Origin of the sequence: Streptococcus oralis (genome assembly GCF_016028255.1) — a bacterium.
Taxonomy (GTDB): domain Bacteria; phylum Bacillota; class Bacilli; order Lactobacillales; family Streptococcaceae; genus Streptococcus; species Streptococcus oralis_AC.
The window spans coordinates 1,500,070-1,557,740 of record NZ_CP065707.1 but is presented as its reverse complement, the minus strand read 5'-3'; the positions used below and the strand labels follow the sequence as shown (position 1 = coordinate 1,557,740).

The following is a 57,671-nucleotide window of genomic DNA, read 5'->3' as shown; positions in this document are numbered from 1 at the left end:
TTCGGCATACGATTGAGTACATTAAGAATCAGAAAGGTTTCGGAGTTCTGCTCGATAGTAATCGTGAAAATATGACAGAAATTACTCGTGTAACCTCATCTTATAAACTAGCTGATCGTGCCAAGATTATCAGAATGAATAAAATCAAACCCATCCGACACGCCTATTTTAGAGAGTATAGAAAATTACAGGAACTCTGCTTGATGATTCTGAGTAGAGAAAAGCATGGTCTTGGACCTCAAGCCCAAAAGGTACATGGTATTCTCTTTGATGTTGCCTGGCTTTGGGAAGAGTATGTTTACACCTTGTTGCCAAAAGGTTTCATCCATCCTCGAAATAAAGAAAAGAAAGGCGGCATCCTAATATTTTCTGGTGGGGAACGAAAAGTATATCCAGATTTTTATGACAGAGAACGAAAGATTGTTCTAGATGCAAAATATAAAAAACTGGAGTTTACTGAAAAAGGGATTAATCGTGAGGACTTGTTCCAGTTGATTTCCTATTCTTATATTATAAAAGCTAAGAAAGCTGGACTGATTTTTCCTAGTATAGAGCAGTCAGTAAATAGTGAGATAGGAAAAGTAGTGGGATACGGAGTCTTGCTTAAAAAGTGCTCTATCCAAATCCCTCAGAATACCTCATCCTATAGTGTGTTTTGTAAAATAATGGAAAATTCTGAAAAAATTTTTAAAAGGAATATTGATAATGAAGTGGAGTGAAACTACTCTCTCCACTTTCCTTCTCTATTCCTCAAGTAAAAACCGAACGATATAATTTGATTATTAAAAATATTTGACAAAAACTGTACTTTGGTTTATAATAAGTCAAGGAAACGTCGGAAAAGACGTAGTGATGCGAAGGCATAGGTAGGTCATTACAAAAGAAACGAGACATTGATATGTTAAATGAATTTCCAATTTTTGATTACGAAGATATTCAGTTGATCCCAAATAAATGTGTCATTAAAAGCCGTTCAGAAGCGGATACAAGTATTACGTTTGGAAAACACACTTTTAAACTACCTGTTGTGCCAGCAAATATGCAGACGATTTTGGATGAGAACGTAGCAGAGCAGCTTGCTAAGGGTGGGTACTTCTATATTATGCATCGTTTTGATGAGGCGGGGCGCATTCCTTTTATCAAACGTATGCACGATCAAGGGCTCATTGCTTCCATTTCTGTTGGTGTTAAGGACTATGAGTATGATTTTGTTAGCCAACTCAAGGCTGATGCTCCTGAGTATATCACGATTGATATTGCCCATGGTCATGCGGATAGCGTGATTTCTATGATTCAGCACATCAAGAAAGAATTACCAGATACTTTTGTCATTGCTGGGAATGTGGGAACGCCAGAAGCTGTGCGTGAATTGGAAAATGCTGGTGCGGATGCTACTAAGGTTGGAATCGGTCCTGGTAAGGTTTGTATCACCAAGGTCAAGACCGGTTTTGGTACAGGCGGTTGGCAATTGGCTGCCCTACGCTGGTGTGCTAAGGCTGCGCGTAAACCGATTATTGCCGATGGTGGGATTCGTACACACGGTGACATTGCCAAGTCTATCCGTTTCGGTGCTAGTATGGTCATGATTGGTTCCCTCTTTGCAGGACACATCGAAAGTCCAGGGAAGACAATCGAAGTTGATGGGGAACAGTTCAAAGAATACTATGGTTCAGCTTCTCAATACCAAAAAGGAGCATATAAAAATGTGGAAGGTAAGCGCATCTTACTGCCTGCTAAAGGGCACTTGCAAGACACCCTTACTGAGATGGAGCAGGACTTGCAAAGTGCTATTTCCTACGCAGGTGGACGCAAGGTTGCTGACCTCAAACACGTTGATTATGTTATCGTGAAAAACTCTATCTGGAATGGGGATGCTTCCCACTAATGGACGCTTAGTCCATCCATAAAAAACTTGTTATTAGAGCAAATTTCTGTTATAATAAAACAAGTTTCCACCCTTAGTGTAATGGATATCACGTAAGATTCCGGTTCTTAAGATGGGGGTTCGATTCCCTCAGGGTGGATGTAAACAGCCTAAAAAAGCCTTTAAATAAGGCTTTTTTCTTTATATTTCCTCCAAAATTGGAAATCTTTTTTCAAAAACTACCCAAATCTTTCCTAGTCCCGTTTTAAAGTGACTCAGAGGGCTTTTTTTGTTATAATAGAAAGGATCGTAATTATTAGAAAGAGGTCAGTATGAAAGAATTACAAACTGTACTGAAGAAGCGTTTTGCAATCGAATTTGCAGACAAAAACTTACTGGAAACGGCCTTTACTCATACGAGTTATGCCAATGAGCACCGCCTCTTAAAAATTTCACACAATGAGCGCTTGGAATTTTTAGGAGACGCTGTTCTGCAATTATTGATTTCAGAATATCTGTATAAAAAATATCCTAAGAAACCAGAGGGAGATTTGTCCAAGCTCCGTGCCATGATTGTCCGTGAGGAAAGTTTGGCTGGTTTTGCGCGTGATTGCCAGTTTGATCAGTTTATCAAGCTGGGTAAAGGAGAAGAAAAGTCTGGTGGGCGCAATCGTGACACCATTCTCGGTGATGCTTTTGAAGCCTTTCTGGGAGCTTTGCTTTTAGACAAGGATGTAGCTAGGGTAAAAGAGTTTATCTATCAGGTCATGATTCCCAAGGTTGAAGTAGGTGACTTTGAAATGATTAAGGATTACAAGACACACCTGCAAGAGTTGCTCCAGGTCAATGGGGATGTGGACATTCGCTACCAGGTGACTTCTGAGATGGGACCTGCCCATGATAAGGTTTTTGATGTAGAAGTTCTAGTTGAGGGCAAGAGTATAGGAAAAGGCCAAGGCCGTTCTAAAAAATTGGCAGAGCAAGAGGCCGCAAAAAATGCCGTTGAGAAAGGGCTTGATTCATGTATTTAAAGGAAATTGAAATCCAGGGATTCAAGTCTTTTGCTGACAAGACCAGGGTTGTCTTTGACCAAGGTGTGACAGCTGTCGTTGGGCCAAATGGATCTGGGAAGTCAAATATCACAGAAAGTCTGCGATGGGCCTTGGGAGAGTCCAGTGTCAAGAGCCTTCGTGGTGGCAAGATGCCCGATGTCATTTTTGCTGGGACTGAAAGTCGTAAACCGCTCAATTATGCCTCTGTTGTCGTGACCTTGGATAATGAAGATGGTTTTATCAAGGATGCGGGGCAAGAAATCAAGGTAGAACGCCATATCTATCGTAGTGGTGATAGCGAGTATCGGATTGATGGCAAAAAAGTCCGTCTTCGTGATGTACATGACCTTTTCTTGGATACCGGTTTGGGACGGGATTCCTTCTCCATCATCTCTCAAGGGAAGGTTGAGGAAATTTTTAACTCTAAGCCTGAAGAACGCCGTGCTATTTTTGAAGAAGCTGCTGGAGTTTTAAAATACAAAACACGCAGAAAAGAAACAGAGAGCAAACTGCAACAAACTCAGGACAACCTAGACCGTTTAGAGGACATTATCTATGAGTTGGACAATCAAATCAAGCCTCTTGCCAAACAAGCTGAAAATGCTCGGAAGTTTTTAGACTTGGATGGTCAACGCAAGGCAATTTACTTGGATGTACTGGTTGCCCAAATCAAGGAAAACAAGGCTGAACTAGAGTTGACAGAAGAAGAGCTAACGCAAGTTCAGGAACTCTTGACTAGTTATTACCAAAAGCGTGAAGAGTTAGAAGAGGAAAATCAGACTCTTAAAAAGAAACGGCAAGATCTCCAAGCTCAAATGACCAAAGACCAAGGAAGCTTAATGGATTTGACCAGTTTGATTAGTGACTTAGAGCGAAAACTAGCCCTATCCAAACTGGAATCTGAGCAGGTAGCCCTTAATCAACAAGAAGCACAAGCACGTTTGGCGACTCTGGAAGATAAGAGAAAGGCTCTAAGTAAGGAAAAGGCTGAAAAAGAAGGGAATCTGGAACAGTTAGAGGAAAGTTTAGCTGAAAACAACAAGGAACTCAATCGTTTAGAAGCAGAATTGTTGGCATTTTCAGATGATCCTGACCAGATGATTGAGCTCTTACGTGAACGTTTTGTGGCACTTTTACAAGAAGAAGCGGATGTCTCAAACCAACTGACCCGCATCGAGAATGAACTGGAGAACAGCCGTCAACTATCTCAAAAACAAGCAGATCAACTTGAGAAACTGAAAGAACAACTGGCTACAGCTAAAGAGAAGGCTAGTCAGCAAAAAGATGGGCTTGAAACTGCCAAGGAGCAGGTTCAGAGATTATTGACAGACTATCAAGTTAGTGCCAAGGAACAAGAGGAGCAGAAAGTTTCTTACCAAGCCCAGCAGAGTCAACTCTTTGACCGTCTGGATAGTCTCAAAAACAAGCAGGCTAGAGCCCAAAGTTTAGAGAATATCCTTAGAAATCATAGTAACTTTTACGCAGGTGTTAAGAGTGTTCTTCAAGAAAAAGAGCGTCTAGGTGGGATCATTGGTGCAGTCAGTGAGCATCTGACCTTTGATGTGCATTATCAAACTGCCTTGGAGATTGCACTTGGAGCCAGTAGCCAGCATATTATCGTAGAAGATGAAAACGCGGCAACAAAGGCGATTGATTTCCTAAAACGTAACAGAGCTGGTCGTGCGACCTTTCTTCCTTTGACGACTATCAAGGCGCGTACGATTTCTAGTCAGAATCAAGACGTTATCGCTGCAAGTCCAGGATTTCTGGGAATGGCAGATGAGTTGGTGTCGTTTGATAAGAGACTAGAAGCCATTTTCAAGAACTTGCTAGCCACAACGGCTATCTTTGATACCGTGGAACATGCGCGTGCAGCTGCTCGTCAAGTTCGCTATCAGGTTCGCATGGTGACACTTGATGGTACCGAATTGCGCACAGGTGGTTCCTACGCGGGTGGTGCCAATCGTCAAAATAACAGTATTTTCATCAAGCCAGAACTAGAGCAATTACAAAAAGAAATTACTGAAGAAGAAACTAGTCTGCGTTCTGAAGAGGCAAGCTTGAAGACCTTGCAAGATGAGATGGCGGTATTGACAGAAAGATTAGAATCCATCAAATCTCAGGGTGAGCAAGCTCGTATTCAGGAGCAAGGCTTGTACCTTGCTTATCAACAAACCAACCAGCAAGTGGAAGAGTTAGAAACTCTTTGGAAACTTCAAGAAGAGGAATTAAATCGTCTTTCTCTCGGAGATTGGCAAGCGGACAAGGAAAAATGCCAAGAGCGTCTTGCTACCATTGCCAGTGAAAAGCAAAATCTGGAAGCTGAGATTGAAGAGATTAAGTCTAACAAAAACGCCATTCAAGAACGTTATCAAAACTTGCAGGAACAGATTTCTCAAGCGCGCTTGCTTAAGTCCGAACTGCAAGGACAAAAGCGGTACGAAGTGACTGATATTGAACGCTTAGGAAAGGAACTGGATAGTCTGGATATCGAACAAGAGGAGATTCAGCGTCTCCTCCAAGAAAAGGTTGATAATCTCGAGAAAGTTGATACGGATTTGCTAAGTCAGCAAGAGGAAGAGGCCAAAACTCAGAAAACAAATCTCCAACAAGGTCTGATTCGCAAGCAGTTTGAGTTGGATGATATAGAGGGTCAACTGGATGATATTGCCAGTCATTTGGATCAGGCTCGTCAGCAGAATGAGGAGTGGATTCGCAAACAAACACGTGCTGAAGCTAAGAAGGAAAAAGTCAGCGAACGCTTGCGCCATCTACAAGCTCAATTAACAGACCAGTACCAGATCAGCTACACAGAGGCTCTAGAAAAAGCGCATGAGTTGGAAAATCTCAATCTGGCAGAGCAAGAGGTTAAGGATTTAGAGAAGGCTATTCGCTCGCTGGGTCCTGTCAACTTGGACGCTATTGACCAGTACGAAGAAGTTCACAACCGTCTGGCTTTCCTCAATAGCCAACGAGACGATATTTTGTCTGCGAAAAACCTGCTCCTTGAGACCATCACAGAAATGAATGATGAGGTTAAGGAACGCTTCAAATCAACCTTTGAAGCTATTCGTGAGTCCTTTAAAGTGACCTTTAGACAGATGTTTGGCGGCGGTCAGGCAGACTTGATATTGACTGAGGGAGATCTTTTAACCGCTGGTGTGGAGATTTCTGTCCAACCACCAGGTAAGAAAATCCAATCTCTCAACCTCATGAGTGGTGGTGAGAAAGCCCTATCAGCTTTGGCTTTGCTCTTCTCAATTATCCGAGTTAAGACCATTCCTTTCGTCATCTTGGACGAGGTAGAGGCGGCGCTGGACGAAGCCAATGTCAAACGTTTTGGGGATTACCTCAACCGCTTTGACAAGGATAGTCAGTTCATCGTCGTAACCCACCGTAAGGGGACGATGGCGGCAGCGGACTCTATCTATGGAGTTACCATGCAAGAATCAGGTGTCTCCAAGATTGTTTCGGTTAAGTTAAAAGATTTAGAAGAAACAATAGACTAGTTACCAAATGATAGCATCTCATAGGAGGTGCTATTTTTTAAAACTAAAATGTTAAATTTTCTCTTAAGGTCAGTTCAGGCGCAAAAAACGACATTTGGGATTTCCTCTTAGCGAAAAGACTTGCTCTATGATATAATAGTTTCATGATTACAACAGTACCTATTAAGAACGAAAAAGATATTGCAGTACCGGGTAAAACAGTCCTTGTACTAGGTTATTTTGATGGCATCCACAAGGGGCATCAGAAACTTTTTGAAGTGGCCAGCAAGGCTTCAATGAAGGATTATCTGCCAGTTGTCGTGATGACCTTTACAGAGTCGCCAAAACTTGCCTTGCAACCTTACCAACCTGAGCTCATGCTCCATATCGTCAATCACGAGGAACGTGAGCACAAGATGAAGTGGCATGGAGTAGAGGCTCTCTTCTTACTTGACTTTAGTAGCAAATTTGCTAGTTTAACGGGTCAAGAATTCTTTGATACCTATATCAAGGCTTTAAAACCAGCTATCATTGTGGCAGGATTTGACTATACCTTTGGCTCTGATAAGAAAACTGCAGATGACCTGAAGGACTATTTTGATGGAGAGATCATCATTGTTCCTCCGGTCGAGGACGAAAAGGGCAAGATTAGTTCCACACGGATTCGTCAGGCTATTCTTGATGGAGATGTAAAGGAAGTCAATCATCTGCTCGGCACTCCGCTCCCATCTCGTGGGATGGTCGTTCATGGAAATGCTCGTGGGCGTACTATCGGTTATCCAACAGCCAATCTGGTTCTAAGAGATCGAACTTACATGCCAGCAGATGGTGTCTATGTAGTCGATGTAGAAGTACAACGTCAGAGATATCGTGGCATGGCAAGTGTGGGGAAAAATGTCACCTTTGATGGCGAAGAACCACGTTTTGAAGTCAATATTTTTGACTTTTCAGATGACATTTACGGTGAGACCATCATTGTTTACTGGCTGGACCGTGTCCGTGATATGGTCAAATTTGACTCCGTAGAGGAACTGGTAGACCAACTCCAGAAAGACGAAGAGATTGCTCGGAACTGGAAGGATGAAGAGTAAAAAAGTGAACTATATTTTGTGTTTGCTTTTTTATTTTTGAAAGAAATTTTTATAGCGAGAAACATAATTGAAGCTTGATTGAAAATCTGTTAAAATAGTGATATTCATAACTTTAAAAACCAAAGAAAAGAGACTATATGATTACAGGCGAATTAAAAAGTAAAATCGATCAACTGTGGGAAATGCTGTGGACTGAAGGAAATGCAAATCCTCTAACAAATATTGAACAATTGACTTATCTTCTGTTTATGAAGGATTTGGATAGTGTCGAACTTGGACGCGAAAGCGATGCTGAGTTTCTAGGGATTTCTTATGAGGGAATTTTTCCAAAAGACAAACCTGAATACCGTTGGTCGACATTTAAAAATATAGGAGATGCTCAGGAAGTTTATCAATTAATGACTCAGGAGATTTTTCCATTTATGAAGAATCTTAAGGGTGATACTGACGATACAGCTTTTTCACGTTATATGCGAGAAGCTATCTTTCAAATTAATAAACCTGCTACGCTCCAAAAGGTGATTTCTATATTAGATGAATTTCCAACTAGAGGGTCAGATATAGATTTTTATAATGACACACAGGGAGTTAATGATATTGGCGACATCTATGAATATCTGCTATCAAAATTGTCAACCGCAGGTAAAAATGGACAATTCCGTACACCTCGTCACATCATCGATATGATGGTTGAGTTGATGCAACCAACTATCAAGGATATTATCTCAGATCCTGCTATGGGGTCTGCTGGTTTCTTAGTATCTGCTAGCCGCTACCTAAAGCGTAAAAAAGATGAATGGGAAACCAATCCAGATAATATCAACCATTTTCATAACAATATGTTTCATGGAAATGATACGGATACAACCATGCTTAGACTTGGTGCAATGAATATGATGCTGCATGGAGTGGAAAATCCACAAATTAGTTATCTTGACTCACTATCTCAAGATAATGAAGAAGCAGATAAGTACACTCTAGTTTTAGCAAATCCTCCATTTAAAGGGTCACTTGACTACGATTCAACTTCAAATGATCTTCTTGCGACTGTAAAAACCAAAAAAACAGAATTGCTTTTCCTTGCTCTTTTCTTGCGTACATTGAAACCAGGGGGGCGTGCAGCAGTTATTGTACCTGACGGTGTCCTCTTTGGTTCTTCTAAAGCCCATAAAGGAATTCGTCAGGAAATTGTAGAGAATCATAAATTGGATGCTGTAATATCAATGCCAAGTGGCGTTTTCAAACCTTATGCTGGAGTTTCAACTGCCATTCTCATCTTTACAAAAACTGGAAATGGTGGAACGGATAAGGTCTGGTTTTACGATATGAAAGCAGATGGTTTAAGTTTGGATGATAAACGACAACCGATCAGTGATAATGATATTCCAGATATTATTCAACGTTTCCATCAACTTGAAAACGAAGCAGAACGTAAGAGAACGGACCAGTCTTTCTTTGTTCCAGTCGATGAGATAAAGGATAATGATTATGATTTATCGATCAATAAATACAAAGAAATCGAGTATGAAAAAGTTGAATATGAACCAACAGAAGTCATCTTAAAGAAAATTAATGATCTAGAAAAAGAAATTCAAGCTGGCTTAGTGGAGTTAGAGGAATTGCTCAAGTAGGGAGATGCATGTATGAAAAAAGTGAAGTTGGGGGAAGTTTGTGAGATAAGAATTGGCAAGACACCAAATCGTTCTCAAACTTTATATTGGGGAGGTGACTATCCTTGGTTATCCATTTCAGATATGAAAGGGAAAATATTATGTACTACTAAGGAGAAAATAACTCAAGAAGCTGTCCAAAAAGAAAAAATGCAAATTGTTTCAAAAGGGACAGTTGTGATGAGTTTTAAGTTATCTATTGGCAAGGTTGGAATTCTTGCTGAAAATATGTACACAAACGAAGCAATAGCTAATTTTGTGGTTAAAAATAATAAGATGCTTTTTAATGAATATCTTTACTATGCACTACAAGGAATGAATTTTGATAGTTTAACAGACAGGGCTGTGATGGGTAGAACGTTAAACAAGGCAAAGTTGAATAACTTGTCTATTGTATACAACGAGCCTTTTATGCAACAGCAAATTGTTTTGAGATTAGATGGTGTTAATAAATTAATTGAATCTCGTAAACAACAACTATCTGAATTATCAAAACTCGTCAAATCCCGATTTAACGAGATGTTTGGGGATCCTGTTCTGAATGAAATGGGTTGGGAAAAACATAGATTATCAAAATTAACATTAAAAATTGGTTCAGGGGCTACACCTAGAGGAGGAAGAGAAAGTTATGTCAACGAAGGGATAGCACTTATTAGAAGTATGAATGTATATGATGGTAAGTTTATTTTCAAAGATTTAGCTTATCTAACTAATGTTCAGGCTGAAAAATTAAATAATGTAATTGTTGAATCCGACGATGTTTTGCTAAATATTACAGGTGCATCTGTATCTCGTTGCTGTATTGTTCCTCAAAATATTTTGCCTGCGAGAGTTAATCAGCACGTTTCTATAATTCGTTGTAAAAAGCACTTATTATCACCAATATTTTTAAATCAACTTCTAATAACTTCAGAGTTTAAGAGTTTGTTACTGAAAATAGGAGAAAGTTCAGGCGCCACCCGTCAAGCGATAACAAAAAATCAGATTGAAGAATTATACATCCCCCTCCCCCCTCTTTCCCTCCAAAACGAGTTCGCAGACTTTGTGGCTCAGGTCGACAAATCACAATTGGCAATTCAAAAATCACTAGAAGAATTGGAAACCTTGAAAAAATCACTTATGCAGGAATATTTCGGTTAAGATCTGAGATGAAATAGCAGTTTTACACTATCGTTGTAATTACCGTAATTATTTGTTATAATACTTCAAAGGAGGAAATCAGATGGTTGTAAAAACAAGAAAACAAGGAAATTCAATCACCATTACGATTCCAAGCGAGTTCAATATTCCAAGTGGTGTTAAATACGAAGCAAAATTGTTACCAAGTGGTGAAATTATCTTTACTCCTGAAGAATTGGATCATCAGATCTCTTATGTTTCTGATGATGCCTTTAACTTAAAATTGGATACAATTTTTGATGAATACGACGATGTTTTCAAAGCTTTGGTGGAAAAATGACAGTCTATCTAACAGAAAAGCAAATTGAAAAAATCAATGCTTTAGCAATTCAACGGTATTCTCCAAAGGAGCAAATTCAAACAGTTAGTCCTTCAGCGTTAAATATGATTGTGAACTTACCAGAACAATTTGTTTTTGGCAAACCTCTTTATCCAACAATTTTTGATAAAGCAACAATATTATTTGTCCAATTGATAAAGAAGCATGTTTTTGCCAATGCCAATAAACGAACGGCCTTCTTTGTTTTGGTGAAGTTTTTACAATTAAATGGTTATCACTTTACTGTTTCCGCGGAAGAAGCGGTTGATATGTGCGTGACTATAGCGGTAGAAGCTTTAACTGATGAAAAAATGATAAGCTACTCTAAATGGATTTCTGAACATTCTATCAGAGAAAAGGTCAAAAAGTGAGATAGTATGCTGGATTGAAATGAGCATAAGAAAATAAATGAACAGGCAATATTAGAATTCTGTAATGCAGAAACTGATATTGCCTCTTTTTATTGATGAGTAATTATGAAAGTGAGAATTTATGGAATCAAAAGTTACAATTATCATACAAGAAATGTTACCCTTTTTAAACAATGAACAATTACTAGCATTGCGAGAGAGTTTAGAACGCCATCTAGTGGATGGAAAAAAGAAGCAGAAGCATTCAAATAATAATCTGTTGCAACTATTCATCACTGCTAAGCAGGTGGAGGGCTGTAGCGCAAAAACAATACGTTATTATCAGAGAACAATTGAAAATTTGTTTCATCATATTAAGGAGTCTGTGACACAACTGACAACAGATGATTTAAGGAGTTATCTAGCAAATTATCAGTCTGAAAAGGACTGTAGTAAGGCGAATTTGGACAATATTCGGCGTATATTGTCCTCTTTTTTTGCTTGGCTTGAGCAAGAGGAATATATCATCAAGAATCCTATTCGAAGGATTAAAAAAATTAAAACAGAACAAACTGTGAAAGAAACTTATACGGACGAACATCTGGAAATTATGAGAGATAATTGTGAAAATTTAAGAGATTTGGCAATGATTGACCTACTAGCATCAACAGGTATGCGTGTAGGAGAACTGGTCCAGTTGAATCGTTCTGATATTGATTTTGAAAACAGAGAGTGCGTTGTTTTTGGAAAAGGAAAAAAAGAAAGACCCGTATATTTTGATGCTCGTACGAAAATTCATTTAAGAAACTATCTCAATGATAGAAAAGATAGTCATCCAGCTCTTTTTGTAACGCTACTTGGAAAAGCCCAGAGACTTGGAATTGCTGGTGTCGAGATTCGATTGAGAAAGTTAGGACAAAAACTTGGAATACAAAAGGTTCATCCACATAAATTCAGAAGAACCCTAGCGACAAAGGCTATTGATAAAGGAATGCCTATTGAGCAAGTCCAAAAACTACTCGGTCACAGCAAAATTGATACAACTCTGGCCTATGCCATGGTTAACCAAAGCAATGTCAAACATTCACACCAAAAATTCATCTCTTAACTGCAAATCCCGATTTAACGAGATGTTTGGGGACTTATTGTTAAATGAATTTAAGTGGGATTATGCTTCGTTTAATGAGTTTGCAAAATTTGATACAAAAATGATTTCCGATTTTAGCAATTTCATAGATTTACCACACATTGGAATAGATAGTATTGAAAAAAACACTGGAAAACTTATAGGTTATAGAACGGTAGGAGAAGATCAAATCAGTAGTGGAAAGTATTTATTTACTAAGAAACACATTATTTATAGTAAGATTAGGCCTAATTTAAATAAAGTAGCTCTTCCTGATTTTATGGGAGTATGTTCAGCAGACGCTTATCCAATTCTAACAGTTGACGAAAAAATGAATAGGATATTTCTTGCTCATGTGTTAAGAAGTGATTATTTTTTGAACTTTATTTTATCGTTTTCAAGTAGAACTAATTTGCCTAAAGTTAATAAATCTCAAATTTCTAAATTTGTGTGCCCCCTCCCCCCTCTTTCCCTCCAAAACGAGTTCGCAGACTTTGTGGCTCAAGTCGACAAATCACAATTTGCTTGTGGGATAGTTATAAAACTGTGGAGAAATAGCTTGAAATCTAGTATAATATAGCTATCTATTTATTCAAAGTGAGAGAAAAATGGGAAATTTTGATTTTCTTTTAAATAACGAAGAGTATGAATCTTTTTCAAAGCCTTGTATAGAAGCTGAAAATATGATTGCGACATCTACTGTGGCTACTGCTTTTATGGCGCGTCGTGCTTTGGAGCAGGCTGTTCATTGGATATATAGTCACGATTCATATCTAGAAGCTCCCTATCGTGCTACCTTATCTTCTTTGGTATGGGATGATGATTTTAGAGAGATTGTGGATCCTGAGCTCCACAGGCAGATTGTTCTTTTAATTCGATGGGGAAATCACGCTGCACATGGTGGAGAAATTAAGGAACGAGAAGCGATTTTGGCTTTGCATCATTTGTTTCAGTTTGTCAATTTTATTGATTATTGCTACAGTAACAAGTTTGTGGAGCGTTATTTCGATGAGAAGTTATTGCCACTTACAGCAAACATCAAGTTTCGAGAAACGCCGCAATCTATGGCGAAATTACAAAACAGTTTGCCAGATCTTCCTGATTTCGATGAACAGATGGCTAGTCAGTCCTTGGCTGCTCAAGAGACTTATACTGAAAAACGTGAAACAGCAGCTCTACGGCAAGATGTATCTTTCCATATCGATCAACTATCTGAAGCAGAGACAAGAAAACTCTTTATTGATATTGATCTCCGTTTAGCGGGTTGGACATTTGAGGAAAACTGTCGTGTTGAGGTAGCCGTTCATGGTTTGAAGCATGGTACAGGAACTGGATACTGTGACTATGTCCTTTATGGCAAAAATGGGAAAGTTCTAGCAATTGTTGAAGCTAAAAAGGCATCTGTAAATCCAGAAGCAGGGGAAGTACAGGTCAAAGAATACGCTGAAGCTCTTGAGAAACAAATCGGCTATTGGCCAATTTGCTTTATTACCAATGGTTTAAAGCACTACATACTTGATGGTGTTAATCGTCGCCAGATTGCAGGGTTCTACTCTCAAGAAGAGTTGCAACTGTTGATGGACAGACGTCACTTGCAAAAACCACTCGAGGATATTTCTAGCAAAATTAGGGACGACATTTCTGGACGTCATTATCAGAAACATGCGATTACAAGTGTCTGTGAAGCATTCTCCAATAATCGTAGACAGGCACTCTTGGTTATGGCAACTGGTTCTGGGAAAACCCGTACAGCGGTTTCTCTAGTTGATATCCTATCGCGTCATAACTGGGTTAAAAATGTTCTTTTCTTGGCTGATAGAACATCCCTAGTTAAGCAAGCTTATGACTCGTTTAGGAAATTACTTCCAGATCTTTCAGTTTGCAATTTCTTAGAGGATAAAGATGGTGCTCGATCTAGTCGAATGGTTTTTTCAACCTATCCGACTATGATAGGAGCGATTAGTGATCAAGAAGAAGTAAATCAACGCCCCTTCACTGTTGGGCACTTTGATCTCATCATAATTGATGAATCTCACCGTTCTATTTATCAGAAATACAAATCAATTTTTGATTATTTTGATGCACGGATTGTAGGATTAACTGCCACTCCGCGTCAAGATTTAGATAAAAATACTTACGGTTTCTTTAACTTGGAGAATGGTGTTCCAACATACGCATACGATCTGGAAGAGGCTGTCAAAGATGGCTATTTAGTAGCTTATCATTCGATTGAAACGAAGTTGAAACTACCTACGGATGGTCTACATTACGATGATTTATCTCAAGACGAAAAAGAATATTTTGATAGTCAATTTGAAGATGGTAGTTCTGAGAAAGATATTGATCCTGAGGATTTTAATACCTCTATTTTCAATAGAAAAACAGTTAAAATTGTTCTAGATGAACTAATGACAAGAGGGATTCAGACAGCTTCAGGTGACGAAATTGGTAAAACCATTATCTTTGCTAAAAACCATCGACACGCTGAATACATCAGAGATATTTTTAACGAACGCTATCCTGAAAAAGGAAGCGATTATGCTCAAGTGATTGATTATAGCATTAAGCATTATCAAACCTTAATTGATGATTTTAAAATTAAGGAGAAATACCCTCAAATTGCAATTTCTGTTGATATGTTGGATACAGGTATTGATGTACCAGAGGTTGTTAATTTAATCTTTTTCAAGAAAGTGCGTTCTAAAACTAAGTTTTGGCAGATGATTGGCCGTGGAACCCGTCTTTGTAAAGATTTATTCGGCCCTGAGCAGGATAAGGAAAATTTCTTGGTATTCGATTATGGTGATAATTTTGAATATTTCAAAGCTGATCCAAGAGAAGGAGATGGTCGTCACATTGTTTCTCTGACTCAACGTTTGTTTAACACCAAGGTGGACTTGATTCGTGAACTGCAGGAGCTTCGTTATCAAGATGATCAGTTTGCTAGAGAATACCGTCAACAACTCGTCTCAGAACTTCATGGACGTATGGTGAGCTTAAATGAGTTAGACTTTAGGGTTCGTATGGTCTTAGATACAGTTTATACTTACAGAAAGTTGGAAAATTGGCAAAATCTAACGACCGTCACAAGTGAAACAATCCAGAAAGATCTTTCTCCGATTCTATTTGAAGAAAATAAAGAAGACGAGATGGCGAGACGATTTGATTTATGGCTGTTTCAGATACAGTTAGGACAACTGTTGGCTAAGCCAGCAACTGTCCATATATCTCAAGTTATGAAAACAGCTAAAGCCCTTGCTAGGGTTGGCAATATACCACAAGTTTTTGCACAGGCTGAAATTATCAGGAAAGTACAAGAACCTGAATTTTGGGAAGAAGTTAGTTTATCCGAGTTGGAAAAAATACGCCTTGCGCTTCGAGATTTACTACAGTTTCTGGATAAACCGGAACGCACTGTATATTATGTCAATTTTGATGATCACATTCTTTCCACTGTCCATGATACTAAGCCATATTTACAAGTCAATGACCTACGATCTTATAATGAAAAAGTTGAACATTATTTGAGAACTCATCTAGATGATGAAGCAATTTCTAAGTTATACCATAATGAAAAATTGACCTCTCAGGATTTACTTGCACTTGAAACATTGTTATGGGAAAAATTAGGTAGCAAGTCAGATTACCAACAACATTATGAAAATAAGGCAATTCCTAGATTGGTTCGTGAGATTATTGGTTTGGATAGAGAGTCTGCCAATCAAGTTTTTTCTAAATTTTTATCGGATGAGAGTCTCAATGCCAAGCAGATTTCCTTTGTGAAATTGATTGTAGATTACATTGTAGAAAATGGTTGTTTGGAGACTAAAGTTTTAACACAAGAGCCGTTTAAATCGTATGGTTCAGTTCAACTACTCTTTCAACACCAACTCCCTATACTTCGTAATATTGTCCAAACAATTGAACTCATCAATGATCGAGCTGGAGAAGCAGCGTAAATAATAAGAGGTTATAAATGCAAACGCAAGAAGAAATGAATGTTCTGGTACCTGAAAAATTAGCAGAAATTGAGCGTGATTATGGTATCACAGTTTTGTGGGCTATCGAGTCTGGTAGTCGTGCATGGGGCTTTGAGTCTCCTGATAGTGACTTTGATGTACGGTTTATCTACAAACACAAGCGAGATTTCTATCTCCGTTTAAATGAACAGCGTGATGTTATCGAGTTACCAATTGACGATACTTGGGATGTGAGTGGCTGGGATTTAGATAAGACTTTAAAACTCCTTTATAAGTCAAATCCAACACTGTTTGAATGGTTACAGTCACCAATTGTTTATCAACAAACGGATTTTATCGAGCGCATACGTCCTCTTGCCAACCAGTATTTTTCAGAGAAAAAAATGCTTCACCATTACTTGAACACTGCTAGAACTCAAATGAATAAGTATCTTTCAGGAGACAAGGTCAAACCTAAAAAGTATTTCTACGCGCTTCGTCCTATTTTGGCTTGTCGTTGGATCGAAAAATACCATTCAATCCCTCCGATTTTATTTGATGATTTGGTGAAAGAATTGCTGCCGTCTCAAATGAAGAAGCATGTTTCAAGATTGCTTGACATTAAGATAAACAGTCCTGAAGGTATGCAAATTGAGCCTATAAAGCCAATTCAAGATTATATTTTAGATAATATCCAAGAGTTGGATGTATACATCCAAAATGTTACTGACGTCAAGAAAGACTGGAAAGCTCTAAATCAATTTTTCCTTGAAGAATTAGGCCACGACTGAGGTTATTTATGGGTAAATGGACATGTAGATGCGGGCAAGCAATGAACGACCACCGAGCGCCCGATCCAAATGCTTATTCAGTTTATTCGGATGAGTTGTTTGAAGAAATCATGAATAAAGCTGACGACCATAATAAAATTTCTTATGATGATATTTCTGAAGCATCCTTTTATATGTGGAAGTGCCCTGAATGTGGCAGTTTCATGGTTTTTGGCGAAGACGGGGGTAGAGATTGCTTTACTTTTTATGAGCGCCAAGAAGCAGAACAGGTTGAGCCTCTCTTTGATCCGAATCAAGAGCTAAATCTCGTTGTTGTTGAGTTTCAGGAGGGAGGGAATGGCTATACTTATATCTGCGATGACCCAAATATCCATATTGGGCACGCTGTAGTCGTTCCAGCGGGGAAGGAAAATACTGAAAAAACTGCTTTAGTCGTACAGAAGTATCATGCCCTACCAAAGGATATCACTTTTCCCGTTGAAAAGTTAAAACGAGTCACCCGTAGGTATTCACATTTCGACCCACACACTTCGAAAACCGTTTGTAGAAATTTAATTATGCTTGGAAGAATTCTTGATGCTTGCTCTAAAAACGCTAAACCTGCTAATCAGCCATATTATAGTATCAAAACCTCTTTAGGCTATTTCTGGTTAGAGTTAAATGGAGTTCCGATTCCAATGAAAATCACACAGATTCAAGTCAAAGATAAATAGTACCAAGTGGATGGTGCCCTTTATATTAAGCCTTCAGAGATTAACTGTAGAAAATTCTATGAACTGGAATTATGTGCAGATTTTGATCTTGATGCTTCTAGATGGATCGATGTTCTCTCGGATGAAAATGTTTGGGGCAATAGCTGGGAACTAAATGGTCTTCAATTTGGTATTACTGCAGGGGAGTCTCCAGAATTTGAAGACGAAGTTGTTGCAAGAAAATATAGTCGTATCCCACTTTATTATGACTGGCACCCTGAATTTGAAGATTATTATGGATTCAGTTTATCTTGGAAAAAATACGAGTCTAATAGCGACTTATCAATCGATTTCTATACAACATAAGATGCAGGAGGATATGTATGAATCAAGCATGGGATTTATTGTTTGAGGGCAAGATTGAAGAGGCTAAAAAATTAGTTGAAGCTAATTTTTCATTGGAAACTTGCACGGATTTTAGTGTATTAAATTTGATGGGCTATATCTATCTTGAAGAGCAAAATTATAAGGAGTGCTTAAGGATCTACCAGTCTTATATTGACTTAGCACGAACTAAAAGTGACCCAGAAAATGAACATATAGGCTATCATCAGTTAGCCATGATTTATCGTGAAATGGGTCATTTTCAAAAAGCTCTACTCTATATCGATCAGGAAATGCAAATTATAAAAAAATATTTTCCCAATGATGCTTTGAAATTTTCTGTTAACAACTATGAACAAGGCTACCTTCGTTTAAAGTTGGGAAATCTAGAAGAGGCAGAAAGCTATATGCGAGAATCCCTAGATTTTGCTTTGACAACCGAGGATTTCATTGCCCAAGCCTGTGCCTATAGGGGGATGGGAGAGATTTATCTGAAGCAAGATTCAGTCAAATCACGAGATTATTTTTATCAATCTATTCAACTCTTTGAAAAAGCTGAGGATAAAATTGGAGCAGACGAGGTAAGAGCTTTGTTACAAAATGAGAAGTAGTCCAACTGAGCTGAAGAAAAACAGTAAAAAGCGGAGATTCATGGCGCAGAAAAGAGGCTAGTTTATAATTTCAACAACTGGAAGCTATGAAGTTTGACTGAAAAAATCCAGTTATGGGACTTAGTGCATTTATATTATGTCTTCATCTTACAGAAACCGAAAGTCAATAACTATTTTTAATATAAAATTTTGTCTTTTATCATATTTTTTTGAAAAAAGCTAGGAATTTGACTGAAAAAATTTGCAATTCTCCACAAGAAAATATATAATATAGTTGAGATGGAAAAACGTTTTTCAAAAGGAGGTGCACATTATGTTCTTAGGATTCTACTTCCGTTTTTGGTTCAGCATTTGGTGGCGTTAATAGAGGTTAGTGGTTGTTAAATTAAACTCAAATAGCTTTATGCCAGTAAGAAACTGAATATTCAGTTTAATATGAGTTTTATTTTTTCTAGTAAATTAACGTTTTCTATCACAACTCTATTGCAGTTAAGCTATGATATGTGATGATTGTCAACCCTATCTTATTAACATTTTTATGGTCTCGAGAAATCTTATTTCTTGGGACTTTTTCTATTGTTTGAAAGGTTGTGTGTTGATTTTGTTGAGCTAGGAGAACAAAAAAGACAAGCTACTTTAAAAAGTAATTTGTCTGTTGTTGGGTCACTTTTTATTGAAACACGCGATATACATATGGATTTTCTGGTTTGTCTACTTTTGTGAAACTCTCAACTTCTAGTGTTGGGAGTTTTTGTTTGAGTTCTTTATGGTAGTGGAGTGTCAGGGTTCCCCTAGCGGTAATCCAGGTATTGTCAGGATACTGGCGTGAGTTCCCCTTTGTTAAGAGTCCATATACACCAGAGTCTGCGATACAGTGGATAATCCCAAAGCGGAAGAGGAACTGGCTATCTGGATGGCTAGGATCGTTATAAACAAAGCCTGTAAACTCGATTTTCTTTCCTTCAAACTCTTGAGGGTAGTCATAGAGAACTTCCATGACCTCCATATAGTTTTCATCAGTGACTTGAATGGTTGGCTGGGAGAGGTATTTATCAGCTGTAGCCCTCATTTCCTTTTCATAAGCAGATTTGGAAAAATAGGTGCTGGTATCGGGTTTGAGGTATTGACTGGATGTTCCTTCGCTTGCCTGAATGGCTGTGTCGATTCCCTCAGCAAGTGGGAAATGATATCCCTTAGCAGATACGGTTCTCGAGTCCAAACTTACTGTCGGAAAGGCAACTCCAATCAACAGAGGTAGTGACAGTAAAAGGATGCTGATTCGTCTAGCTCGACGACTTTTCAAATGGCTGTGAGAATTGATTTTCTTGATCCAGATGTAGAATTGGACCAGAGCCAACAGAAGAGAAAGGATCATGGAAATATAGACTAGATAGGAATAGTGGAGGTTGATGTAGTGGCTGAGTTTGCCAGATAGCTGCAGATACAGTGTCAGGGCAAAATAACCCAGTAAAATGAAAAATCGGATCATAGCATCACCCCCATCATGTAAGAATAAAGCAAAACAAGAACTGTCACGATGCCCATAAATTGCCAGATGAAGCGCGCTTTGAGATAGTGTTTCATCATGAGGAGATTTTTGATATCAAGCATGGGGCCAATGACCAGAAAGGCAAGGACTGGTGCTAGGCCGAAGCTCGAGAGGAGAGAAGCACCGATAAAGGCGTCTGCCTCGCTACAAAGAGAGAGGAGAAAGGCAAGAAGCATGAGCAAAAGAATCGCAAGGACTGGACTTGCACTGATAGAGGTCAGGATCCGAGTCGGGACATAGACCTGCATGATAGCCGCAAAGAGACAACCAAAGACCAAGTAACGGCCCATATCGAAAAACTCATCAACAGTTTGTATAAAGACCTGAAATACTTTTCTAGCGGGACTCAAGTGTGAAAAGTTATGTTCATGACAAGTAATAGAATTCTCTTTTTGAATGGGTTCCTTCCAGAAAAATCCTAGGAAAATCCCCAGAACCAAAGCAATCACAATAGCTCCCAACGCTCGTAGGAAGGTGATTTTTATCGAATTGCCAAAGGCAGAATATGTAGCGAAAAGAACGATAGGATTGATGATGGGAGCAGTCACCAGAAAGGGAACGGCCGTGTAGCTGGGCACTTTCTTTTCCAGAAAACGATTGATGATGGGAACGATTCCACACTCGCAGGATGGAAAGAGAAAGCCAATGAAGGTACCAAAAAAGATCCTCCCCCAACGATTGCGAGGGAGAAACTCATAGACCTTGTCAGGTGTGATATAGACCTCAATCAATCCCGAAATGAGACTCCCAATCAAGACAAAAGGAAGGGCTTCAATCATGATGGAGAGAAAAATAGCCCCTGCTTGTAAGATGCTAGGAGGAAGAGATTGAAAAATCGTCATCTATTTTTTCTTCTCAACTTTTTCTTTTTTGTCTTTGTCATCTGGGAAAGTGACTTGTGTTAAGTCAGGAAGTTTGGCGAATTCCTCAAACATCTTGTCCAAGTCATCGGTTTTTGTGAATTTAACAGCCATGGGCCCACCTCTTTTCTACATTCTACCTCTATTATACTATTATTTTACGGAAATGGAGGTATTAAACTCGTGCATATTTCTGATTATATCAAAATAGATAGTATTTTAAATTAAATTTATATGACTCATAGGATTTTAATATTATTTATGCTAAAATTAGCATATCTGATAAAATATATTTAGGATGGTTTTTCAATGAAAAATAAGATAGCTTGGAGTAATTTTGAATCTATACATAGTGATGTAACAGATACTTTTGAACAATTATGTAGGATACTATTTAAAAGACAATTTTTAGATAACACCTGCGTTTTAACTTCAAGCCCAAATCATCCAGGCATTGAAGTTTCACCTATTTATAGTCCTAAAGTGAATAAAATAATTTCTTTCCAGGCAAAATATTTTTTTAATAGAGTAGATTATTCTCAAATTCAAAAATCAGTAAACAAAACTATAGAAAAATATGCTGAACAACTTGATGTCTTCTATCTCTACTGTAATAAGGATTTAACATTAACAAGTTCAAGTTATAAAAGAATTGTAGAAGCTTTGAAAAATGCTGATATTGAACTAAGGGTTATTAGCAATAATGAAATTCTAACTCAAGTTACGCAGTATACCGATTTACAATCCTTCTTTTTTGAGAATCATATGATAACAAAGGATTGGTTTGAAAATTATAATCAATTATCATTTGATTCATTAGGTATGAGGTATAACCCAATGTTTAATGTTGAGACTGGAACAGATGAAAAAATTCATCTTTTTACTAGAAATCAAAAAGCTGTTGATAAAATTAATGGTAAAAAAATAGAATTCCTCAAAGAGTTAGATACGCTCTTTAGCTTAAGAGGAAGTGAGATAATTTTTAAAATTAAGAAATTTATTGACAGTTTAGAAGATGTAACGGTTGATAATATAGAGAATTATTTAGAGTGGAATGATAAAATTAATCGTAGTTTAGAGTTCGAACTTGAAAAATTGAGTATTAATAGGGAAAATCTAGATAATAAAATAGAGTCAACTAGTGATTTATCTTCGGAAAATCGGAATAGAATATTCAATCAAGTACGTGATATAGATAGATTGATAGGGTATCTAAACTGGATTGGAAGTTCAAACAAAGAGGAGGCACTCATCAGCGATAAAATTCTTGTTGTCACTGGAGAAGCAGGTATGGGTAAAACTCAATTACTTGCAAATTCTGTAAAGGAAACAATGAGTGAGGATGGATATGCACTTCTTTTGTTAGGACATCACTATCTATCTAGTAGTGATATTTCTAAACAAATTATGGAGAAATTTGAATTTGATTATGGATTCCGTGAATTCTTAGATATGTTAGATATTCTGGGGGAGATTGAGAATCAGCACATATATATTTTTATTGATGCAATTAATGAGACTCCAAATCGAAGTGTGTGGAAGAATGGATTATCAACGATTATTTCAGAAATATGCAGGCGAAAACATATTAAACTTGTACTATCTGTGAGAACAGGATATGAAAAACTCGTTTTTGAAGAAAATATGATAGAACGACTAAAAAGTGGGGAACTTTTAAGAATTACGCATCATGGTTTTCAAGATGATTCTGTAGTAGCAATTAAAGAATTTCTAAATTTTCACAATATTCCATTTTCGCCATCTGAGTTATTAAACTATGAGATGACGAATCCGCTGTTTTTAACTCTATTCTGTAAAACGTATAATGGAGAAGAATTAAATCTTTTTCAAATGTTTGATCGTTTTATTACTTTAATTGATGAAGAAATTCAGAAAGCCTTAGGTATTCCGGATTCGGGTAAAATATTAAAAAAATTATTATTAGAAATTGCCGAATGTCAACTTAGTAATAGCAATAATTATCTTATCGAGGAAGAACTATTTCAAATGAAATTTTGGTCATATTACGGCATTCAAAATAAATCATACTTTCTTTCTTTTCTGCTTAAATCAGGTTTAATGATTGGCAATGTACGTCAAGATAAAGAAGTGTATTCCTTTGGGTATAATCTATTAGAGGATTATCTTAAAGCTCAAAAGATTATGGAGTTTTCGTTTGATAAGGAAGAATTAGATTCTTATCTTGAAAAAGAGCTATTGAAAATCGAAAATGGAGAGATTCAAAATAACAAAAACATAGATACTTTTCTCTTTGTATCTTGTTTCTATTTTGAAGAATATGATGAAGACTGTATAAAGTTGATTGAAAAGATTTCTAACGAATATGATTGTTATGATTTAGCCAACAGATATTTAAAGAGCTTTTCTTGGCGACCAGTAGATACAGTAAGTAGAGAGCTTTTTAGAAATATTGCAAATAATTACCCTACAAATTATCAAGATGTTTTCAATGTTTTAATCGAAAATGCGATTAAAGAAAACAGTCCTATAAATTCGGAGTACTTACATGAAATTCTTTTTCCTAAGCAGTTAAATAAACGCGATAGTCTTTGGCTACCATTTATCAATAATTTAACAAATGAATATGAGAGAGTTTTTCAATTGATTTGCCTTTTTGATGAAGGTAATAAAATTGATTCCCTTTCGAAAGAGAAAATTAAGTTGCTTTTAATATTGTTCACATGGTTGCTAGCTTCTTCAAATAGAAGGTTACGTGATATAACATCAAAAGCAATGATTGAAATTTTGAAGAATAATTTTGAGTTTAGTGAATATCTATTACAAAAATTTGAAACAGTTAATGACCCTTACATTATTCAAAGATTATATGGCATTGTTCTTGGTGCCTGTACGAAAAAAGAAATTCCATATGAAAATGAGTTTCAATCTTTAGCAGAGTTTATCTATTCAAGTATATTTGATAAAGAATTCAACTATCCAGATATTTTACTGAGGGATTATGCAAGATTGATTATTGAAAGATATTTATTTGAATTTCCTAAAAATAGTGCCAAAATAGACCGTTTAAATATAATTCCTCCTTACAATTCTAAGCCGATTCCTATTGTTACTCCTAGCACCTATAGTAGCTTGGATAGTAAAAGAGGAGGCTTTGACAGAATAGATACTTCTATGAGACCAGAAGGTGTCGGTATGTACGGTGATTTTGGAAGATATACTTTCCAATCAGCACTAAATCGGTTCAAGAACGTTGACATTGAGAATCTATATCATTATGCAATGCAATATATTCGAGATGAGTTAGGATATTCAGATGAATTGTTCACTGAATATGACATTTCATGCGGGCACCCTCTTGATAGAGGAAGAAATCACACTATTGAGAGAATTGGAAAGAAATACCAATGGATTGCATTTTATAATATTCTAGCAAGGGTTTCAGACTTTCATAAGTTAAAGGGTTGGAGTAACTCATCTGATGAGGAATATAAAGGTGCTTGGGAACCATATGTTAGAGATTTTGATCCTACTTTAAATTGTCATTTCATGCTTCCTTTAGAATCACTTCCGAAATTCACTATTGAATATAATGAAAACTTTATCGAAGATACAGGAGTTAATAATCAACAAATTAATGAGTGGATTTTACACAAAACAAGTTTGTTTGATATGCCTTTAACTTATAAAGATAATGATGGGACAGAATGGACATTGCTTTATCAACATAAAGAAATTAAAAACCAAAAAGATGAAGCTTCTGATACATTTTCATGGTTTTGTGAAGGTCATCAGAGAACGTGGAGAATTATTGGTGCATATTTTGTAAAAAACGGTGAATTCGATTCTTTAAAATCTAATTTTGAAAAAAGTGAGATGTTCAAAAATGGAATACAGTCTGAAGTAACCTCTCTATATCAGATATATAACAGAGAGTTCCCATGGTCACCAGGTGTGAAAGAAATTGTAGAAGATTCTTGGTTCAACTATAATGTAGAAACTGGTGAGGAAGAAATTAAACGTCAAAAAGTTCTTGATTTCATTCAATCTGGCGAAGAGGTTGAACTAGTTGAAAAAGAAGAGTATTTTACTGTTAAAGTAAAAAAGACACTTGCCAAGCTTTTGCCTGCCCATATTCATTTTTGCTGGGAAGAAGAATATGATGCTTCTAAAAAAGAAACTATATCATTTGATATTCCTTGTCCAGAGTTGATTGGCAAATTACATTTAGTTCAGAAGAAGTATGATGGATATTATTTTAGTCAAGAGGGAGACTTAGTAGCTTTTGATGGTGAACTAACAAATACTATAAATGGATTGATCATACGAAAAGATTATCTTGATCAATTTTTAAAAGAAAATGATTTAAGTGTATTTTGGAATTTTATTGGAGAAAAACAATACTTTACCAAATCTCCTCGAGACCAATATTATAGTAGATGGAGAGGATTGTTTTGGATGGAAAAAAATTTAATTCAGCATGATATTGGGCTAGTTGATAAAAGTTTTTAAGTTTTGCATTAAAAATGGAAGACTAAAATATAGATATTATAGAAGATTAATCAAGTAAATATAAAAACCGTTTTTAGAGAAGAGACTCTATTGTTTCCCTTATGGTATAATAGATTTATGGATAAAAAATATGAAAAAATCTCCCAAGATTTGGGAGTAACCTTAAAGCAAATTGATACCGTTCTAAGTTTGACGGCTGAAGGGGCGACTATTCCTTTCATCGCGCGTTACCGAAAGGACATGACTGGTAGTTTGGATGAGGTGGCGATTAAGGCCATTATCGACCTGGATAAAAGTCTGACAAATCTCAACGACCGTAAAGAAGCTGTCTTAGCTAAGATTCAAGAACAAGGCAAGCTAACTAAGGAATTGGAAGCAGCTATTTTGGCAGCTGAAAAATTAGCAGACGTTGAAGAACTTTATCTTCCATATAAGGAAAAGTGTCGGACCAAGGCAACCATTGCCCGTGAAGCTGGACTCTTCCCTCTCGCTCGCTTAATTTTGCAAAACGTAACTGACTTAGAGAAAGAGGCTGAGAACTTTGTCTGTGAAGGATTTGCGACTAGTCAAGAAGCCTTGGCTGGAGCAGTTGATATCTTGGTCGAATCCTTATCGGAAGATGTCAATTTACGTGCTATGACTTATCAGGAGGTGCTGAGACACTCTAAACTTACTTCGCAAGTCAAGGATGAAAGTCTTGATGAAAAACAAGTTTTTCAGATTTATTATGATTTTTCAGAGACAGTTGGCAACATGCAGGGCTATCGTACCTTGGCCCTCAATCGTGGGGAAAAACTAGGTATTTTGAAGGTTGGCTTTGAACATGCGACGGACCGTATCTTATCTTTCTTTGCTGCTCGTTTCAAGGTGAAAAATGCCTATATAGATGAAGTGGTTCAACAGTCAGTTAAGAAAAAGGTCTTGCCTGCTATCGAACGACGCATTCGGACAGAATTGACTGAGAAGGCAGAAGAAGGGGCTATCCAACTCTTTTCTGACAATCTGCGCAATCTCCTCTTGGTTGCTCCGCTGAAAGGGCGCGTGGTTCTAGGATTTGACCCTGCCTTTCGTACAGGTGCTAAGCTGGCTGTCGTTGATACAACAGGAAAAATGCTGACGACCCAAGTCATTTATCCTGTTAAACCAGCTTCAGCTCATCAAATCGAAGAAGCCAAGCGAGACTTAGCCGACTTGATTGGTCAGTATGGCGTAGAAATTATTGCTATCGGAAATGGAACGGCCAGTCGGGAAAGTGAAGCCTTTGTGGCGGAAGTTCTGAAAGAGTTTCCAGAAGTCAGCTATGTTATTGTCAATGAAAGTGGAGCTTCTGTCTATTCTGCTAGTGAACTTGCTCGTCAGGAGTTTCCAGAATTAACCGTTGAAAAACGCTCTGCTATCTCTATCGCCCGTCGTTTGCAAGATCCCCTTGCTGAATTGGTTAAAATTGATCCTAAGTCAATTGGTGTCGGTCAATACCAGCACGATGTCAGTCAGAAGAAACTGTCTGAGAGTCTGGACTTTGTCGTCGATACCGTTGTCAACCAAGTTGGTGTCAATGTCAATACAGCCAGCCCAGCTCTTCTCTCCCATGTAGCTGGACTCAATAAAACTATTTCTGAAAATATTGTCAAATACCGTGAGGAAGAAGGGAAAATCACTTCACGCGCCCAAATTAAAAAGGTTCCCCGTCTGGGTGCCAAGGCCTTTGAACAGGCAGCTGGCTTCCTCCGTATCCCAGAAAGCAGCAATATCCTTGATAATACAGGAGTTCACCCAGAAAATTACGCTGCTGTCAAGGAACTCTTCAAACGCTTGGATATCAAGGACTTGAATGAAGAAGCCCAAAGCAAACTCAAGTCCCTTTCAGTCAAGGAAGTGGCGCAAGAACTTGACCTTGGACCAGAAACCCTTAAAGATATCATTGCCGACCTTCTCAAACCAGGTAGAGATTTCCGTGATTCCTTTGATGCTCCTGTACTCCGTCAAGATGTACTGGATATCAAAGACTTGAAAGTCGGCCAGAAGCTGGAAGGTGTGGTACGTAATGTCGTTGACTTCGGTGCCTTCGTTGATATCGGGATTCACGAGGACGGCTTGATTCATATTTCTCATATGAGTCGCAAATTTATCAAACACCCCAGTCAAGTGGTGTCAGTGGGAGATTTGGTAACGGTCTGGGTTAAGAAAATCGATACTGAACGTGAAAAAGTCAACCTGTCGCTTCTCGCTCCAGATGAATCTAACTGAGTATGTTCAGTCTGTTTCCCTCGAAGACTTTGGTAGACCTTTCACCCACCAAGCCCAGTGGAATTCTCGTTTGCGAACGACAGGTGGACGATTTTTTCCAAAGGATGGGCATTTGGATTTTAATCCCAAGGTTTATAATGAACTAGGTTTGGAAGTCTTTCGCAAAATCGTGCGCCATGAACTCTGTCACTATCACCTTTATTTTCAGAAAAAGGGTTATCGCCATAAGGACCGAGAATTTAAGGAACTATTGAAAGAAGTGGATGGACTGCGCTTTGTACCACCTTTGAAAAGTCAGGATAGTTACCTAGTCTATCAGTGCCAATCTTGCCAGCAAATCTATCAACGCAAGAGAAGGATTGACACAAAACGCTATCGCTGTGGCATCTGCCGAGGTAAACTCGTTGTCTTAAATCGGCCTAAGGACTGATGTTCTTGGTCCCGTTTTATGCTATACTATTTGTAAGAATACCGAAAGAGGAAACAATCATGAATACAAAATTTTATAAAATGAGACGAAATCGTATGGTGTCAGGAGTTTTAGCTGGTCTATCAGACAAGTGGAAACTTGATGTAACCCTAGTACGCTTTCTCTTCGCCATTTTTACTGTGGCAAATTTTGGAATCGGTGTGATTATTTACATCATCCTTGCCTCTATCTTGCCAACTAAGGAAGAGATTGAAGCTGAAATGTACGGAACAGGACCACGCAAACGCAAGGAAGCCCAAGCTATTGAAGACAATGATGGCTGGTTTTGGTGAGATTTAATAGGAAGTATTTATTATTTGCACTATGTTACTTAAAAGAAGCAGCATAAATGACTGAAAATCCCTTGTGGTTATTTAGCCACAAGGGATTTTGGTATTTAAGTATATTCTTTTCCATCTTGAGAGAGATGAATTACCTGATCAGCCATTTTCCAGATACTAGGATTGTGAGTTGCGATGATAATTGTTCTATTAGCATTACGAAGTTCAAGGAGAATTTCCATAATTTCCTTGGAATTTTTTGGATCTAGCGAGGCGGTAGGCTCATCGGCTAAAATTAAAGGAGGATTTTTCAGGATAATCTTAGCAAGCGCTACGCGTTGAGCTTCACCACCAGATAATTCATAGATTTTTTGGTTGAGACTTAGATAATCTAGTCTGACAGCTTGTAGTGCTTGAAGAAGAAGTCTCTCTTTTTCTTGTTTCTTGTTCTGTTTTTTGCCAATCAGTCCCAGCTCAAGATTTTCTCGAATGGTCTGACTTTCTAATAGTCCGAAGTTTTGGAAGAGATAACCTAGCTCGTTACGATAGAATTCCTCATTTTTTAGTGAAGTCAAAGACTTTCCTTTGTAAACGATTTCTCCTTTGTCGAAAGTCTCTAGTTTTGCAAGCATATTGAGCAAAGTGGTTTTTCCACAACCACTGTCTCCTATCAAAGCATACACTATACCACTTTGAAAATTCAGATTCAAGTCTGAAAAAATAATACGAGAACCAAATTGTTTCCAAATATGTTGCAATTCAATCATACTATCCTCCTTTGATAATGCTAGCATAGGTTTTACTTTCCTTCTTATCACAAATCTTCAATAAAAGAACGGCTAAACTTGAAAAGCTGAAAAATAGGATCAGGGTAATCCAGATATTCTTAGAAATAATGAAAGCTAGACCACTTCCAAGAAAGAGAGCTATTATTTGAGAAGTGATATATCTATTGTGTAATTCAAAGAAATAATAGCCTGCGATTTTTTTCAAGAATATGGTTTTGCGAAAGGCTTCAAAATAGAGCAGATTTAAACTTGTAAACAGCAAAATTGAAGTCAAAATAGCAAACATAGCACTCGCTAAGTTACTAAAAATTTCTATTTTAATTTTTTGATTTAACTGGAGATAGGTTTCCCTAGCAGACGATAGCCCTGAGACCATATGATCAAGTTGATAGTGTTTCAAGAGTTCTTGTGTCTGGTGGAGGTCTGTAAAATAGAGATATTCTAGATTTGTAAACCAGAAGATGGAGGAAGCCTTGCCAAGTGCTTTAGGAGAAAGCACAAGAAAGATGGGATTTGATAACCATTGATCATAAGCAATATGGGCGGTATTATAGAGAAATACATCATTTTTTTGATTGGTATAAGCTATACTAACTTCGACAGTTTGATTAGACTCGCTATTGTATAATCGGTTGGCTAACTCTTGTTGCAAGTTTGCTTTTATATCTTTTTCATTTTTTTGTAGTTCTTCTGGGAGTACGGCAAGAATCTGTCCATCTTTGAGGGTGCTGATTTTTTGAAAGATTTCTGATGATAATTCTATACCTTCCTTTTTGAAGTAGCTGGGCGTGACGTAGAGAATATTTTTTCCTTCCACACCATAAGGGTTATTTTCAGTTTCATTATGATTTGAGGTAGCTTGCTTAAGAGCTTGCTCAACTAGATTATGTTTAATAAGGAAGGCATTCTCATTATCTATAGCATGCTGAATAAAGTCAAACCATTTATCAGCATTTGTCTGCAGTTCATCTAAATTTTTCATCTGACTGGAACGCCCTGTTTGAAGAGTAACAACATTGGAGCGTTGTTCCCAAGTAGCTTGTCCAGCCTCATTTTTCTCAAGGATATGATAGTAAGTAGACATACGTCCAAATCCTACAATAACCAGTAGAATGGCAAGTACCTGACCAAAGTAGAGAATGCGTAGAATTGACTTGATTGGTAATTTTCCTTTGATGATAGAGAGGAGATGAACTTTTTTTAAAGAAATGGTAAAAAGAAAGGCAATTAGAAGACTAAGTAAGAGAAGTAGGCTATTGTAAAGAATAAAAAGTATTCCTAGAAAAGTCTGAACTTCATAAGGATATCCTAGGGAAATGAGCAAGACACTTGCTATCAGCAAAGCAGGTAGACCAAAAAGAAGGATATCAAGTCCGTCTCTTGCGAGAGAACGAAAGAAGAGATGGCTCAGTCGTTCTCCAGAAATCAATCGAATCCCTGACTGAGAGAGAGATTGAATTTGGCCAATAACAATCAAAGCTAAGAAAGTCAGCAAAAAGATTAACATACTGGTAAGCTGATTAGGTTGGGTAAAGAGGGCAAGTACAAAGGATACTCTGTCATTTTCAAATGCATTCGCTTTTTCTAGTCCAAGTTCTTTCAGATGAGTGGCCAATTCTTGACTAGTTAGGGATCCGCTGATAATATTGTAGTTGTTGAGAAGATCGCTCTTGTGAATGCTTTCTTGACTTGCTGGAGGCATCCAGTCTGGGAGTTTCCCATCTCCAAAAACTTCGTAGTAAGTTTGTGATTTTCCATCACTATCTACTTCCCAAATGGTTCTTGCGATAAGACTATTATGTTCTTTAGCAAGACTATTTAATTCTTCTTTAACGGTAGAATAATCTGCTTGCCCACTTAATACTGCTGCACCCGGGAACAGGATTTGTGGAAGAGAGTCTTTCCAAAAGGACAGAGTGGCAATGAGAAAGAAAGTTAAAAGAAGATTGCTGATGAAGAGAAAAACACGTTTCATAGGAACCTCTTTCTAAAAAGAGGGGCTGAACCTCCCTCCTTATAGCAGTGATACGAATGATAGTTTAGCACTTTTAAAAATAATTAGCAGAAAGCCAATTCTTTTAAAAGATGTTAAAGAAAGCCTTTTCATAATTTAATTTTACTATTATTTTAAGAATAAAACAAGCAATGACAGGACTTCTTATAGTAGCTATTTTCAAAAAAATTCCTCAATCTTACAAAAATGTAAGATTAAAGTCTCTTTTGTAAGGTTAGGTTATGGCAGGCCGCCTTTTTTTGCGATAAACTAGACTCATAAAGAACAAAGGAGCAAAAACATGAAAAGAATCTTACAAAAGAAAACAAGAAAACCAAGTCAAAAAGATATCGAGCGTGTTCAACTGGGATGCGCTATGATGCAAGCACAGTTTCAAATGATGGGATATTAAGAAGGAGAAAATCATGACACTTTTAGATGTAAAACACGTTCAAAAAATCTACAAAACACGTTTCCAAGGCAACCAAGTAGAAGCACTCAAAGACATTCACTTTACTGTAGAAAAGGGTGACTACGTTGCTATCATGGGAGAGTCTGGCTCAGGGAAGTCTACCCTACTCAACATCCTAGCAATGCTTGACAAACCAACTCGTGGTCAGGTTTACCTAAATGGAACAGACACAGCAACTATTAAGAATTCCCAGGCTTCAAGTTTCCGTCGTGAAAAGTTGGGATTTGTCTTCCAAGACTTTAACTTACTAGATACCTTGTCTGTTAAGGACAATATCTTGCTTCCGTTAGTTTTATCACGAAAATCCATTACGGAAATGATGAAGAAATTGGTAGTAACCGCTGAAAATCTGGGCATCAACCAATTGCAAGAGAAGTACCCTTATGAGATCTCAGGTGGTCAAAAACAGCGGGTAGCAGTAGCACGCGCTATTATCACCGAACCTGAAATTCTTCTTGCCGATGAGCCAACAGGAGCCCTTGACTCCAAGTCATCTGCGGCTCTTCTAGATGTTTTTGATGAAATCAATGAGCGTGGCCAAACTATTCTTATGGTAACCCACTCAACGGCAGCAGCCAGCAGGGCCAAGCGCGTTCTCTTTATCAAGGACGGCATTCTTTACAACCAAATCTACCGTGGAGACAAGACAGAGCGTCAGATGTTCCAAGAAATCTCTGATACTTTGACTGTTATGGCAAGCGAGGTGAATTAGTATGTTTCGATTAACCAATAAGTTAGCGGTTTCGAACTTAATCAAAAACCGCAAACTCTACTATCCCTTTGCTCTTGCTGTTCTCTTAGCTGTGACCATCACCTATCTCTTTTACTCACTGTCACTTAATCCTAATATTGGCAAGATCCGTGGGGGAGAAACTATCTCTATGACCCTCGCTCTCGGTATGGTGGTTGTTACCATCGCTTCTGGAATTATTGTCCTTTATGCCAATAGTTTTGTCATGAAGAACCGCTCAAAGGAGCTGGGTGTATATGGTATGCTGGGTCTTGAAAAGCGCCATTTGATCAGTATGGTTTTTAAGGAGCTTCTTATTTTTGGTTTCTTGACCTTGACAGCTGGTCTCGGCCTAGGAGCTCTCTTTGATAAGCTAATCTTTGCCCTTCTTCTGAAGTTGATGAAGATGAAAGTAGAGCTCGTTTCGACTTTCCAACCAATTGTCTTTATCCTAGTTCTCATTGTCTTTGGGGCAATCTTCCTAGGTTTGATTTTTATCAATGCCTTTCGCATCGCACGCATGAATGCCCTTCAGCTCTCTCGTGAAAAAGCCAGTGGTGAGAAAAAAGGACGATTCTTAGGTTTCCAAACCATTCTAGGTCTAATCAGTCTAGTAGCTGGTTACTACCTAGCAATAACAGTCGAAAACCCACTTTCTGCTGTTCTGATTTTCTTCGTAGCAGTTTTGTTGGTAATCTTTGGTACCTATCTCTTGTTTAATGCAGGGATCACAGTTTTCCTACAAATATTGAAGAAAAATAAGCGTTACTATTACCAACCTAATAACATGATTTCCGTATCCAATCTCATTTTCCGCATGAAGAAAAATGCGGTTGGTCTGGCGACGATTGCTATTCTCTCAACCATGGTCTTGGTGACTATGTCTGCTACAACGAGCGTCTTCAAGGCTTCAGAAACTTTCAAGAAAGTCATGAATCCGCATGATTTTGGGATTACAGGGCAGAATGTTGAAAAAGAAGATATAAATAAACTCCTAGACCAGTATGCTAGTGATAAGGGATTGACTGTTACAAAGAAAGAAGTCCTTACATACAGTAACTTTGGTGTGGCAAATCAAGAAGGTACGAAATTGACAATTTTTGAGAAAGGTCAAAATCGTGTTCAACCGAAAACTATTTTTATGGTCTTTGACCAAAAAGACTATGAGAATATGACGGGGCAAAAACTTGCACTTTCAGGTAAGGAAGTCGGATTGTTTACTAAAAACAAAGAACTTCAAGGACAGAAAGAACTGACTCTAAATGACCAGACCTATACAATAAAGGAAGAAATCAAAAAAGATTTTATTCTTGAACATGTCCCAAATCAGTACAATATCCTAACTTCGGATTATAACTATTTGGTTGTTCCTGACTTACAAGCCTTTCTTGAACAGCATCCTAACTCTTCCATCTTTAATCAATACTATGGGGGTATGAATGTAACAGCTAGTGAGGACGAGCAACTTAAAATTGCAGATGACTATTCAAAATTCGTCAACAACTTTAATAGAGAAATAAACAAAGAAGGAAGCTATGTTTACGGAAGCAATCTGGCTGATAGTAGTGCGCAGATGAGTGCTCTCTTTGGTGGAGTTTTCTTCATCGGTATCTTCCTCTCTATCATCTTTATGGTAGGAACAGTTCTTGTTATTTACTACAAACAAATCTCTGAGGGCTATGAAGACCGTGAACGTTTCATCATTTTGCAAAAGGTCGGACTTGATCAAAAGCAAATCAAGCAAACGATTAACAAACAGGTTCTAACTGTTTTCTTCCTTCCATTGCTCTTTGCCTTTCTACACCTTGCTTTTGCCTATCATATGCTTAGCCTCATCCTAAAAGTTATTGGCGTGCTCGATGCGACCATGATGTTGACCGTTACATTGTCCATCTGTGCTATCTTCCTCATCGTCTATGTTTTGATCTTTATGATTACCTCAAGAAGTTATCGCAAGATTGTGCAAATGTAAAAAAGATACCTCGATGCTGGTCGAGGTATTTCTTTTAGCTTAGATACTAAAGAGTTGTCCCAAGAGGAAGGTTACGCCCATGGTGAGAAGTCCGATACAGAGGTTACGGATCATAGCAGTTCTCGTAGGAGCTTTTCCTAATTTAGCACTGGTATAGCCAGTGACGAGAAGGGAAAGGGCTACGATAAGAACAGTTGCTGGAATACGATAGTCACTTGGAAAGACGGTGATCGAAAGCATAGGAGGAAGACTTCCCAGTACAAAGGCGATAAAGCTAGAGATAGCAGCATGCCAAGGGTTGGTAAACTCTTCGTACTCGATTCCATACTTTTCTTCTACCAAGGCTTTGAGTGGATTTTTTAAAAAGGCCTTGTTGGTCAAGAGTTGGGCGGACGTTTCACACTCACCATTTTGAAGGTAAGCAGCATAGAGGGATTGTTTTGCAGATTCGATATCCTTATCCAAGAGCAACTGTTCTCTAGCGACAGCGGCTTCTTCCGTGTCTTTCTGAGTCGATACAGAGACATATTCGCCACCTGCCATAGAAAAAGCACCAGCGAGGATAGCGGCCAATCCTGATAGAAAGATAATCCAGATATTGCTTGTCGCACTGGCAACACCGATAACGACTCCAGCGATGGAAATAATCCCATCATTGGCTCCCAGAACACCTGCGCGTAGGATATTGAGTCGGCCTGCAAAGTTTGCATCAATTTCATGTTTCATTTCTGTCATAGTCATCTCCTTTCTCTCCATTATAGAGAAAAGAATAGTGGAATACAAACTTTTTAAACTATCTGAAAAAAGTTCTACGATTCTAATTTTTAGGCCCTTTCTAATTTTACTGGAAAATGCTACTTCAAATTCTCAAATATTAAATTTTCTGACAATTTATTAAAAAATTAAGGAAAGGATGTTATAATGGAACGTAAAATAAATTCAGGCTTCCTGAACCAATAGGAGTATACAATGAAAAAACTAGGTTTTGTCCTTTTATCTTCAGCTTTGCTATTGACAGCATGTGCGGTCCGTTTTGAAAAATCAACCGATACAAATGATTCCTCTAAGGTGACAGCTTTATCAGATGATAAACAAAAATTACTTGATAAGGCAACCGCAGATTATAAGACTTTTGTTCAAGGACAAATTGACAAACTCTTAACGGATACAGAAGGCTTTGTCCAGCTTTTGAAAGACGGAAAATTGGAGGAAGCCAAGAAAGCTTATCCACTTGTTCGTATGGCTTATGAACGTTCAGAACCAATCGCTGAGAGTTTTGGTGAATCTGATGTTAAGATTGACTTTCGTCTAGCAGACTATGTTGATGAAAACAAGACTGAGGAAGGTTGGTCAGGTTTCCACCGTATCGAGCGCATCCTTTGGGAAGAAAACACAACTAAGGGAACCGAAAGTTATGGTGATCAGCTTGTCAACGATATCAAAGAGTTGAAGGCTAAGGTAGCGACTGTTGAAGTCGATCACAAGATTATGTTGACAGGGGCAGTCGACTTGCTCAATGAAGTGGCGACAAGCAAGATTACGGGTGAAGAGGAAATCTACTCTCATACAGATTTGTACAACTTCCGAGCTAATATCGAGGGAGCTGAAAAGATATTCCAACTCTTTAAACCTTTACTAGAAAAATCAGATGCTGATTTAGTCAAAGAATTAGAGGCTGATTTCAAATCTGTTAATAGCTTGTTGGACAAACATATGACAGACAAGGAACACTACAAACTTTATACAGACTTATCAAAAGAAGACACCAAAGAATTGGCTGAAGCCGTGACAAAACTTGGTGAACCTCTATCACAAATGGGCAAATTTCTTGATGGAGAATAGGCAGTATGACTAAGAAAGACGAAAATTTTTTTGAGAAAAAAATGGACCGTCGAGAATTTCTAAAAAAAGCGGGTATTGGAGGTGCTGGGCTAGCACTCGGTCTCTCCGGTGCCTCCGCTTTTTTAGCACCTAGGTTAGACAAACAGGAAAAAATCTCGTACGGTAATGAAAAGATCGACTTTTATGGGAAACACCAAGCGGGTATCACGCCCTCTATGCAGAAGAATATTTATTTTGTTGTCCTAGATTTGCATACGACAGATAAAGATAAGATTATCCAGCTTTTCAAGGATTGGACAGGTTATAGTAGCAAGTTGGTAGAAGGAGAATTGGTCAAAAAAGATGGTCAGAATGCCCTCTTGCCTCCTAGCGATACTGGAGAAACAGTGGGGCTAAATCCTCATCGTTTAACGCTGACTTTTGGTGTGTCTGCTAGTTTCCTGAAAAAGATGAATTTGGAGCACAAGCGTCCTCAACTTTTTAGGGATTTTCCACCCTTTCCAAAGGAGCAACTGCGTGAAAAATATACTGGGGGAGATATTGTTATCCAAGCCTGTGCAGATGATGAGCAAGTTGCTTTTCATGCTATTCGCAACCTCATTCGTAAAGGGAGAAATGCAGTGACCCTCCGTTGGAGCCAATCTGGATTTGCTGCTATTGGGGATCGTATGGAGACACCACGCAATCTTTTTGGTTTCAAAGATGGAACAGCCAATGTGACCAAAGAAAAGGATTTTGATCGTGTTGTCTGGGCCGACAGCAAGGACTGGATGGAAAATGGATCCTATATGGCCGTTCGTCGCATCCAGATGTTTCTCGATACCTGGAACCGAACCAATCTTGAAGAGCAAGAAAATACCTTTGGTCGTTATAAGGAAAGTGGCGCCCCCTTTGGTAAGAAGAATGAGTTTGATGAAGTAGATTTGAGTCTTTTACCAGATGATTCGCATGTTCGATTAGCCAAAGAGTAGATAAGCCACTCTTACGACGTTCCTATTCATACTCGGATGGAATTGATGATAAGACTGGACAATTTGACACAGGTTTACTCTTTATCTCTTTCCAAAAGGATCCAGATCATTTTGGAAAGGTTCAAACCAACCTCGGAGCTACAGACAAGATGAATGAGTATGTAACCCACATCGGTAGCGGTCTTTTTGCCTGCTTTGGTGGAGTAGAGAAAGGAGGCTATATTGGTCAGAAATTATTGGAAGACTAACATTTGTTTCTTGGCTTTGTCTTTTCTCTTGTTAGCTAGTTCTCCTGTCGGTGCGAAGAAAAGTCTGAGTTCTTATTTTGTAAAGATTACCGATGCCTCTCAGGCTGTAAAAAATGGAAATCAGGCAGAAGCCAAGGCCCTAGTTAGAGAAATGGCGACGGATTTTGAAAAAGTAGAACATGCTGATTCAGATGCTGGAAAGGCTGTCAAGGAGAAACTTGCACTGTCAGGGGAGATTAGTGAAGAAAATCTGACACAAATCTCTTCTGCCCTTCTAGCTTTTGAAAAAGAACAAAATCCAATAGATCTGAATTCGGAGAAGGAAAAACTTGTCAGTCGCTTAAGACCACGTTTTGAGACTTTGGATAAGGCAATTTCTTCAAAAGATATAGAGCAAGTCCGAGAAGCTTATAAAAAGATGAATTCAACCTGGACGATCAATGAGAGTGTTGTCCGTGACAACAGTACAGCTCATTATGGTCAAGTAGAAACAGCTATTTCTTTCTTACGGAGTAGCATTGAAACAGAGCCGACAGATTATGATGCTATCCAGTCTTCTTTTAACGACTTAAAAACTGCCATTGATAACTTCGTGACTGGCAAAGAAGTAGCGACAAGTTCCTCCAATCTAAATCTCAAAGATGGCATTTCCCTTCTCAAAAAAGCCTTGGAAGAATTTAAAGCTGGTAACCCGACGGCAGGGACAGCTGCCATGAAAGAGTTTATTACTATATGGCCAACTGTTGAAGGTTCTGTTAGCACGACCAATCCTTCCCTCTACACCCGAGTCGAAAGCGAAAGTCCTGTAATCATGGTCAAGGGAAGTGAGAAGGAATATCAAGAAAAATTAGAAAAACTGATTGCGGATTTATCTCAAATTGATACGACTGCAAGCTACAATGCTTTTGATGCCATGCTCATTCTCTTACGTGAAGGAGTAGAGGCCCTCTTAATCGTCATGGCCTTGGTCACAACATTAAAAGCAGCCAAGATGCGTAAAGGACTCAAGTGGGTATACGGTGGGGCCCTAACAGGTATCGTTGCGAGTCTAGTGATTGCATTTATACTACAAATTGCCTTTCCTGCAGTAACATCAGGGGCCAATCGTGAAATTATCGAAGGTGCTGTTGGCATTTTCGCAGTAGTGATGATGATTGTGATTGGTATCTGGCTTCACAGTAAATCCTCGGTCAAAAAATGGAATGACTTTATGGATTCGCAGATGAAAACTGTGACCAAGACAGGTTCATTCATTTCCATGTTTGCACTTAGTTTTCTAGCTGTTTTCCGTGAAGGAGCAGAGACCATTCTATTTTACGTAGGGATTTTACCGAAAATATCTCGTTTTGAGTTTATCCTAGGTATTTCTCTAGCTTTGTTAGTCTTGCTGATTATTGCATTTCTGATGAACAAGGCGAGTCAATTATTCCTACCTCATAAGGTCTTCTTTATCTTAACTTGGATGATTTATGCTCTTGCCTTCAAGATGCTTGGAGTTAGTGTGCATGCTCTGCAGCTGACAAATATGGCACCAAATCACCTGCTATCAAGTTTCCCAACTATCGACCTATTGGGCATCTATCCAAGTTGGGAAGGTTTAGGAAGTCAGCTAGTCTTCTTGATAATTGTTTTGGTTGTCACATTGAGACAGGGTGAAAAGTAGATGGATACAAAAGAATTGACAATAGTTGAACATCTGATAGAATTTAGAAAGAGGTTCATTGCTGTTATAGCCTGCTTTTCTATAGTCTTTTGTGGAGCTTTATTGTTTGCTGATCAGCTTTATTACTATCTGACTCGGTCCTTTAATCAAAAGTTGATTGTATTAGGTCCAAATGATATTCTGTGGATTTATTTGCGCTTAGCGAGCCTAATGTCCTTTACTATTACTCTACCTTTTACAGTTTATCAGATTTGGAGTTTTATCAAACCAGGATTGAAAACAGAAGAAGCAAGAGCAATCTTTGTCTATATTCCAGCTAGTTTTATTAGCTTCATACTTGGTCTGGCATTTGGATTCTACTTTGTGACACCAGCCTTACTTCAAGTTCTTTTAGGACTTGGGGAAGGATTATTTGAAACTCAATTAACAGCGCAGAACTACTTAGCCTTTGTTTTTCAAACAACCCTACCCTTGGGTTTCATCTTTGAATTGCCTGTCATCATCGCTTTTTTAACGTCGATTGGCTTGATTGGACCAGGTTTCTTAGTTGCTTATCGTCGTTACGCTTATTTTATTTTACTGGTGCTAGCTGTTATTTTGACACCAGCTGATTTTATCAGCGATCTAGCTATGACTGTTCCTTTAATCTCGCTCTATGAGCTTAGTATTGCAATTAGCAAGAGTATTGTAAAGAAAAAAATGAAAGGAGAAAAGAATGGGAATCTTACGTGATATCGGTGCTCCAGGATTGATTATCATTGTTTTAGGGGCACTCTTAATCTTTGGACCAAAACGGTTACCAGAACTTGGTGAATCAATCGGTAAAATGCTGTCTGAGTTTAAAAAGGCAGTTAAAGGAGTTGGTGACCAAGATCAGGAAAAGTAATCTATTCCATAATCATAAATAAAAACAAGAAAGTTAGGAACTGTAGCTGTCTAGGCCTAGGTGAGCAATTTCCTAGCTTTTTATTGTATTCTTAAAAATAATTTTAAGTTTTCTTTAAGGTTTGTATTATATTCTAAAAGACTCTATATTAACCGAATGTTGAGTAAAAAAATATAGAGGGAAATCTAATTTTATTTCTCAAATAGATCGTTTTCTGTCTTTTTTTCATGATGGAGGCAGATTGTGATATAATAGATGGTAATGAGTTTTTTAGAATAAACTAAAGGAGAATATATATGATCTATGCAGGAATCCTAGCCGGAGGAACTGGCACACGCATGGGAATCAGTAATTTACCAAAGCAATTCTTGGAGTTGGGTGATCGTCCTATTTTGATCCACACAATCGAAAAATTTGTCTTGGAGCCAAGTATTGAAAAAATTGTAGTTGGAGTTCATGGAGATTGGGTATCACACGCTGAGGACTTGGTTGACAAGTATCTTTCTCTCCACAAGGATCGTATCATTATTACCAAAGGTGGTGCTGATCGTAATAGCAGTATTGAGAAGATTATAGAAGCCATTGATGCCTACCGTCCAATTACTCCAGAAGATATTGTGATTACCCACGACTCTGTTCGTCCATTTATCACACTTCGAATGATTCAGGACAATATCACGCTCGCTCAAGATCATGATGCAGTTGACACAGTAGTAGAAGCGGTCGACACCATTGTTGAAAGCACTAATGGCCAATTTATCACGGATATTCCAAATCGTGCTCATCTTTATCAAGGTCAAACACCTCAGACTTTCCGTTGCAAGGATTTCATGGATTTGTATGGTTCTCTATCTGCTCAAGAAAAGGAAATCCTGACGGATGCATGTAAGATTTTTGTTATCAAAGGAAAAGACGTTGCCCTAGCTAAAGGGGAATATTCAAATCTTAAAATCACAACTGTAACAGACTTGAAAATCGCGAAAAGTATGATTGAGAAAGACTAAGGCTATGATTAATCAAATTTATCAACTGACCAAACCAAAGTTTATCAATGTAAAATACCAAGAAGAGGACATTGATCAGGAGAATCATATCCTTATTCGTCCAAATTATATGGCAGTTTGTCATGCAGATCAACGTTACTATCAAGGAAAACGTGATCCAAAGATATTGGCTAAAAAGCTTCCTATGGCTATGATTCACGAGTCTTGTGGAACTGTTATTTCAGATCCAACCGGGACTTATGAAATCGGTCAAAAGGTAGTTATGATTCCTAATCAACCGCCTATGCAGAGTGACAAGGAGTTCTACGAAAACTACATGATAGGGACCTACTTCCTATCTAGTGGTTATGATGGCTTTATGCGAGAATTTGTCTCTCTGCCAAAAGATCGTGTTGTGTCTTATAATTCCATTGAGGACACAGTTGCAGCTATTACCGAGTTTGTAAGTGTTGGTATGCATGCTATGGATCGTTTCTTGAATCTTGCCCACAGCAAGCGAGAGCGTATTGCTGTTATCGGAGATGGTAGTTTGGCCTTTGTGGTTGCCAATATTATCAATTACACTCTACCAGAAGCAGAGATTATCGTGATTGGCCGCCATTGGGAAAAATTGGAGCTTTTCTCTTTTGCAAAAGAGTGCTACATCACGGATAATATTCCCGAGGATCTGACCTTTGATCATGGATTTGAATGTTGCGGTGGTGATGGCACAGGACCAGCTATCAATGATCTGATTCGTTACATCCGACCTCAGGGAACGATTCTCATGATGGGAGTGAGTGAATACAAGGTCAATATCAATACACGAGATGCCTTAGAAAAAGGCTTGCTCTTGGTTGGTTCATCTCGCTCAGGACGCGTCGATTTTGAGAAGGCCATCCAGATGATGGAAGTCAAGAAGTTTGCGAATCGTTTGAAAAATATTCTTTATATTGAAGAACCAGTGAGAGAAATCAAGGACATTCACCGTGTCTTTGCTACAGACCTAAATACTGCTTTTAAAACAGTATTTAAGTGGGAAGTGTAGGAGATGGAGGTTAATTGTGGAGAAACTCATCAAAGAAAAAATTTCTTCTTTGCTATCTGATGAAGAGGAAGTCCTTAGTGTTGAACAACTGGGTGGCATGACCAACCAAAACTACTTGGTTAAAACAACCTCCAAACCTTATATCATTAAATTTTTCGGAAAAGGGACTGAAAAGCTCATCAATCGTCAAGATGAAAAATATAATCTTGAATTGTTGAAAGATTTGAATCTTGATGTCAAGAATTATCTTTTTGATATTGAGTCAGGAATCAAGGTAAATGAGTACATTGATTCTGCCACAACGCTTGATTCCACTTCAATCAAGACCAAATTTGAAAAGATTGCCCCGATTCTACAAACCATTCATGGATCTGGTAAAGAACTAAGAAGGGAATTTGCTCCGTTTGAAGAAATCAAAAAATACGAAATCCTGATTGAGGGAAATATCCCCTACACCAATTATGAAACTGTAAGAAAAAATGTATTTTCACTAGAGAAAAGGTTGGCTGATTTGGGTGTCGACAGAAAGTCTTGTCATATCGACTTGGTACCAGAAAACTTTATCGAGTCACCCCAAGGACGTATGTATTTGATCGACTGGGAATACTCTTCTATGAATGACCCGATGTGGGATTTGGCAGCTCTCTTTTTGGAGTCTGAATTTACAAATCAGGAAGAAGAAGATTTTCTAACCTACTATGAGAGTGACAAAACTCCAGTATCACGTGAGAAGATTCGTATCTATAAAATCTTGCAAGATACTATCTGGAGTTTGTGGACAGTGTACAAAGAAGCTCAAGGGGCTGATTTTGGAGATTACGGTGTCAATCGTTACCAAAGAGCTGTCGAAGGTTTGACTTATTATGGAGGTTAGGATGAAGAATAAAAATGGTGTCTCTTTCGGTCTGCTCTCGGGTATCTTCTGGGGACTAGGTCTGACAATTAGTTCTTATATCTTTTCAATTTTTACCAATCTTTCCCCCTTTGTGGTGGCGGCTGCTCATGATTTCTTGAGTATCTTTATCTTGTTAGCTTTTCTTTTGGTAAAAGAAGGAAAAGTTCGACTCTCGATTTTTCTAAATATTCGAAATGTCAGTGTTATTATCGGAGCCTTGCTAGCTGGACCTATAGGAATGCAAGCCAATCTTTATGCGGTTAAATATATCGGTAGTTCTCTTGCATCTTCAGTATCAGCTATCTACCCAGCAGTTTCTGTTTTACTAGCATTTTTCATTTTGAAACACAAGGTATCTAAGAATACTGTGTTTGGTATTTTGTTGATTATCGCTGGTATTATTGCCCAGACTTACAAAGTTGAGCAGGTTAATTCTTTTTATATCGGAATTCTTTGTGCATTAGTTTGTGCCATCGCCTGGGGAAGTGAAAGTGTCCTTAGTTCCTACGCCATGGAAAGTGAATTAAGTGAAATTGAAGCACTATTAATCCGCCAAGTAACCTCATTCTTGTCATATCTTGTCATTGTCCTCTTTTCTCATCATTCATTTGCAGAAGTAGCAGATGGGCAATTGCTGGGTTTGATGTTAGTCTTTGCAGCATGTAATATGATTTCATACCTAGCTTACTATATTGCTATCAATCGTCTGCAACCAGCAAAAGCAACTGGTTTGAACGTAAGCTATGTCGTTTGGACAGTATTGTTCTCAGCAATGCTTTTAGGAACACCACTCGATATGGTAACCATTATTACATCGCTTGTTGTCATGGCTGGTGTTTATATTATTATTAAAGAATAAAGGAGAATAGCGTGAAAGCAATTATCTTGGCAGCGGGGTTGGGAACTCGTCTGCGTCCTATGACTGAAAATACCCCCAAAGCCTTGGTTAAGGTCAACCAAAAACCCTTGGTAGAATACCAAATCGAATTTTTGAAAGAGAGAGGAATTGATGAGATTATTATCGTTGTTGGCTACCTCAAAGAACAATTTGACTACCTAAAAGAAAAATATGGTGTTCGTTTAGTCTTTAACGACAAGTATGCAGATTACAACAATTTTTACTCACTTTACCTTGTAAAAGAAGATTTAGCTAACAGCTATGTTATTGATGCGGATAATTATCTTTTCAAAAATATGTTTAGAAATAATCTTGAACGTTCTACCTATTTCAGTGTTTATCGTGAAGACTGTGAGAATGAATGGTTCTTGGTTTATGGTGATGACTATAAAGTTCAAGACATCATCGTTGATAGCAAGGCTGGTCGTATTCTGAGCGGCGTATCATTCTGGGATGCTCCAACTGCAGAAAAGATTGTTGGTTTTATTGACAAAGCCTATGCAAGTGGTGAGTTTGTTGATCTCTATTGGGAGAACATGGTTAAAGACAATATCAAGGAATTAGATGTGTATGTCGAAGAATTAGAAGGCAACAGCATCTATGAAATCGATAGTGTTAAGGACTATCAAAAGCTAGAAGAAATTTTATCTTCCATTAACTAAATAACATTAGAATTAGTAACAAAAAGACCCATTTTGGTCTTTTTTTGTTTGAAATGCACGAAAATAGAATTTAAAAAGATTGTTTGATAATGATTGTAATTAATTAAAAAAACACAATCAACAAAAAAGAAACAAAATAAAACAAAAAGTATTGACAACGATTTCATATAGTGTTATACTTATAACGTAAAAGTTAATTGAAAGAAGGGAAACTCTTATGGGATTAGATCATTTCTTTGACAAAAACCTGGTGTTTTGCTTAGAAGCGGATAATCAAGAACAACTCTTTGATCAGGTAGCAACCCTGTTGGAAGAACGAGAAATAGTGACTCCAACTTATCGTGAAGCCTTGATCACGCGTGAAAGGTCATTTCCAACTGGCTTAGATATGGAATTTCTGGGAAAGGACTTGCCAAATGTAGCGATTCCTCATACAGATATTGTTCACAATCTAGCTGAGAAAGTGGTGGTTGTTCGATTAGAAAAACCAGTAACTTTTCACAATATGATTGCTCCTGATAAGGAAGTGGAAGTATCTCTACTCTTCTTTATCATTAACAATTCAAGTTCGAGTCAAACCAACATTCTTGCTCAGTTGATGGACTTTTTCACAGGGAATAGCCATCTGGAAGATTTATCAAAAATTTCTAAACCAGAAAAACTTTATGCTTATATAGCTGAAGCGACAGCTTAATCTTGTCTATTAAAAAAATAAAATCGGAGGAAATCCTAATGATTAAAATTCTCGCTGCCTGCGGTGCAGGTGTTAACTCAAGTCACCAAATTAAAAGTGCTCTTGAAGAAGAACTCGCAAATCGCGGTTACGATGTTCACTGTGATGCAGTTATGGTAAAAGATGTGAATGAAGACCTTATGAAAGGCTACGATATCTTTACACCAATCGCTGCAACAGATCTTGGCTTTGAACCAGGTATTCCAGTTATCGAAGCTGGACCAATCTTGTTCCGTATTCCAGCAATGAGCGCTCCTGTATTTGACAATATTGAGGCAGCTATCAAAGAACACGGACTAAGTTAATTATTATTTTGTAAGATTCCATAAAAATAAAGGGAGGAACTATTATGGATGTCATTATCGAACTAGCCAATAAGATTTTCAAGCCAGTCTTGGAAATGGGTGGTCCTATCATCATGCTGATCATCTTGACAGTATTGGCCTTACTATTTGGAGTGAAATTCTCCAAAGCGCTTGAAGGTGGTATCAAACTTGCCATCGCCCTTACTGGTATCGGTGCTATCATCGGTATGCTCAACGGAGCTTTCTCAGCATCTCTTGCGAAATTCGTTGAAAATACTGGTATTCAATTGAACATCACTGACGTTGGTTGGGCACCACTTGCAACCATCACTTGGGGATCTGCTTGGACACTTTACTTCTTGCTTGTAATGTTGATTGTCAACGTTGTGATGCTTGCAATGAAGAAAACGGACACACTTGACGTCGATATCTTTGACATCTGGCACTTGTCAATCACTGGTCTTTTGATCAAATGGTATGCAGACAACAATGGTGTTAGCCAAGGAGTTTCACTTTTCATTGCAACTGCAGCAGTTGTCCTAGTAGGTGTTTTGAAAATCATCAACTCTGACTTGATGAAACCAACATTCGACGACCTTCTTAACGCACCAAGTTCATCACCAATGACTTCAACTCACATGAACTACATGATGAACCCAGTTATCATGGTTTTGGATAAGATCTTCGATAAAGTATTGCCAGGTCTTGATAAATATGACTTTGACGCTGCAAAATTGAACAAGAAAATCGGTTTCTGGGGATCTAAATTCTTTATCGGTTTCATTCTTGGTATCGTTATTGGTTTGATGGGAACTCCACACCCAGTTGCTGGTGTAGAAGGAGCCGATAAATGGGAACTTGTTATTAAAGGTTGGTTGAGCCTTGGTTTGACTGCCGGTGTCTGCTTGGAGCTCTTCTCACTTATCGGATCTTGGTTTATCGCAGCCGTAGAACCACTTTCACAAGGTATTACAAACGTTGCTACTAAACGTCTTCAAGGACGTAAATTCAACATCGGTCTTGACTGGCCTTTCATCGCTGGTCGTGCTGAAATCTGGGCTTGTGCCAACGTACTTGCTCCAATCATGCTAGTAGAAGCAGTGCTTCTTTCAAACGTCGGAAATGGTATCTTGCCACTTGCAGGTATCATCGCTATGGGTGTGACTCCAGCTCTCTTGGTTGTTACACGTGGTAAATTGCTCCGTATGATCATCTTCGGAACACTCTTGTTGCCACTCTTCCTTCTTTCAGGTACTCTTATCGCTCCATTTGCAACTGAACTTGCTAAGGGTGTAGGTGCCTTCCCAGAAGGTGTGAGCCAAACTCAATTGATCACTCACTCAACTCTTGAAGGACCAATCGAAAAACTATTTGGTTGGGCAATCGGTAATGCTACAACAGGTGATATCAAAGCAATCCTTGGTGCAGCAGCCTTCCTTGTATTCTATGTAGGTATCTTTGCTTGGTATAGAAAACAAATGATCAAACGTAACGAAGAATACGCAGCAAATGCTAAATAATTCGCTCCTATAAAATGTAAATTGTAAAAACTAGGTTGTCAATTTCCGATGTTGGGAGTGGCAACCTAGTTTTTTATAAACTATCAAGAAATCGGAGAAAATAATGGTAATTGAAATCAAATCAGACCAATTGACGGTCCAATTTAAAACTTTTGGTGGCGCCTTGTCATCAATCAAGGATCGAGATGGAATTGAGTATCTGTGGCAAGGAGATGCCACCTATTGGAGTGGGCAAGCTCCAGTACTTTTTCCAATCTGTGGCTCTTTGAGAGAGGATACAGCCTTCTATAGCCACGAAGATGGAACGGAGACGAAAGGAACCATTCCGCGTCATGGTTTAGTCCGTAAAAAAGAATTTGAATTAGTTGATCAAACAGAAAACAGTGTGACCTTTGCCATCGAAGATGATCAGAATAGCTATCAAAACTATCCTTATCATTTCCGCCTAGAAATCACTTATATTCTTACTGGCAAGACAGTACGAACTCAATACAAAATATTTAATAAAGACACTAGCAAGGTCATGCCTTACTTTATTGGTGGACATCCAGGATTTAATTGTCCTCTACTTGATGATGAAGTCTATGAAGATTACTATTTAGAGTTTGAGAAAGAAGAGACTTGCTCTGTTCCACGTCCTTTCCCAGAAACAGGAATGTTAGACTTCCAAGATAGAAGTCCATGGTTGGATTCACAAAAGGAAGTGGACCTCAGTTACGATCTATTTAGTGTTGATGCAGTGACCCTCGATGAGTTACAATCCAGAACAATTGCCCTTCGTTCTCGTAAGCATGAGAAGGGATTAAAAGTACACTTCCAAGAGTTCTCAAATCTCATCATCTGGTCAACCTTAAATAAGGGGCCTTTCATTGCCTTTGAACCATGGTCAGGCTTATCAACTTCACTTGAAGAAGGAGATCATTTAGAAGATAAGAAAAACGTTCGTCTCTTGGAACCCGGTCAAGTGGATCAAATTGGCTTTGATATTGAAGTCTTTTAGATTAAAAAATAAAACACAAAAACAAACATTAACTGTTGACTTTTTCTAAAAATAGGAGTATATTATGTTTGTAAGCAACAAATGATGTTTGTAACAAACAAATAATCACTTGTTATATTCTCTTTCGCGGAGAAAGTTTGTTTCTAGGAATTTGATTTCCTAGACTTGGATAAGCTATCGAACAGCTTATTCAATTAAATTGTCACTAAACTGCTAGAAAATCTTTTGTAGGTAAACTGCTAACTATATAAGTCTTTACTAGCCTAGAAAAATAAAAAGGAGTATACAATATGTCTATTGTTATCGGTGCAGATGCTGCAGGTTTGAGATTGAAAGAAGTTGTGAAAGACTTCTTGGAAAAAGAAAACTTCCACGTTGTGGATGTTACAGCTGAAGGTCAAGACTTTGTTGATGTGACTCTTGCTGTTGTTGCAGAAGTAAACAAAGAAGAACAAAATCTTGGTATCGTGATTGATACTTATGGGGCTGGTCCATTTATGGTTGCAACTAAGATCAAAGGAATGGTTGCCGCAGAAGTTTCAGATGAACGCTCAGCTTATATGACTCGTGGCCACAATAACTCACGTATGATCACTATGGGTGCACAACTTGTTGGTGATGAATTGGCTAAAAATATTGCTAAAGGATTTGTTAACGGTAAATACGACGGTGGCCGTCACCAAATTCGTGTTGATATGTTGAACAAAATGTGCTAATTAGATTACAGTAAGAAAGGTAAGTTAAAAATGAGAATTGCAATTGGATGTGACCACATCGTAACAGATGAAAAAATGGCGGTTTCAGAATTTTTGAAATCAAAAGGATATGAAGTCATCGACTTTGGTACCTATGACCACACACGTACTCACTACCCAATCTTTGGTAAAAAAGTTGGTGAAGCCGTTACAAGCGGTCAAGCTGATCTTGGGGTATGTATCTGTGGTACTGGTGTTGGTATCAACAACGCTGTAAATAAAGTTCCAGGAGTTCGTTCTGCCTTGGTTCGTGATATGACAACAGCTCTTTATGCAAAAGAACAATTGAACGCCAATGTTATTGGTTTTGGTGGTAAAATCACTGGTGAATTGCTTATGTGCGATATTATTGAAGCTTTCATCAAAGCTGAATACAAACCATCAGAAGAAAACAAAAAATTGATTGCGAAAATTGAGCACGTTGAAACTCACAATGCTCATCAAGCAGATGCAAACTTCTTTACAGAATTCCTTGAAAAATGGGATCGCGGTGAATACCACGACTAAGAGGTGACGCATGATTTTAACAGTCACAATGAATCCATCCATCGATATTTCCTATCCTTTGGATGAATTGAAAATTGACACTGTCAACCGTGTGGTGGACGTGACCAAGACAGCTGGTGGTAAAGGTCTCAATGTTACACGAGTTCTTTCAGAATTTGGTGATTCTGTTGTTGCTACCGGTTTGGTCGGTGGTAAACTTGGTGAGTTTTTAGTAGAGCATATCGATGATAAAGTAACGAAACGTTTCTTCTCCATTCAAGGAGAGACTCGTAACTGTATCGCTATTCTCCACGGAGACAACCAAACAGAAATCCTTGAAAAAGGGCCTGAAGTTTTGGAACAAGAAGGGCAAGATTTCTTGGTTCATTTCGAAAATCTTCTTGATACTGTGGAAGTAGTTGCCATCTCAGGTAGTCTGCCAGCAGGTCTTCCAGTTGACTACTATGCAAACTTGGTGGAGCTTGCCAATCAAGCAGGGAAGCCTGTAGTCTTGGACTGCTCTGGTGCTGCCCTTCAGGCGATTCTTGAATCACCACATAAACCAACAGTAATTAAACCAAATAACGAAGAATTGTCTCAGCTTCTAGGAAGAGAAGTTTCTGAGGATTTGGATGAATTAAAAGAAGTTCTTCAAGAGCCTCTATTTGCAGGGATTGAGTGGATTATTGTTTCACTTGGAGCAAATGGTGCTTTTGCAAAACATGGTGACACTTTCTATAAAGTAGATATTCCAAGAATTCAGGTAGTTAATCCAGTTGGATCTGGTGATTCTACTGTGGCAGGGATTTCATCAGGACTTCTTCATAAGGAATCTGATCGTGAACTCCTCATCAAGGCCAATGTCCTTGGTATGCTCAACGCTCAAGAAAAGATGACAGGTCATGTCAATATGGCCAACTATCAGGCTCTATATGAACAATTAATAGTAAAAGAGGTATAAAATGGCTTTAACAGAAAACAAACGTGCATGCTTAGAAAAACTCTCAGATGAAAATGGAATCATCTCAGCTCTCGCCTTTGACCAACGTGGTGCTTTGAAGCGCCTCATGGCTCAATACCAAACAGAAGAGCCAACAGTTGCTCAAATGGAAGAACTCAAAGTCTTGGTAGCAGATGAATTGACAAAATACGCATCATCTATGCTTTTAGACCCAGAGTATGGACTTCCAGCTACAAAAGCTCTTGCACCAAATGCTGGTCTTCTCCTTGCTTATGAAAAAACAGGATACGACACAACTAGCACCAAACGCTTGCCTGACTGCTTGGATGTTTGGTCTGCAAAACGCATCAAAGAACAAGGTGCGGATGCAGTCAAATTCTTGCTTTACTACGATGTAGACAGCTCTGACGAACTCAACCAACAAAAACAAGCCTACATCGAACGTATCGGTTCAGAGTGTGTGGCGGAAGACATTCCATTCTTCCTTGAAATCCTCGCTTACGATGAAAAGATCGCTGACGCAGGTTCTGCAGAATACGCTAAAGTGAAACCACACAAGGTTATCGGTGCTATGAAGGTCTTCTCAGACCCACGCTTCAACATCGATGTTTTGAAAGTAGAAGTTCCAGTCAATGTTAAATACGTTGAAGGATTTGGCGATGGTGAAATCGTTCATACTCGTGAAGAAGCAGCAGCCTTCTTCAAAGCACAAGATGAAGCGACTAACTTGCCATACATCTACTTGAGTGCGGGAGTATCAGCAAAACTCTTCCAAGAAACACTTGTATTTGCCCACGAATCAGGTGCAAACTTCAACGGAGTTCTTTGTGGCCGTGCAACCTGGGCTGGATCAGTTGAAGCCTACATCAAAGACGGTGAAGCAGCAGCTCGTGAATGGCTACGTACAACAGGTTTTGAGAACATTGACGAACTCAACAAAGTTCTTCAAACAACAGCGACTTCATGGACTGAACGCGTGTAAGCAAGTCCTCCTAGGCTAGGAACATGAATCTAAAAAAATTTTAAAAAAAGTTGTATGTAAAGGTTTACAAAATAACTGACTTGTGCTATACTTAAATCATAAGTTAATACAAGGTGAGTGTTACTAAGTAATATTAGGCATGATCACAGGTGGATTAGAAATCAAAGGATTTTCTAGTTCATTTGTGGTCATTTTTTGTATTCATATACCTTTAAGATATAAAAGGAGGTTGACATGTATCGAATTCTAAATCCAATGAATCACAATGTTTCACTTGTCAGAAATGACAAAGGAGAAGAGGTGATTGTAATTGGTAAGGGGATTGCATTCGGAAAGAAGAAGGGGGATTTGATTGCTGAAAATCAGGTTGAGAAAATCTTTCGGATGAAGACCGAAGAGTCCAGAGAAAACTTTATGGCTCTGCTCAAAGATGTCCCGCTTGATTTTATCACAGTGACCTATGAGATTATTGATAAGCTTTCTAAGAAATATCATTATCCGATTCAAGAGTATCTCTATGTGACCTTGACAGATCATATTTACTGTTCTTATCAAACTCTAACACAAGGAAGGTACAAGGATAGCAATCTGCCAGATATTTCTGCCAAGTATCCTATCGCTTTTCAAATCGCAAAGGAAGCCTTTGAAATCTATCGTCAGAAGTTGACAGATCATTTCCCTGAGGATGAAATTATTCGGATCGCTTATCATTTCATCAATGCCGAAGGGGAAAATGAAGTCCAAGTGGTTGAGTCGATTGATAAGAGGAAAGAAATTCTCAGGAATGTTGAAGAAGTGCTAAAGGGTTATGCAATTCAACGAACCAAAGAGAATAATCATTTCTATGATCGTTTTATGATTCATTTGAATTATTTCTTGGATTATTTAGACCGTTCCAGAGATGATAATCAATCGCTTCTAGATATGGAAGACCATATCAAACAATCCTATCCAAAGGCATTTGAGGTTGGCTCCAAGATTTATGATGTGATTACGCAACATACTGGTCTTGATTTGTATAAGAGTGAGCGAGTTTATCTAGTTCTACATATACAACGTTTACTGTCATAAGATTTATCAAATAATATATAAGGAGGATTCTATCATGAATAGAGAAGAAGTAACATTATTAGGTTTTGAAATTGTTGCCTATGCTGGCGATGCTCGATCAAAACTATTGGAAGCCTTAAAGGCCGCTGAAGCTGGTGATTTTGCGAAAGCGGATAGCTTAGTTGAGGAAGCTGGTGGCTGTATCGCCGAGGCTCATCACGCGCAAACAAGTCTGTTGACCAAGGAGGCAGCTGGTGAGGATTTGGCTTATAGTGTGACCATGATGCACGGCCAAGATCACTTGATGACAACTATCTTGCTCAAAGATTTGATGCACCATTTAATCGAACTCTACAAGAGAGGAGTTAAGTAATGAACAAACTAATTGCTTTTATCGAGAAAGGAAAGCCTTTCTTTGAAAAACTGTCTCGTAATATCTACCTTCGCGCTATTCGTGATGGTTTCATTGCTGGAATGCCAGTTATTCTCTTCTCAAGTATCTTTATCTTGATTGCCTTTGTTCCGAACTCATGGGGTTTTAAATGGTCTGATGAAGTTGTAACCTTTCTGATGAAACCTTACAGCTATTCAATGGGAATTTTGGCTCTCTTGGTTGCTGGTACAACTGCCAAGTCATTGACGGACTCAGTCAACCGTAGCATGGAGAAAACCAACCAAATCAACTATATGTCAACACTATTGGCAGCTATTGTTGGTTTGTTGATGTTGGCAGCTGATCCGATTGAAGGTGGTTTCGCGACAGGTTTCCTTGGGACAAAAGGGTTGCTTTCAGCCTTTCTTGCGGCCTTTGTGACCGTAGCCATCTATAAGGTTTGTGTTAAGAACAACGTCACTATTCGTATGCCTGACGAAGTTCCACCAAATATCTCACAAGTCTTTAAAGATGTGATTCCATTCACTCTATCAGTGGTTTCTCTTTATGCTCTTGATTTACTAGCTCGTCATTTTGTTGGTGCAAGCGTAGCTGAATCAATCGGTAAATTCTTTGCACCATTATTCTCTGCTGCTGATGGTTATCTAGGTATTACGATTATCTTTGGTGCCTTTGCCTTCTTCTGGTTTGTTGGTATCCATGGCCCATCTATCGTTGAACCAGCAATCGCAGCTATTACCTATGCAAATGCCGAAGTCAACTTGAACCTTCTCCAACAAGGGATGCATGCAGACAAGATCCTTACTTCAGGTACACAAATGTTTATTGTTACCATGGGTGGTACAGGTGCGACACTGGTTGTTCCATTCATGTTCATGTGGTTGACCAAATCGAAACGTAACCGTGCGATCGGACGTGCATCAGTAGTGCCAACCTTCTTCGGTGTGAACGAACCAATCCTGTTTGGTGCACCACTTGTCTTGAACCCAATCTTCTTTATTCCCTTTATCTTTGCGCCAATTGCCAACGTATGGATCTTTAAATTCTTTATTGAAACGCTTGGTATGAACTCATTTACAGCCAACCTTCCTTGGACAACACCAGGTCCGCTCGGTATTGTTCTCGGTACAAACTTCCAATTCTTGTCATTTGTACTTGCTGCTTTGTTAATTCTTGTTGACGTAGCCATTTACTATCCATTCCTCAAGGTTTATGATGAACAAATCCTTGAAGAAGAACGTTCTGGTAAAGCTAATGATGAATTGAAAGAAAAAGTAGCAGCAAACTTCAATACTGCCAAAGCAGATGCTATTCTTGAAAAAGCAGGTGTAGAAACAGCGCAAAACACAATCACAGAAGAAACAAATGTTCTCGTTCTCTGTGCAGGCGGAGGTACAAGTGGTCTCCTTGCAAATGCTCTAAACAAAGCAGCTGCAGAGTACAAGGTTCCTGTTAAAGCAGCAGCTGGTGGCTATGGTGCTCACCGTGAAATGTTGCCTGAGTTTGATCTGGTTATCCTTGCTCCTCAAGTTGCTTCAAACTTTGAAGACATGAAGGCCGAAACCGACAAACTTGGTATCAAACTTGCCAAGACAGAAGGTGGGCAATACATTAAATTGACTCGCGATGGAAAAGGCGCTCTTGCCTTTGTTCAAGCGCAGTTTGAAGAATAAAAGGTAAATAGCGAAGAAGTGAGATGGAGGAACTCCTCCCAACTATATCTCCATCTCATTTCTATTTCTTGAAAGGTGAATCAAATGACAAAAACACTTCCAAAAGACTTTATCTTTGGCGGAGCAACAGCAGCCTATCAAGCAGAAGGTGCGACCAATACCGATGGTAAAGGACCGGTTGCCTGGGACAAATACCTCAAAGATAACTACTGGTACACTGCTGAACCAGCCAGTGATTTCTACCACAAATACCCAGTTGACCTCAAACTAGCAGAAGAGTATGGTGTCAATGGTATCCGTATTTCAATCGCTTGGTCACGTATCTTTCCAACTGGTTACGGGAAAGTCAATGCCAAGGGAGTTGAGTTCTATCACAAGTTGTTTGCAGAGTGCCACAAACGTCATGTTGAGCCCTTTGTAACTCTTCATCACTTTGATACGCCAGAAGCTCTACATTCAAATGGAGATTTCCTGAATAGAGAAAACATTGATCACTTTGTGGATTATGCAGCCTTCTGTTTTGAAGAATTTCCTGAAGTTAACTTTTGGACAACCTTTAATGAAATTGGGCCAATTGGTGATGGTCAATACTTGGTTGGGAAATTCCCTCCAGGTATTCAGTACGACCTTGCCAAAGTCTTCCAATCTCATCACAATATGATGGTGTCGCATGCGCGTGCAGTCAAGCTATATAAAGATAAAGGCTATAAAGGTGAAATTGGTGTGGTTCACGCCCTGCCTACCAAGTATCCTCTGAATCCTGAAAATCCTGCAGATGTCCGTGCAGCCGAGTTGGAAGATATTATCCATAACAAGTTTATCCTAGACGCGACTTATCTAGGACGATATTCCGAAGAAACCATGGAAGGTGTCAACCATATCTTAGCAGTCAATGGTGGAAGCTTAGATCTGCGTGAAGAAGACTTCGTAGTCCTAGAATCTGCAAAAGACTTGAACGACTTTCTTGGAATCAATTACTATATGAGTGATTGGATGCAAGTCTTTGATGGAGAAACTGAAATTATCCATAATGGTAAGGGTGAGAAAGGAAGCTCTAAATACCAAATCAAAGGCGTTGGTCGTCGTGTAGCTCCTGATTATGTCCCACGTACCGATTGGGATTGGATTATCTATCCTCAAGGTTTGTATGACCAAATTATGCGAGTGAAGAAAGATTATCCTAACTACAAGAAGATTTACATCACTGAAAATGGACTTGGTTATAAAGATGAGTTTGTGGATGGGACAGTCTACGATGATGGACGGATTGATTATGTTAAGAAACATATGGAAGTGATTGCAGATGCCATCTCTGATGGAGCCAATGTCAAAGGCTACTTTATCTGGTCGCTGATGGATGTCTTTTCTTGGTCAAATGGTTACGAAAAGCGTTATGGACTCTTCTATGTTGATTTTGAAACTCAGGAGCGCTATCCAAAGAAATCGGCTCACTGGTACAAGAAACTAGCTGAGACACAATTTATTGATTAAAATTCAACAAAAATTCCCCACCAAAAGGTAGGGGAATTTTTATGGTTTTGATAAAAGAATGGTTGTTTGTTTCGACAGTTCTTCAAATGTCTCCTGACTCAGTTTGGAATCTGAAACGATGGTATCAATCTCTGAGATATTGTAAAAAGTGTAAAAATCAAACTTATTAAACTTACTGTGGTCTGCCAGTAAGTATTTTTTATTGGCATTGTTCAAGGCGATTCGCTGTACCTCGCCCTCTTCTTCACTGAAAGTAGCAATTGCCTTATCCTTAATACCATTACAACTTACAAACGCCTTAGAAAACTGAAGGTTGGTCAAATCCTGCAAGGTAAGTGTCCCCACAAAAGCACCAGTGATGGAGCGATAATTTCCACCAATCAAAATCAGATCTGTTAGTTTTCGTTCGTTTAGGATGAGAAAAACAGGAAGACTGTTTGTTACAACACGAATATTATCAATTGGGAGTTCACGAGCAAAGCATTCTAAGGTCGTACCTGGTCCAATAAAAATAGTCTCACCTTCGTCAATCAAATGACCCGCAAAACGGCTAATTTCTTGTTTTTCAGCAATCTGCAAGCCTTGTTTTTCGACATTTGAGCGTTCGTTGCTTAAGAGAGAACCTGTACGAAGTTTTTCAGCGCCACCGTGCACACGAACCAGCAAATCCTTATCTGCCAATTCTTGTAAGTATCGACGGGCTGTCATATCTGACACATCAAGACTATCCATAATCTCTTTTACAGTAATAGTGCCTTTTGTGTTTACTGCTTCTAGAATACTATCTAGTTTTTCTTGCTTTAGCATCCTTATCACCTCGATTTCTACTATTATTATCTTACCATAAAATTCTCAATCATTCAAATAGAAAAAAACAAAATAAAACAAAAACAAAAATATCATGGTTGTTTTAAACAAACCATGATATTTTGAATGATTGGCCAAATTAGTCTAAACCGTAGTTGTAATCCTCGTCTTGCATGGCTTCAACTTCACCAAGGAGGTAACCATTTCCGACTTGAGAGAAGAAGTCGTGGTTAGAAGTTCCTGTTGAAATTCCGTTCATAACGATTGGATTGACATCATCAGCTGAATCTGGGAAGAGCGGGTCTTGTCCTAGGTTCATAAGGGCCTTATTGGCATTGTAACGAAGGAAAGTTTTAACTTCCTCAGTCCAGCCAACACCGTCATAGAGGCTTTCTGTATAGCCCTCTTCGTTCTCGTAGAGGGTATAGAGCAGGTCGTACATCCATTCTTTGAGCTTTTCTTGCTCTTCTTCAGGTAATTCGTTGAAACCAAGTTGGAATTTGTAACCAATATAAGTTCCATGAACAGACTCATCACGGATGATCAGTTTGATGATTTCCGCAACGTTGGCCAGTTTGTTGTTACCGAGATAGTAGAGGGGGGTAAAGAAACCAGAGTAGAAGAGGAAGGTTTCAAGGAAAACACTGGCAACTTTCTTTTCAAGTGGGCTACCATTGAGATAGATTTCATTGATAATTTCCGCTTTTCTTTGTAGGTAGGGGTTAGTGTTGGTCCATTCAAAGATTTCTTCGATTTCAGCCTTGGTATTCAAGGTTGAAAAGATAGAAGAATAGGATTTTGCGTGGACAGATTCCATAAATTGGATGTTATTGAAAACAGCTTCCTCATGTGGTGTACGGATGTCTGCGCGAAGTGCTTGAACCCCTGTTTCAGATTGCATGGTATCCAAAAGGGTCAAACCACCAAAGACTTTTCCAACCAAGTCTTTTTCTTTGTTTGATAATTTTCTCCAGTCGTCTAGGTCATTTG

The 57,671-nt window shown here is 38.4% G+C and carries 49 protein-coding genes, 1 tRNA gene and 2 pseudogenes (2 of these 52 only partly in view); 44 read left to right on the top strand and 8 right to left on the bottom strand.

What is annotated here, in order from left to right; translation table 11 throughout:
* From I6G42_RS07605 to I6G42_RS07530, 16 genes and pseudogenes are all read left to right on the top strand, one after another.
* Window positions 1-719 carry the 3' portion of an McrC family protein gene (locus I6G42_RS07605; RefSeq protein WP_038805357.1) on the top strand. The gene continues 580 nt to the left of window position 1, outside the view, so 719 of the gene's 1,299 nt are visible here — the last part of the coding sequence; the start codon falls outside the window, past its left edge; its stop codon occupies window positions 717-719.
* Window positions 720-898: 179 nt separating this feature from the next.
* Window positions 899-1,885, top strand: a complete 987-nt coding sequence (locus I6G42_RS07600; RefSeq protein ID WP_000931191.1) for a GMP reductase — start codon at window positions 899-901, stop codon at window positions 1,883-1,885.
* A 67-nt stretch (window positions 1,886-1,952) separates the two neighbouring features.
* Window positions 1,953-2,024 (top strand) — tRNA-Arg (locus I6G42_RS07595).
* A gap of 172 nt (window positions 2,025-2,196) precedes the next feature.
* Window positions 2,197-2,895 (top strand): ribonuclease III, encoded by a 699-nt coding sequence (gene rnc, locus I6G42_RS07590; RefSeq protein ID WP_038805356.1) that lies wholly within the window; start codon window positions 2,197-2,199, stop codon window positions 2,893-2,895.
* The gene (gene smc / locus I6G42_RS07585) at window positions 2,886-6,425 is read left to right on the top strand and encodes a chromosome segregation protein SMC (protein ID WP_038805354.1); all 3,540 of its coding nucleotides are present in this window, start codon (window positions 2,886-2,888) and stop codon (window positions 6,423-6,425) included. The genes rnc and smc overlap by 10 nt, the downstream gene beginning before the upstream one ends.
* 143 nt (window positions 6,426-6,568) lie before the next feature.
* The gene (locus I6G42_RS07580; protein WP_038805353.1) at window positions 6,569-7,495 is read left to right on the top strand and encodes a bifunctional riboflavin kinase/FAD synthetase; all 927 of its coding nucleotides are present in this window, start codon (window positions 6,569-6,571) and stop codon (window positions 7,493-7,495) included.
* 137 nt (window positions 7,496-7,632) lie between these two features.
* Window positions 7,633-9,126, top strand: a complete 1,494-nt coding sequence (locus tag I6G42_RS07575) for a type I restriction-modification system subunit M (protein ID WP_038805352.1) — start codon at window positions 7,633-7,635, stop codon at window positions 9,124-9,126.
* A 12-nt stretch (window positions 9,127-9,138) separates the two neighbouring features.
* Complete coding sequence (locus I6G42_RS07570) at window positions 9,139-10,305, top strand: restriction endonuclease subunit S (RefSeq protein WP_038805351.1); 1,167 nt, start codon at window positions 9,139-9,141, stop codon at window positions 10,303-10,305.
* 82 nt (window positions 10,306-10,387) lie between these two features.
* Entirely contained in the window at window positions 10,388-10,624 is a 237-nt protein-coding gene (locus tag I6G42_RS07565; protein WP_038805350.1) for an AbrB family transcriptional regulator, read from the top strand.
* Window positions 10,621-11,034 carry a type II toxin-antitoxin system death-on-curing family toxin gene (locus tag I6G42_RS07560; RefSeq protein WP_038805349.1) on the top strand — a complete coding sequence of 138 codons (414 nt, stop codon included), beginning with the start codon at window positions 10,621-10,623 and terminating at the stop codon, window positions 11,032-11,034. Before I6G42_RS07565 ends, I6G42_RS07560 begins: the two co-directional genes overlap by 4 nt.
* A gap of 121 nt (window positions 11,035-11,155) precedes the next feature.
* Window positions 11,156-12,121, top strand: coding sequence for a site-specific tyrosine recombinase/integron integrase (xerA, locus tag I6G42_RS07555; RefSeq protein ID WP_000444451.1), 966 nt, complete (start codon window positions 11,156-11,158; stop codon window positions 12,119-12,121).
* Window positions 12,066-12,719, top strand: coding sequence for a restriction endonuclease subunit S (locus tag I6G42_RS07550; RefSeq protein WP_080641296.1), 654 nt, complete (start codon window positions 12,066-12,068; stop codon window positions 12,717-12,719). Before xerA ends, I6G42_RS07550 begins: the two co-directional genes overlap by 56 nt.
* A gap of 28 nt (window positions 12,720-12,747) precedes the next feature.
* The gene (locus I6G42_RS07545; RefSeq protein WP_038805347.1) at window positions 12,748-16,098 is read left to right on the top strand and encodes a DEAD/DEAH box helicase family protein; all 3,351 of its coding nucleotides are present in this window, start codon (window positions 12,748-12,750) and stop codon (window positions 16,096-16,098) included.
* A gap of 17 nt (window positions 16,099-16,115) precedes the next feature.
* The gene (locus I6G42_RS07540; protein WP_001194458.1) at window positions 16,116-16,889 is read left to right on the top strand and encodes a DNA polymerase beta superfamily protein; all 774 of its coding nucleotides are present in this window, start codon (window positions 16,116-16,118) and stop codon (window positions 16,887-16,889) included.
* Between the two features lie 8 nt (window positions 16,890-16,897).
* Window positions 16,898-17,947: pseudogene (locus tag I6G42_RS07535) on the top strand (hypothetical protein).
* A gap of 17 nt (window positions 17,948-17,964) precedes the next feature.
* Window positions 17,965-18,576 (top strand): tetratricopeptide repeat protein, encoded by a 612-nt coding sequence (locus I6G42_RS07530; RefSeq protein ID WP_001070704.1) that lies wholly within the window; start codon window positions 17,965-17,967, stop codon window positions 18,574-18,576.
* Between the two features lie 670 nt (window positions 18,577-19,246).
* On the opposite strand, the gene I6G42_RS07525 is transcribed toward I6G42_RS07530, so the two are convergent.
* The 3 genes from I6G42_RS07525 to I6G42_RS10165 are packed head-to-tail and all read right to left on the bottom strand — an operon-like array spanning window position 19,247 to window position 21,099.
* A complete protein-coding gene (locus I6G42_RS07525; protein WP_000617744.1) occupies window positions 19,247-20,065 on the bottom strand; it encodes a TIGR03943 family putative permease subunit in 819 nt (272 codons plus the stop codon).
* On the bottom strand, window positions 20,062-20,967 hold the full coding sequence (locus I6G42_RS07520; protein ID WP_000151871.1) for a permease: 906 nt from the start codon (window positions 20,965-20,967) through the stop codon (window positions 20,062-20,064). The genes I6G42_RS07525 and I6G42_RS07520 overlap by 4 nt, the downstream gene beginning before the upstream one ends.
* Window positions 20,968-21,099, bottom strand: coding sequence for an SPJ_0845 family protein (locus I6G42_RS10165; protein ID WP_000268696.1), 132 nt, complete (start codon window positions 21,097-21,099; stop codon window positions 20,968-20,970).
* 195 nt (window positions 21,100-21,294) lie between these two features.
* Here I6G42_RS10165 and I6G42_RS07515 point away from each other — a divergent pair, with 195 nt between their 5' ends.
* The 4 genes from I6G42_RS07515 to I6G42_RS07500 all read left to right on the top strand — a co-directional run bounded on the left by I6G42_RS07515 (window position 21,295) and on the right by I6G42_RS07500 (window position 28,485).
* Window positions 21,295-25,476, top strand: coding sequence for an NACHT domain-containing protein (locus I6G42_RS07515; protein WP_000790890.1), 4,182 nt, complete (start codon window positions 21,295-21,297; stop codon window positions 25,474-25,476).
* Between the two features lie 117 nt (window positions 25,477-25,593).
* Window positions 25,594-27,723, top strand: coding sequence for a Tex family protein (locus I6G42_RS07510; RefSeq protein WP_038805344.1), 2,130 nt, complete (start codon window positions 25,594-25,596; stop codon window positions 27,721-27,723).
* Complete coding sequence (locus I6G42_RS07505) at window positions 27,710-28,153, top strand: SprT family protein (protein WP_001054540.1); 444 nt, start codon at window positions 27,710-27,712, stop codon at window positions 28,151-28,153. The genes I6G42_RS07510 and I6G42_RS07505 overlap by 14 nt, the downstream gene beginning before the upstream one ends.
* A 59-nt stretch (window positions 28,154-28,212) precedes the next feature.
* Entirely contained in the window at window positions 28,213-28,485 is a 273-nt protein-coding gene (locus tag I6G42_RS07500; RefSeq protein ID WP_001092790.1) for a PspC domain-containing protein, read from the top strand.
* A 104-nt stretch (window positions 28,486-28,589) separates the two neighbouring features.
* On the opposite strand, the gene I6G42_RS07495 is transcribed toward I6G42_RS07500, so the two are convergent.
* Window positions 28,590-29,240: an ABC transporter ATP-binding protein gene (locus I6G42_RS07495; RefSeq protein WP_000571611.1), complete on the bottom strand. Its 651-nt coding sequence runs from the start codon at window positions 29,238-29,240 to the stop codon at window positions 28,590-28,592.
* 1 nt (window position 29,241) lies between these two features.
* On the bottom strand, window positions 29,242-31,236 hold the full coding sequence (locus I6G42_RS07490; RefSeq protein WP_038805342.1) for a DUF1430 domain-containing protein: 1,995 nt from the start codon (window positions 31,234-31,236) through the stop codon (window positions 29,242-29,244).
* 443 nt (window positions 31,237-31,679) lie between these two features.
* On the opposite strand from I6G42_RS07490, the gene I6G42_RS07485 reads away from it, so the two are divergent.
* Both I6G42_RS07485 and I6G42_RS07480 read left to right on the top strand, forming a co-directional pair.
* Window positions 31,680-32,438, top strand: a complete 759-nt coding sequence (locus I6G42_RS07485; protein WP_038805341.1) for an ABC transporter ATP-binding protein — start codon at window positions 31,680-31,682, stop codon at window positions 32,436-32,438.
* A 1-nt stretch (window position 32,439) separates the two neighbouring features.
* Window positions 32,440-34,428: an ABC transporter permease gene (locus tag I6G42_RS07480; RefSeq protein ID WP_038805340.1), complete on the top strand. Its 1,989-nt coding sequence runs from the start codon at window positions 32,440-32,442 to the stop codon at window positions 34,426-34,428.
* Between the two features lie 39 nt (window positions 34,429-34,467).
* On the opposite strand, the gene I6G42_RS07475 is transcribed toward I6G42_RS07480, so the two are convergent.
* Window positions 34,468-35,163 carry a VIT1/CCC1 transporter family protein gene (locus tag I6G42_RS07475; protein ID WP_038805338.1) on the bottom strand — a complete coding sequence of 232 codons (696 nt, stop codon included), beginning with the start codon at window positions 35,161-35,163 and terminating at the stop codon, window positions 34,468-34,470.
* 234 nt (window positions 35,164-35,397) lie between these two features.
* Between I6G42_RS07475 and efeO the strand changes: the two genes are divergently transcribed.
* The 22 genes and pseudogenes from efeO to lacG all read left to right on the top strand — a co-directional run bounded on the left by efeO (window position 35,398) and on the right by lacG (window position 55,874).
* Window positions 35,398-36,270 (top strand): iron uptake system protein EfeO, encoded by an 873-nt coding sequence (gene efeO / locus I6G42_RS07470; protein ID WP_038805337.1) that lies wholly within the window; start codon window positions 35,398-35,400, stop codon window positions 36,268-36,270.
* Window positions 36,271-36,275: 5 nt separating this feature from the next.
* Window positions 36,276-37,489 (top strand): annotated as a pseudogene (gene efeB, locus I6G42_RS07465) (iron uptake transporter deferrochelatase/peroxidase subunit).
* Window positions 37,464-39,152 carry an FTR1 family iron permease gene (locus I6G42_RS07460; RefSeq protein ID WP_038805336.1) on the top strand — a complete coding sequence of 563 codons (1,689 nt, stop codon included), beginning with the start codon at window positions 37,464-37,466 and terminating at the stop codon, window positions 39,150-39,152. Before efeB ends, I6G42_RS07460 begins: the two are co-directional and overlap by 26 nt.
* Window positions 39,153-39,884 carry a twin-arginine translocase subunit TatC gene (gene tatC, locus I6G42_RS07455; protein WP_038805335.1) on the top strand — a complete coding sequence of 244 codons (732 nt, stop codon included), beginning with the start codon at window positions 39,153-39,155 and terminating at the stop codon, window positions 39,882-39,884.
* Window positions 39,868-40,038 carry a twin-arginine translocase TatA/TatE family subunit gene (locus tag I6G42_RS07450; RefSeq protein ID WP_038805334.1) on the top strand — a complete coding sequence of 57 codons (171 nt, stop codon included), beginning with the start codon at window positions 39,868-39,870 and terminating at the stop codon, window positions 40,036-40,038. The genes tatC and I6G42_RS07450 overlap by 17 nt, the downstream gene beginning before the upstream one ends.
* Window positions 40,039-40,334: 296 nt before the next feature.
* Window positions 40,335-41,042: a 2-C-methyl-D-erythritol 4-phosphate cytidylyltransferase gene (locus I6G42_RS07445; protein WP_038805332.1), complete on the top strand. Its 708-nt coding sequence runs from the start codon at window positions 40,335-40,337 to the stop codon at window positions 41,040-41,042.
* Between the two features lie 4 nt (window positions 41,043-41,046).
* On the top strand, window positions 41,047-42,069 hold the full coding sequence (locus I6G42_RS07440; RefSeq protein WP_038805331.1) for a ribitol-5-phosphate dehydrogenase: 1,023 nt from the start codon (window positions 41,047-41,049) through the stop codon (window positions 42,067-42,069).
* A gap of 16 nt (window positions 42,070-42,085) precedes the next feature.
* Entirely contained in the window at window positions 42,086-42,943 is an 858-nt protein-coding gene (locus tag I6G42_RS07435; protein ID WP_038805330.1) for a phosphotransferase family protein, read from the top strand.
* 1 nt (window position 42,944) lies between these two features.
* Window positions 42,945-43,823, top strand: coding sequence for a DMT family transporter (locus I6G42_RS07430; protein WP_038805329.1), 879 nt, complete (start codon window positions 42,945-42,947; stop codon window positions 43,821-43,823).
* Between the two features lie 11 nt (window positions 43,824-43,834).
* Window positions 43,835-44,524, top strand: coding sequence for a CTP--phosphocholine cytidylyltransferase (locus I6G42_RS07425; protein WP_038805328.1), 690 nt, complete (start codon window positions 43,835-43,837; stop codon window positions 44,522-44,524).
* Window positions 44,525-44,741: 217 nt separating this feature from the next.
* Complete coding sequence (locus tag I6G42_RS07420; protein ID WP_038805327.1) at window positions 44,742-45,218, top strand: PTS sugar transporter subunit IIA; 477 nt, start codon at window positions 44,742-44,744, stop codon at window positions 45,216-45,218.
* Window positions 45,219-45,256: 38 nt separating this feature from the next.
* The gene (locus I6G42_RS07415; RefSeq protein ID WP_038805326.1) at window positions 45,257-45,562 is read left to right on the top strand and encodes a PTS sugar transporter subunit IIB; all 306 of its coding nucleotides are present in this window, start codon (window positions 45,257-45,259) and stop codon (window positions 45,560-45,562) included.
* A 44-nt stretch (window positions 45,563-45,606) separates the two neighbouring features.
* Complete coding sequence (locus I6G42_RS07410) at window positions 45,607-47,082, top strand: PTS galactitol transporter subunit IIC (protein ID WP_000382509.1); 1,476 nt, start codon at window positions 45,607-45,609, stop codon at window positions 47,080-47,082.
* Window positions 47,083-47,185: 103 nt separating this feature from the next.
* On the top strand, window positions 47,186-48,082 hold the full coding sequence (locus tag I6G42_RS07405) for an aldose 1-epimerase family protein (RefSeq protein WP_068981918.1): 897 nt from the start codon (window positions 47,186-47,188) through the stop codon (window positions 48,080-48,082).
* Between the two features lie 290 nt (window positions 48,083-48,372).
* Complete coding sequence (gene lacA, locus I6G42_RS07400; protein WP_038805325.1) at window positions 48,373-48,798, top strand: galactose-6-phosphate isomerase subunit LacA; 426 nt, start codon at window positions 48,373-48,375, stop codon at window positions 48,796-48,798.
* 30 nt (window positions 48,799-48,828) lie between these two features.
* Complete coding sequence (gene lacB, locus I6G42_RS07395; protein WP_001216920.1) at window positions 48,829-49,344, top strand: galactose-6-phosphate isomerase subunit LacB; 516 nt, start codon at window positions 48,829-48,831, stop codon at window positions 49,342-49,344.
* 10 nt (window positions 49,345-49,354) lie between these two features.
* Window positions 49,355-50,284 carry a tagatose-6-phosphate kinase gene (locus tag I6G42_RS07390; protein ID WP_038805324.1) on the top strand — a complete coding sequence of 310 codons (930 nt, stop codon included), beginning with the start codon at window positions 49,355-49,357 and terminating at the stop codon, window positions 50,282-50,284.
* A gap of 1 nt (window position 50,285) precedes the next feature.
* Window positions 50,286-51,266 (top strand): tagatose-bisphosphate aldolase, encoded by a 981-nt coding sequence (lacD, locus tag I6G42_RS07385; protein ID WP_038805323.1) that lies wholly within the window; start codon window positions 50,286-50,288, stop codon window positions 51,264-51,266.
* A gap of 234 nt (window positions 51,267-51,500) precedes the next feature.
* Window positions 51,501-52,337 carry a PRD domain-containing protein gene (locus I6G42_RS07380; RefSeq protein WP_038805322.1) on the top strand — a complete coding sequence of 279 codons (837 nt, stop codon included), beginning with the start codon at window positions 51,501-51,503 and terminating at the stop codon, window positions 52,335-52,337.
* Window positions 52,338-52,371: 34 nt separating this feature from the next.
* Window positions 52,372-52,689 carry a PTS lactose/cellobiose transporter subunit IIA gene (locus I6G42_RS07375; RefSeq protein WP_001078319.1) on the top strand — a complete coding sequence of 106 codons (318 nt, stop codon included), beginning with the start codon at window positions 52,372-52,374 and terminating at the stop codon, window positions 52,687-52,689.
* Window positions 52,689-54,383, top strand: a complete 1,695-nt coding sequence (locus tag I6G42_RS07370; protein WP_038805321.1) for a lactose-specific PTS transporter subunit EIIC — start codon at window positions 52,689-52,691, stop codon at window positions 54,381-54,383. Before I6G42_RS07375 ends, I6G42_RS07370 begins: the two co-directional genes overlap by 1 nt.
* 84 nt (window positions 54,384-54,467) lie before the next feature.
* Window positions 54,468-55,874 carry a 6-phospho-beta-galactosidase gene (gene lacG, locus I6G42_RS07365; RefSeq protein ID WP_038805320.1) on the top strand — a complete coding sequence of 469 codons (1,407 nt, stop codon included), beginning with the start codon at window positions 54,468-54,470 and terminating at the stop codon, window positions 55,872-55,874.
* 39 nt (window positions 55,875-55,913) lie between these two features.
* Here lacG and I6G42_RS07360 read toward each other — a convergent pair whose 3' ends face one another.
* The gene (locus tag I6G42_RS07360) at window positions 55,914-56,681 is read right to left on the bottom strand and encodes a DeoR/GlpR family DNA-binding transcription regulator (RefSeq protein WP_038805319.1); all 768 of its coding nucleotides are present in this window, start codon (window positions 56,679-56,681) and stop codon (window positions 55,914-55,916) included.
* 139 nt (window positions 56,682-56,820) lie between these two features.
* A protein-coding gene (gene nrdF / locus I6G42_RS07355; RefSeq protein ID WP_000451372.1) for a class 1b ribonucleoside-diphosphate reductase subunit beta crosses the window boundary here: on the bottom strand, window positions 56,821-57,671 show its 3' portion. It continues 112 nt past the right edge of the window; the window shows 851 of its 963 coding nt (coding positions 113-963); the start codon falls outside the window, past its right edge; it ends in the stop codon at window positions 56,821-56,823.

Bases quoted from the DNA above. Each gene is read 5' to 3' on its own strand.
- I6G42_RS07600 (WP_000931191.1), top strand. From the start codon at position 899: ATGTTAAATGAATTTCCAATTTTTGATTACGAAGATATTCAGTTGATC.
- rnc (WP_038805356.1), top strand. From the start codon at position 2,197: ATGAAAGAATTACAAACTGTACTGAAGAAGCGTTTTGCAATCGAATTT.
- smc (WP_038805354.1), top strand. From the start codon at position 2,886: ATGTATTTAAAGGAAATTGAAATCCAGGGATTCAAGTCTTTTGCTGAC.
- I6G42_RS07580 (WP_038805353.1), top strand. From the start codon at position 6,569: ATGATTACAACAGTACCTATTAAGAACGAAAAAGATATTGCAGTACCG.
- I6G42_RS07575 (WP_038805352.1), top strand. From the start codon at position 7,633: ATGATTACAGGCGAATTAAAAAGTAAAATCGATCAACTGTGGGAAATG.
- I6G42_RS07570 (WP_038805351.1), top strand. From the start codon at position 9,139: ATGAAAAAAGTGAAGTTGGGGGAAGTTTGTGAGATAAGAATTGGCAAG.
- I6G42_RS07565 (WP_038805350.1), top strand. From the start codon at position 10,388: ATGGTTGTAAAAACAAGAAAACAAGGAAATTCAATCACCATTACGATT.
- I6G42_RS07560 (WP_038805349.1), top strand. From the start codon at position 10,621: ATGACAGTCTATCTAACAGAAAAGCAAATTGAAAAAATCAATGCTTTA.
- xerA (WP_000444451.1), top strand. From the start codon at position 11,156: ATGGAATCAAAAGTTACAATTATCATACAAGAAATGTTACCCTTTTTA.
- I6G42_RS07550 (WP_080641296.1), top strand. From the start codon at position 12,066: ATGCCATGGTTAACCAAAGCAATGTCAAACATTCACACCAAAAATTCA.
- I6G42_RS07545 (WP_038805347.1), top strand. From the start codon at position 12,748: ATGGGAAATTTTGATTTTCTTTTAAATAACGAAGAGTATGAATCTTTT.
- I6G42_RS07540 (WP_001194458.1), top strand. From the start codon at position 16,116: ATGCAAACGCAAGAAGAAATGAATGTTCTGGTACCTGAAAAATTAGCA.
- I6G42_RS07530 (WP_001070704.1), top strand. From the start codon at position 17,965: ATGAATCAAGCATGGGATTTATTGTTTGAGGGCAAGATTGAAGAGGCT.
- I6G42_RS07525 (WP_000617744.1), bottom strand. From the start codon at position 20,065: ATGATCCGATTTTTCATTTTACTGGGTTATTTTGCCCTGACACTGTAT.
- I6G42_RS07520 (WP_000151871.1), bottom strand. From the start codon at position 20,967: ATGACGATTTTTCAATCTCTTCCTCCTAGCATCTTACAAGCAGGGGCT.
- I6G42_RS10165 (WP_000268696.1), bottom strand. From the start codon at position 21,099: ATGGCTGTTAAATTCACAAAAACCGATGACTTGGACAAGATGTTTGAG.
- I6G42_RS07515 (WP_000790890.1), top strand. From the start codon at position 21,295: ATGAAAAATAAGATAGCTTGGAGTAATTTTGAATCTATACATAGTGAT.
- I6G42_RS07510 (WP_038805344.1), top strand. From the start codon at position 25,594: ATGGATAAAAAATATGAAAAAATCTCCCAAGATTTGGGAGTAACCTTA.
- I6G42_RS07505 (WP_001054540.1), top strand. From the start codon at position 27,710: ATGAATCTAACTGAGTATGTTCAGTCTGTTTCCCTCGAAGACTTTGGT.
- I6G42_RS07500 (WP_001092790.1), top strand. From the start codon at position 28,213: ATGAATACAAAATTTTATAAAATGAGACGAAATCGTATGGTGTCAGGA.
- I6G42_RS07495 (WP_000571611.1), bottom strand. From the start codon at position 29,240: ATGATTGAATTGCAACATATTTGGAAACAATTTGGTTCTCGTATTATT.
- I6G42_RS07490 (WP_038805342.1), bottom strand. From the start codon at position 31,236: ATGAAACGTGTTTTTCTCTTCATCAGCAATCTTCTTTTAACTTTCTTT.
- I6G42_RS07485 (WP_038805341.1), top strand. From the start codon at position 31,680: ATGACACTTTTAGATGTAAAACACGTTCAAAAAATCTACAAAACACGT.
- I6G42_RS07480 (WP_038805340.1), top strand. From the start codon at position 32,440: ATGTTTCGATTAACCAATAAGTTAGCGGTTTCGAACTTAATCAAAAAC.
- I6G42_RS07475 (WP_038805338.1), bottom strand. From the start codon at position 35,163: ATGACAGAAATGAAACATGAAATTGATGCAAACTTTGCAGGCCGACTC.
- efeO (WP_038805337.1), top strand. From the start codon at position 35,398: ATGAAAAAACTAGGTTTTGTCCTTTTATCTTCAGCTTTGCTATTGACA.
- tatC (WP_038805335.1), top strand. From the start codon at position 39,153: ATGGATACAAAAGAATTGACAATAGTTGAACATCTGATAGAATTTAGA.
- I6G42_RS07450 (WP_038805334.1), top strand. From the start codon at position 39,868: ATGGGAATCTTACGTGATATCGGTGCTCCAGGATTGATTATCATTGTT.
- I6G42_RS07445 (WP_038805332.1), top strand. From the start codon at position 40,335: ATGATCTATGCAGGAATCCTAGCCGGAGGAACTGGCACACGCATGGGA.
- I6G42_RS07440 (WP_038805331.1), top strand. From the start codon at position 41,047: ATGATTAATCAAATTTATCAACTGACCAAACCAAAGTTTATCAATGTA.
- I6G42_RS07430 (WP_038805329.1), top strand. From the start codon at position 42,945: ATGAAGAATAAAAATGGTGTCTCTTTCGGTCTGCTCTCGGGTATCTTC.
- I6G42_RS07420 (WP_038805327.1), top strand. From the start codon at position 44,742: ATGGGATTAGATCATTTCTTTGACAAAAACCTGGTGTTTTGCTTAGAA.
- I6G42_RS07415 (WP_038805326.1), top strand. From the start codon at position 45,257: ATGATTAAAATTCTCGCTGCCTGCGGTGCAGGTGTTAACTCAAGTCAC.
- I6G42_RS07410 (WP_000382509.1), top strand. From the start codon at position 45,607: ATGGATGTCATTATCGAACTAGCCAATAAGATTTTCAAGCCAGTCTTG.
- I6G42_RS07405 (WP_068981918.1), top strand. From the start codon at position 47,186: ATGGTAATTGAAATCAAATCAGACCAATTGACGGTCCAATTTAAAACT.
- lacA (WP_038805325.1), top strand. From the start codon at position 48,373: ATGTCTATTGTTATCGGTGCAGATGCTGCAGGTTTGAGATTGAAAGAA.
- lacB (WP_001216920.1), top strand. From the start codon at position 48,829: ATGAGAATTGCAATTGGATGTGACCACATCGTAACAGATGAAAAAATG.
- I6G42_RS07390 (WP_038805324.1), top strand. From the start codon at position 49,355: ATGATTTTAACAGTCACAATGAATCCATCCATCGATATTTCCTATCCT.
- lacD (WP_038805323.1), top strand. From the start codon at position 50,286: ATGGCTTTAACAGAAAACAAACGTGCATGCTTAGAAAAACTCTCAGAT.
- I6G42_RS07380 (WP_038805322.1), top strand. From the start codon at position 51,501: ATGTATCGAATTCTAAATCCAATGAATCACAATGTTTCACTTGTCAGA.
- I6G42_RS07375 (WP_001078319.1), top strand. From the start codon at position 52,372: ATGAATAGAGAAGAAGTAACATTATTAGGTTTTGAAATTGTTGCCTAT.
- I6G42_RS07370 (WP_038805321.1), top strand. From the start codon at position 52,689: ATGAACAAACTAATTGCTTTTATCGAGAAAGGAAAGCCTTTCTTTGAA.
- lacG (WP_038805320.1), top strand. From the start codon at position 54,468: ATGACAAAAACACTTCCAAAAGACTTTATCTTTGGCGGAGCAACAGCA.
- I6G42_RS07360 (WP_038805319.1), bottom strand. From the start codon at position 56,681: ATGCTAAAGCAAGAAAAACTAGATAGTATTCTAGAAGCAGTAAACACA.